Origin of the sequence: Bosea vestrisii, assembly GCF_030144325.1 — a bacterium.
GTDB classification, from domain to species: Bacteria; Pseudomonadota; Alphaproteobacteria; order Rhizobiales; family Beijerinckiaceae; genus Allobosea; species Allobosea vestrisii_A.
Genome location: NZ_CP126308.1, coordinates 57672 through 115342, shown reverse-complemented (window position 1 = coordinate 115342; position 57671 = coordinate 57672). Strand labels below are relative to the sequence as shown.

Annotated in this window: 48 protein-coding genes, 12 pseudogenes and 1 riboswitch (2 of these 61 cut by a window edge); of the genes and pseudogenes, 40 read left to right on the top strand and 20 right to left on the bottom strand. The window is 60.8% G+C overall.

Features of this window, described 5'->3' with window-relative positions:
• The 6 genes and pseudogenes from QO058_RS29715 to QO058_RS29690 all read left to right on the top strand — a co-directional run.
• Window positions 1–1046: the 3' portion of an amidohydrolase gene (locus tag QO058_RS29715; protein ID WP_284173467.1), read on the top strand. Its footprint begins 82 nt before the window's first position; only the last 1046 of its 1128 coding nucleotides appear in the window; its start codon lies beyond the left edge, outside the window; it ends in the stop codon at window positions 1044–1046.
• A 600-nt stretch (window positions 1047–1646) separates the two neighbouring features.
• The gene (locus QO058_RS29710; RefSeq protein ID WP_284173402.1) at window positions 1647–2855 is read left to right on the top strand and encodes an aminotransferase class V-fold PLP-dependent enzyme; all 1209 of its coding nucleotides are present in this window, start codon (window positions 1647–1649) and stop codon (window positions 2853–2855) included.
• A 46-nt stretch (window positions 2856–2901) separates the two neighbouring features.
• The gene (locus QO058_RS29705) at window positions 2902–4041 is read left to right on the top strand and encodes a M24 family metallopeptidase (protein WP_284173401.1); all 1140 of its coding nucleotides are present in this window, start codon (window positions 2902–2904) and stop codon (window positions 4039–4041) included.
• 171 nt (window positions 4042–4212) lie between these two features.
• Entirely contained in the window at window positions 4213–5478 is a 1266-nt protein-coding gene (locus tag QO058_RS29700; RefSeq protein ID WP_284173400.1) for a malonyl-CoA decarboxylase, read from the top strand.
• A 28-nt stretch (window positions 5479–5506) separates the two neighbouring features.
• Window positions 5507–6994 (top strand): annotated as a pseudogene (locus QO058_RS29695) (malonate--CoA ligase).
• Window positions 6985–7358: pseudogene (locus tag QO058_RS29690) on the top strand (IS66 family transposase); the annotation flags it as partial. The pseudogenes QO058_RS29695 and QO058_RS29690, both read left to right, overlap by 10 nt.
• Before the next feature lie 351 nt (window positions 7359–7709).
• Here the strand turns inward: QO058_RS29690 and QO058_RS29685 are convergent.
• The 5 genes from QO058_RS29685 to ehuB form a co-directional block, all read right to left on the bottom strand.
• Window positions 7710–8906: a M24 family metallopeptidase gene (locus QO058_RS29685; RefSeq protein WP_284173399.1), complete on the bottom strand. Its 1197-nt coding sequence runs from the start codon at window positions 8904–8906 to the stop codon at window positions 7710–7712.
• A gap of 5 nt (window positions 8907–8911) precedes the next feature.
• A complete protein-coding gene (ehuA, locus tag QO058_RS29680; protein WP_284173398.1) occupies window positions 8912–9679 on the bottom strand; it encodes an ectoine/hydroxyectoine ABC transporter ATP-binding protein EhuA in 768 nt (255 codons plus the stop codon).
• Complete coding sequence (gene ehuD, locus QO058_RS29675) at window positions 9676–10368, bottom strand: ectoine/hydroxyectoine ABC transporter permease subunit EhuD (protein ID WP_284173397.1); 693 nt, start codon at window positions 10366–10368, stop codon at window positions 9676–9678. Before ehuD ends, ehuA begins: the two co-directional genes overlap by 4 nt.
• Complete coding sequence (gene ehuC / locus QO058_RS29670) at window positions 10365–11018, bottom strand: ectoine/hydroxyectoine ABC transporter permease subunit EhuC (RefSeq protein ID WP_284173396.1); 654 nt, start codon at window positions 11016–11018, stop codon at window positions 10365–10367. Before ehuC ends, ehuD begins: the two co-directional genes overlap by 4 nt.
• A 156-nt stretch (window positions 11019–11174) precedes the next feature.
• Complete coding sequence (gene ehuB / locus QO058_RS29665) at window positions 11175–12044, bottom strand: ectoine/hydroxyectoine ABC transporter substrate-binding protein EhuB (RefSeq protein WP_284173395.1); 870 nt, start codon at window positions 12042–12044, stop codon at window positions 11175–11177.
• Window positions 12045–12227: 183 nt separating this feature from the next.
• On the opposite strand from ehuB, the gene QO058_RS29660 reads away from it, so the two are divergent.
• Window positions 12228–13121, top strand: a complete 894-nt coding sequence (locus QO058_RS29660; RefSeq protein ID WP_284173394.1) for a LysR substrate-binding domain-containing protein — start codon at window positions 12228–12230, stop codon at window positions 13119–13121.
• A gap of 22 nt (window positions 13122–13143) precedes the next feature.
• On the opposite strand, the pseudogene QO058_RS29655 reads toward QO058_RS29660, so the two are convergent.
• Window positions 13144–13360: pseudogene (locus QO058_RS29655) on the bottom strand (aldehyde dehydrogenase family protein); the annotation flags it as partial.
• A gap of 95 nt (window positions 13361–13455) precedes the next feature.
• Here QO058_RS29655 and QO058_RS29650 point away from each other — a divergent pair.
• The 6 genes from QO058_RS29650 (at window position 13456) to QO058_RS29625 (ending at window position 19864) form a co-directional block, all read left to right on the top strand.
• Window positions 13456–13731 (top strand): hypothetical protein, encoded by a 276-nt coding sequence (locus tag QO058_RS29650; RefSeq protein WP_284173393.1) that lies wholly within the window; start codon window positions 13456–13458, stop codon window positions 13729–13731.
• Window positions 13718–14617: a LysR family transcriptional regulator gene (locus tag QO058_RS29645; RefSeq protein WP_432212102.1), complete on the top strand. Its 900-nt coding sequence runs from the start codon at window positions 13718–13720 to the stop codon at window positions 14615–14617. The genes QO058_RS29650 and QO058_RS29645 overlap by 14 nt, the downstream gene beginning before the upstream one ends.
• Before the next feature lie 436 nt (window positions 14618–15053).
• On the top strand, window positions 15054–16214 hold the full coding sequence (locus tag QO058_RS29640; protein ID WP_284173391.1) for an amidohydrolase: 1161 nt from the start codon (window positions 15054–15056) through the stop codon (window positions 16212–16214).
• Between the two features lie 40 nt (window positions 16215–16254).
• Window positions 16255–17055 (top strand): aldolase, encoded by an 801-nt coding sequence (locus QO058_RS29635; RefSeq protein WP_284173390.1) that lies wholly within the window; start codon window positions 16255–16257, stop codon window positions 17053–17055.
• 531 nt (window positions 17056–17586) lie between these two features.
• Window positions 17587–18654, top strand: coding sequence for a carbon-nitrogen hydrolase family protein (locus QO058_RS29630; RefSeq protein WP_284173389.1), 1068 nt, complete (start codon window positions 17587–17589; stop codon window positions 18652–18654).
• A 199-nt stretch (window positions 18655–18853) separates the two neighbouring features.
• Window positions 18854–19864 carry a molybdopterin-dependent oxidoreductase gene (locus QO058_RS29625; protein WP_284173388.1) on the top strand — a complete coding sequence of 337 codons (1011 nt, stop codon included), beginning with the start codon at window positions 18854–18856 and terminating at the stop codon, window positions 19862–19864.
• A gap of 66 nt (window positions 19865–19930) precedes the next feature.
• On the opposite strand, the pseudogene QO058_RS29620 reads toward QO058_RS29625, so the two are convergent.
• The 3 genes and pseudogenes from QO058_RS29620 to QO058_RS29610 all read right to left on the bottom strand — a co-directional run bounded on the left by QO058_RS29620 (window position 19931) and on the right by QO058_RS29610 (window position 22927).
• A pseudogene (locus tag QO058_RS29620) lies at window positions 19931–20685 on the bottom strand (ABC transporter ATP-binding protein).
• A 36-nt stretch (window positions 20686–20721) separates the two neighbouring features.
• Window positions 20722–21549 (bottom strand): ABC transporter permease, encoded by an 828-nt coding sequence (locus tag QO058_RS29615; RefSeq protein WP_284173466.1) that lies wholly within the window; start codon window positions 21547–21549, stop codon window positions 20722–20724.
• A gap of 34 nt (window positions 21550–21583) precedes the next feature.
• Window positions 21584–22927, bottom strand: a complete 1344-nt coding sequence (locus QO058_RS29610; protein ID WP_284173387.1) for a CmpA/NrtA family ABC transporter substrate-binding protein — start codon at window positions 22925–22927, stop codon at window positions 21584–21586.
• A gap of 275 nt (window positions 22928–23202) precedes the next feature.
• Here QO058_RS29610 and QO058_RS29605 point away from each other — a divergent pair, with 275 nt between their 5' ends.
• Complete coding sequence (locus QO058_RS29605) at window positions 23203–23439, top strand: hypothetical protein (RefSeq protein ID WP_284173386.1); 237 nt, start codon at window positions 23203–23205, stop codon at window positions 23437–23439.
• 250 nt (window positions 23440–23689) lie between these two features.
• Here QO058_RS29605 and QO058_RS29600 read toward each other — a convergent pair.
• The 3 genes and pseudogenes from QO058_RS29600 to QO058_RS29590 all read right to left on the bottom strand — a co-directional run bounded on the left by QO058_RS29600 (window position 23690) and on the right by QO058_RS29590 (window position 28119).
• Window positions 23690–25220, bottom strand: a pseudogene (locus QO058_RS29600) (malonate--CoA ligase).
• Window positions 25221–25282: 62 nt separating this feature from the next.
• A complete protein-coding gene (locus QO058_RS29595; RefSeq protein WP_284173385.1) occupies window positions 25283–26677 on the bottom strand; it encodes a malonyl-CoA decarboxylase in 1395 nt (464 codons plus the stop codon).
• 35 nt (window positions 26678–26712) lie between these two features.
• Window positions 26713–28119: an SLC13 family permease gene (locus tag QO058_RS29590; protein WP_284173384.1), complete on the bottom strand. Its 1407-nt coding sequence runs from the start codon at window positions 28117–28119 to the stop codon at window positions 26713–26715.
• Between the two features lie 177 nt (window positions 28120–28296).
• On the opposite strand from QO058_RS29590, the gene QO058_RS29585 reads away from it, so the two are divergent.
• A complete protein-coding gene (locus QO058_RS29585) occupies window positions 28297–28965 on the top strand; it encodes a GntR family transcriptional regulator (protein WP_284173383.1) in 669 nt (222 codons plus the stop codon).
• A gap of 488 nt (window positions 28966–29453) precedes the next feature.
• Here the strand turns inward: QO058_RS29585 and QO058_RS29575 are convergent, their stop codons facing one another.
• Both QO058_RS29575 and QO058_RS29570 read right to left on the bottom strand, forming a co-directional pair.
• On the bottom strand, window positions 29454–30734 hold the full coding sequence (locus QO058_RS29575) for an MFS transporter (protein ID WP_284173382.1): 1281 nt from the start codon (window positions 30732–30734) through the stop codon (window positions 29454–29456).
• A gap of 290 nt (window positions 30735–31024) precedes the next feature.
• The gene (locus tag QO058_RS29570; protein ID WP_284173381.1) at window positions 31025–32272 is read right to left on the bottom strand and encodes a D-amino acid dehydrogenase; all 1248 of its coding nucleotides are present in this window, start codon (window positions 32270–32272) and stop codon (window positions 31025–31027) included.
• 139 nt (window positions 32273–32411) lie between these two features.
• A riboswitch (glycine riboswitch) is annotated at window positions 32412–32499 on the bottom strand.
• 201 nt (window positions 32500–32700) lie between these two features.
• Between QO058_RS29570 and QO058_RS29565 the strand changes: the two are divergent.
• A pseudogene (locus QO058_RS29565) lies at window positions 32701–32829 on the top strand (IS3-like element ISMxa1 family transposase); the annotation flags it as partial.
• A 104-nt stretch (window positions 32830–32933) separates the two neighbouring features.
• On the opposite strand, the pseudogene QO058_RS29560 reads toward QO058_RS29565, so the two are convergent.
• Window positions 32934–33050: pseudogene (locus QO058_RS29560) on the bottom strand (integrase core domain-containing protein); the annotation flags it as partial.
• 642 nt (window positions 33051–33692) lie between these two features.
• Between QO058_RS29560 and QO058_RS29555 the strand changes: the two are divergent.
• The 4 genes from QO058_RS29555 to QO058_RS31575 all read left to right on the top strand — a co-directional run bounded on the left by QO058_RS29555 (window position 33693) and on the right by QO058_RS31575 (window position 36186).
• Window positions 33693–34832: a GlxA family transcriptional regulator gene (locus QO058_RS29555; RefSeq protein ID WP_284173380.1), complete on the top strand. Its 1140-nt coding sequence runs from the start codon at window positions 33693–33695 to the stop codon at window positions 34830–34832.
• 159 nt (window positions 34833–34991) lie between these two features.
• On the top strand, window positions 34992–35300 hold the full coding sequence (locus QO058_RS31585) for an IS66 family transposase (protein WP_432212107.1): 309 nt from the start codon (window positions 34992–34994) through the stop codon (window positions 35298–35300).
• Window positions 35297–35869 carry an IS66 family transposase gene (locus QO058_RS31580; RefSeq protein ID WP_432212106.1) on the top strand — a complete coding sequence of 191 codons (573 nt, stop codon included), beginning with the start codon at window positions 35297–35299 and terminating at the stop codon, window positions 35867–35869. The genes QO058_RS31585 and QO058_RS31580 overlap by 4 nt, the downstream gene beginning before the upstream one ends.
• A 32-nt stretch (window positions 35870–35901) precedes the next feature.
• Window positions 35902–36186, top strand: coding sequence for an IS66 family transposase (locus tag QO058_RS31575; RefSeq protein ID WP_432212101.1), 285 nt, complete (start codon window positions 35902–35904; stop codon window positions 36184–36186).
• A gap of 164 nt (window positions 36187–36350) precedes the next feature.
• On the opposite strand, the pseudogene QO058_RS29545 reads toward QO058_RS31575, so the two are convergent.
• The 3 genes and pseudogenes from QO058_RS29545 to QO058_RS29535 form a co-directional block, all read right to left on the bottom strand.
• A pseudogene (locus QO058_RS29545) lies at window positions 36351–36491 on the bottom strand (IS3 family transposase); the annotation flags it as partial.
• Window positions 36492–36879: 388 nt separating this feature from the next.
• Complete coding sequence (locus tag QO058_RS29540; protein WP_284173379.1) at window positions 36880–37689, bottom strand: alpha/beta fold hydrolase; 810 nt, start codon at window positions 37687–37689, stop codon at window positions 36880–36882.
• Window positions 37690–37866: 177 nt separating this feature from the next.
• Entirely contained in the window at window positions 37867–38559 is a 693-nt protein-coding gene (locus QO058_RS29535; protein WP_284173378.1) for a glutathione S-transferase family protein, read from the bottom strand.
• Between the two features lie 239 nt (window positions 38560–38798).
• Between QO058_RS29535 and QO058_RS29530 the strand changes: the two genes are divergently transcribed.
• From QO058_RS29530 to QO058_RS31285, 8 genes and pseudogenes are all read left to right on the top strand, one after another.
• Complete coding sequence (locus QO058_RS29530) at window positions 38799–38975, top strand: hypothetical protein (RefSeq protein WP_284173377.1); 177 nt, start codon at window positions 38799–38801, stop codon at window positions 38973–38975.
• On the top strand, window positions 38897–39670 hold the full coding sequence (locus QO058_RS29525; RefSeq protein ID WP_347976749.1) for a branched-chain amino acid ABC transporter substrate-binding protein: 774 nt from the start codon (window positions 38897–38899) through the stop codon (window positions 39668–39670). Before QO058_RS29530 ends, QO058_RS29525 begins: the two co-directional genes overlap by 79 nt.
• 32 nt (window positions 39671–39702) lie before the next feature.
• Window positions 39703–39969: pseudogene (locus QO058_RS29520) on the top strand (branched-chain amino acid ABC transporter substrate-binding protein); the annotation flags it as partial.
• A 65-nt stretch (window positions 39970–40034) separates the two neighbouring features.
• Window positions 40035–40946 (top strand): branched-chain amino acid ABC transporter permease, encoded by a 912-nt coding sequence (locus QO058_RS29515; protein ID WP_284173374.1) that lies wholly within the window; start codon window positions 40035–40037, stop codon window positions 40944–40946.
• Between the two features lie 145 nt (window positions 40947–41091).
• A complete protein-coding gene (locus tag QO058_RS29510; protein ID WP_432212100.1) occupies window positions 41092–42108 on the top strand; it encodes a branched-chain amino acid ABC transporter permease in 1017 nt (338 codons plus the stop codon).
• On the top strand, window positions 42105–42881 hold the full coding sequence (locus QO058_RS29505; RefSeq protein WP_284173372.1) for an ABC transporter ATP-binding protein: 777 nt from the start codon (window positions 42105–42107) through the stop codon (window positions 42879–42881). Before QO058_RS29510 ends, QO058_RS29505 begins: the two co-directional genes overlap by 4 nt.
• Window positions 42878–43597: an ABC transporter ATP-binding protein gene (locus tag QO058_RS29500; protein WP_284173371.1), complete on the top strand. Its 720-nt coding sequence runs from the start codon at window positions 42878–42880 to the stop codon at window positions 43595–43597. The genes QO058_RS29505 and QO058_RS29500 overlap by 4 nt, the downstream gene beginning before the upstream one ends.
• Window positions 43598–43657: 60 nt before the next feature.
• Complete coding sequence (locus QO058_RS31285) at window positions 43658–43867, top strand: DUF2783 domain-containing protein (RefSeq protein WP_347976783.1); 210 nt, start codon at window positions 43658–43660, stop codon at window positions 43865–43867.
• 331 nt (window positions 43868–44198) lie between these two features.
• Here QO058_RS31285 and QO058_RS29490 read toward each other — a convergent pair whose 3' ends face one another.
• Window positions 44199–45113 carry a LysR family transcriptional regulator gene (locus QO058_RS29490; protein WP_284173370.1) on the bottom strand — a complete coding sequence of 305 codons (915 nt, stop codon included), beginning with the start codon at window positions 45111–45113 and terminating at the stop codon, window positions 44199–44201.
• A gap of 107 nt (window positions 45114–45220) precedes the next feature.
• On the opposite strand from QO058_RS29490, the gene QO058_RS29485 reads away from it, so the two are divergent.
• The 12 genes and pseudogenes from QO058_RS29485 (at window position 45221) to QO058_RS29430 (ending at window position 56837) form a co-directional block, all read left to right on the top strand.
• Entirely contained in the window at window positions 45221–45550 is a 330-nt protein-coding gene (locus QO058_RS29485; protein ID WP_284173369.1) for a Dabb family protein, read from the top strand.
• A 70-nt stretch (window positions 45551–45620) separates the two neighbouring features.
• On the top strand, window positions 45621–46706 hold the full coding sequence (locus QO058_RS29480) for a maleylacetate reductase (RefSeq protein WP_284173368.1): 1086 nt from the start codon (window positions 45621–45623) through the stop codon (window positions 46704–46706).
• A gap of 4 nt (window positions 46707–46710) precedes the next feature.
• The gene (locus QO058_RS29475) at window positions 46711–48072 is read left to right on the top strand and encodes an amidohydrolase family protein (RefSeq protein ID WP_284173367.1); all 1362 of its coding nucleotides are present in this window, start codon (window positions 46711–46713) and stop codon (window positions 48070–48072) included.
• A gap of 10 nt (window positions 48073–48082) precedes the next feature.
• Window positions 48083–49013: pseudogene (locus QO058_RS29470) on the top strand (NAD(P)-dependent oxidoreductase).
• A complete protein-coding gene (locus QO058_RS29465) occupies window positions 49000–49887 on the top strand; it encodes an intradiol ring-cleavage dioxygenase (RefSeq protein WP_284173366.1) in 888 nt (295 codons plus the stop codon). The pseudogene QO058_RS29470 and the gene QO058_RS29465 overlap by 14 nt, the downstream one beginning before the upstream one ends.
• Before the next feature lie 94 nt (window positions 49888–49981).
• Window positions 49982–51390: pseudogene (locus QO058_RS29460) on the top strand (FAD-linked oxidase C-terminal domain-containing protein).
• A complete protein-coding gene (locus tag QO058_RS29455) occupies window positions 51387–52931 on the top strand; it encodes a sugar ABC transporter ATP-binding protein (protein WP_284173365.1) in 1545 nt (514 codons plus the stop codon). Before QO058_RS29460 ends, QO058_RS29455 begins: the two are co-directional and overlap by 4 nt.
• Window positions 52924–53876: pseudogene (locus QO058_RS29450) on the top strand (ABC transporter permease). Before QO058_RS29455 ends, QO058_RS29450 begins: the two are co-directional and overlap by 8 nt.
• A complete protein-coding gene (locus tag QO058_RS29445; RefSeq protein WP_284173364.1) occupies window positions 53873–54847 on the top strand; it encodes an ABC transporter permease in 975 nt (324 codons plus the stop codon). The pseudogene QO058_RS29450 and the gene QO058_RS29445 overlap by 4 nt, the downstream one beginning before the upstream one ends.
• 56 nt (window positions 54848–54903) lie before the next feature.
• A complete protein-coding gene (locus QO058_RS29440; protein WP_284173363.1) occupies window positions 54904–55878 on the top strand; it encodes a sugar ABC transporter substrate-binding protein in 975 nt (324 codons plus the stop codon).
• A 61-nt stretch (window positions 55879–55939) separates the two neighbouring features.
• Window positions 55940–56227, top strand: a complete 288-nt coding sequence (locus QO058_RS29435; protein ID WP_284173362.1) for a YciI family protein — start codon at window positions 55940–55942, stop codon at window positions 56225–56227.
• A 46-nt stretch (window positions 56228–56273) separates the two neighbouring features.
• Window positions 56274–56837, top strand: coding sequence for an NADPH-dependent FMN reductase (locus QO058_RS29430; RefSeq protein ID WP_284173360.1), 564 nt, complete (start codon window positions 56274–56276; stop codon window positions 56835–56837).
• Between the two features lie 500 nt (window positions 56838–57337).
• Here the strand turns inward: QO058_RS29430 and QO058_RS29425 are convergent, their stop codons facing one another.
• Window positions 57338–57671, bottom strand: partial view of a thiamine pyrophosphate-binding protein gene (locus tag QO058_RS29425; RefSeq protein WP_284173359.1) — the final stretch only. The gene runs 1409 nt beyond the window's last position; only the last 334 of its 1743 coding nucleotides appear in the window; its start codon lies off the right edge, out of view; its stop codon occupies window positions 57338–57340.

Genomic DNA, 57671 nt, shown 5'->3' with positions numbered 1-57671 from the left:
AACTGCGCGAATTTGGTCTGGACGAGGTTGCCGAGGGCATAGGCGGCACCGGAGTCGTCGGTACCCTCAAGCGAGGCACAGGAAACCGTGCTGTAGCCCTTCGTGCGGATATGGATGCGCTTCGCATCCTCGAGGATACGAACCTTTCCTATCAGTCAAAAAAGCCGGGTCTGATGCATGCTTGCGGGCATGATGGGCATACGACAATGTTGCTCGGAGCCGCGAAATTGCTCGCGGCGGAAGGGGGTTTCGACGGGACGGTCCGGTTTGTTTTTCAGCCTGCGGAGGAATGGGGCAAGGGTGCGCTCGCAATGCTCGCCGATGGGCTGATGGAGCGCTTCCCGTTCGATGAAATCTATGGATTGCACAATGCTGCGGGGATGCCAGTGGGGCAGCTACAGGCGGGCATTGGCGCGGTCACTTCCGCAGAGGACAATTTCGAGATCACGCTGAAGGGTGTCGGCGGACATTCGTCGAGGCCTCAGTCAGGGCGCGAAGTGATGGTGGCGGTGGGGAGCCTCATCTGCAGCCTGCAGACGATCGTCTCGCGGAGGCTTCGCCCTAACGAGACGGCGGTCGTCTCGATTACCGAAGTCATAACCGATGGCACTCGGAATGTGCTGCCTGGGCAGGCGCGCATCTTGGGGGATGTTCGCAGTTTTGTGCCGGAAGTGAGCCTTGAGATTGAAAAGCACATGCTCGAGATCGCGAAGGGCACGGCTCAAACATACGGCCTGTCGGCCGAGATCTCATATTTGCGCGAGTTCGTGCCCGTCGTAAACGACGCCGCTCTCGTCGATGAAATGCTGGCAGCTGCCGGGAGCGTTCTTGGAACCGACAAAGTAAAACTCTCTACGGTGCCGGGAACGGGCTCTGAAGATTTTGCCCGTTTCCTGGAGCATGTTCCGGGAGTGTTCGCTCGCATTGGGAATGGAGACAGCGCTTCTGCGCACAATCCCAAGTTCGACTTTGACGACGGGGGCCTTCTGCACGGTGCCAATGTTCATGCTGCGATCGCTCGGAGGCGTCTGGCCGCGCAGTCATGAGTCAAGCCGGGGAAACGTGCCACGCCACGCCGGTTTCGGCATTTCGGCGGGGCCGCTGACGGGCCTCCCGGCTCACGGTGAAACATATTGGTCTGCAAGCCCGATTTCAGGCTCTTTGTGCGTTGATCGAATACTCGTGCGTCCACTGAAACAAAATTGCACGAAACCTGACTAAATTCAGCGCCAGTTTCAGCGGATTTCGATAGTTTGTTGCTGAGGGAGCTTCTGAATGAGCCATGGCACGAACTTGAGAGATGGCGTGGCTACCGACCCGAAGCAGCCGCTCGGAGCCAGCGAGGTTGCGACCTGGCGAGACCCTCTGAAGTAAACGAGGGAGGCGGGGTTCTGCTTGGGCGAAAAGGCGCTCCAGCCCGCGTCGGGCCCCCCTTTCTGACGTCTGCTCCGCGCGGGGAGGCTTTCATCACCGTAGGCTAGCCCGTGGGTATGGGAATAATGCGATCGGACAGGGCGTGACCGAGGCGAGGGCGCACCGGTGTACGCAATGATACGTGCAAAAATGCCAATTGCCTGCGTTCGGCGCCTTTGTCAGACGAAACTTCACGACCGGTGGACGCCCGCACGCGGAGATCTCGAAAAATAATGACCGACGTTGCTGAAACAGTTCTGGATATTGATGCTCTCAGGGCCGACACGCCGGGCGTAGCGCATCGAGCTCATTTCAACAACGCAGGCGCTGCGCTCATAGCAAAGCCGGTTTTGGCGGCCGTGCAGAACTATCTTGTTCGGGAGTCTGAGATCGGCGGCTATGAGGCCGCCGCCGAGCATTATGATGACCTTAACGCGGTATACGGCTCGGTCGCGCGCTTGATCGGCGCTCGTCCTGATGAGATCTCGATTGCCGAGAACGCGACCATAGCCTGGCAGCGCGCATTCTATTCGATGCAGTTTCGGGCAGGCGACCGGATTCTCACCGCCAATGCCGAATTTGCGGCCAACTTCATCGCGTTCTTGCAAGTTGCCGCGCGCACGGGGGCCTCGATCGAGGTCGTGCCAAACGATGAAGCAGGCGCGCTCGACCCGTCGGCGCTTGAAGCCATGCTCGACGAGAGGGTTCGGCTGATAGCGGTCACCTGGATTCCCACCAACGGGGGGCTGGTCAACCCCGCGGAGGAAGTCGGCAGGATTGCCCGCAAGTACGGAATTCCCTTCCTCCTCGATGCTTGCCAAGCCGTCGGGCAGATGCCGATCGACGTGGAAGCTCTCAATTGTGACATGCTCACGGCCACCGGTCGGAAATATCTCCGCGCGCCGCGGGGTACGGGATTTCTTTACATGCGCAAGGCGGTCCTCGACCGCACGGAACCGGCCATGCTCGACCTCTTCGGTGCGACGATGACCGGGCCGCGTACCTACGAGTTGAGGCCCGACGCCAGGCGTTTCGAGACGTGGGAGACAAATTATTCGACCCGCATGGGCTTAAACGCGGCCGTCAAGTACGCCCTGGCGGTCGGGTTGCAGGCAATCGAGGCGCGTTGCGCGGAGCTGACCAACACGTTGCGGAGCGAACTGGTGGAGATCAAGGGCGTTCGCTTGCACGATCTTGGTCGGCGTCGGGCCGCAATCCTGTCGCTGACAGTCGATGGAGTGGAGGCCGCGGAAGTCATGCGGCGGCTCACTGCGATGGGGATCAACGTGTCGGTGTCGCCGCCCACCAGCACACCCATCGATGCAGCCGCCCGGCAGCTGCCGCCTGTCGTTCGAGTTTCCCCGCACTATTACAACTCCGGTGAGGAGATCGAGCGCGTGGCGTCCGCCATCCGCACCGTCGCCAAGTCGCGAGCGAGCTGACTCGCCGGCGCCAACCACACCCCAATCTGAGCCGAGGACCTTTTGCATGGTACAGTTCGCATCTCCTTTTCCGCTGGAGGATTTCCATGATCGGCTTCGGCGCGTCCAGGAAGTCTTGCGGGCTCGAAACGTTGATTGGGCCATCTTGGACGAGCCCGAGACCATGGGTTGGTTGTCTGGCTACGTCACCACCGAGAATTTGTGGCGCGCCGTAATCGTGCCCGACAGCGGGCAGCCGTTTCTCTTGCTGAGAAGCCTTGATGCGGCTCCCGCGCGACATCGGACCTGGATTGATCGGATCGTGACCTTTCTCGACTGGGAGGACCCTATCGAGGTTTTGATGAAGCACTTTCCGGCGGGCGAGAACGGCAAGGTCCGTATCGGGATCGAGTTCCAGTCGAACTCGATGACACAAGCGCGTGTGCTGGCTCTCAAGCACAAGCTTTCGGATGCCGGGTTCGTGGATCTGGAGCGGTCGACGTGGGATCTGCGGAGGATCAAGTCGGCGCACGAGATTGCCCATATGCGCAGAGGCTCGCAAATTCTCGATGAGGTGGTGAGAGAGGTCGTCGCTGCAATCCGTCCTGGTATCAAGCAAAGAGAGATCGCCGCGATCGCGGCGGCGGCCTATTATCGGCTCGGCTTCGACGACGGTTTCATCGGGCACATCACCGCGAGCACCGGTTGGGATTCACTGCACGGGTTCATGACCGATGAGCCACTTGGAGACGGTCAGGTCGTACACATCGAGCTCCTGCCACGGTTCAAAAACTACACCGTGCGAATTATGCGATCCGTGGTCGTCGGTGCGGCCACCGACGAACAAAAGGGCATTTTTGCCCAACTGTGCGAGCTTCAGGACCAGCAGCTGGCGGCAATGAAGCCCGGAGCCCTTGCAAGCGATGTCGATGCCATCATGCGCGTCGGGGCACTGCAAAAAAACTTGCGGCCTAGCTACGACAACATCACGGGCTATACGTTGGGATACAACTCCTCCGCGTCACAGCGCCTGAGCGATTTGCATCGAAATTTCTCGCCGAAAGCCTCGTGGCCCATCGAGAGGGACATGGTGTTCCACATGTACGCCTCGGCGGGCGGGCTGGCTGTGAGTGAAACGGTGCTCGTCACCGACGGTGGTGGCGAGCGGCTCACGCAAACCCCGCGGGTGATCTTCGAGGCCAAATAGCACGGACTGGAGCGGCGCCTTCGATAGGCCACGTCGCTCGAACGTCTGATCCCAGGGACCTCGCGAGCTCGCATGGACATCTCGTTTCTCAGCGAACTTCTGACAAGCGTCACCGATCGAGGGCGCGCCCTAATTGGTTTCGAACGGGATGTTGGTCAACGCAGTCGTCCCATGGATCGACTATGCGAGGATCTGCTCTCCGGCCGGGGCGAGGCCTCCGGCATGGCCCTGGCGCAGGCGGTGCTCAATCTCTGGGAGCGGCTCGACAAGCCCGGCCGGCTCGCCTTCTTCAATCTTCTCCAGGAGCGCTTTGGCCCGGACCATGTGCTTCTGGACAACGCGATCGAGACCTATCGCACGAAACCCCATGCTGCCGCCATCTCGGCGCTGCACCATGCCGCCGAGCCACGCCGACAGGAGCTGCTGCGTCGCCTCAACCTTGCGCCCGATGGCACGCCCGTGCTGGTGCGGATGCGCCAGGCGTTGTTCGAGGCGATCGAGACTCAAAGCGATCTCAAAGCGATCGACGACGATTTCCGCCATCTCTTCGGATCCTGGTTCAATCGCGGCTTCCTCGTGCTCCGTCGCATCGACTGGCGCTCGCCGGCGAATGTGCTGGAGAAGATCATCCGCTACGAGGCGGTCCACGAGATCCAGGGCTGGGACGATCTCCGGCGGCGCCTGGAGCCGGTGGATCGGCGCTGCTTCGCATTTTTCCATCCCCAGCTCGTCGACGACCCCCTGATCTTCGTCGAGGTCGCGTTGACCAGCGACATCCCGCGCAGCATTGGCGAGGTCCTGAGCTCCGAGCGCAAGGTGCTGCCGGCGCAGGAGGCGACGACGGCGGTGTTCTATTCGATCTCGAACTGCCAGGAGGGGTTGCGCGGCATCTCCTTCGGCAATTTCCTGATCAAGCAGGTGGCCGAGGACCTGAAGCGCGAATTGCCGGGGCTCGACACCTTCGTCACGCTCTCGCCGGTGCCGGGTTTCGCGCGGTGGCTTGCCAGCACCGCGGCCGAACCCGGCGATCTCGCGCTGACAGCCGGGGAACGCGCCGAGCTCGCCCGCCCGGCCGGCGAGACGATCTCGCTCGACGATGCCACTAAGGCCCGCCGCGACAAGCTCCTCGACCAGATGACGGCCGAATACATGCTCCGGGCGCGCACGGCTTCCGGCCGTGTCATCGATCCGGTCGCGCGCTTCCACCTTGGCAATGGCGCGCGGCTGGAGCGAATCAATGTCGGCGGCAACCTCTCGGCGCGGGGGCTGCGCGAGTCCCATGGGGTGATGGTCAACTACCGCTACGACCTCGACGATATCGAGGCCAACCACGAGGCCTTCGCCACTCGCAACACGGTAGTGGCCTCGTCCGGCGTGCGCAAGCTCCTCCGGACGTCGGGCAACGCCAGCGGTCAAAAGGATCGAGACCATGGGTAATCACTTCTTCGATCTTGTCCGCTCGCGCATGCCTGGCATGGAGGCGCCATTCGCGCTGCTCGGCGACGGCTCGCGTTGGACCTACGGTGATGTCTTGGACGAGTCGGGCCGCTTTGCGAGCGCGCTGGTCGGGTTGGGGGTGAAGCCGGGCGACCGCGTCGCCGTCCAGGTCGAGAAGAGCTTCGACGCGCTGATGCTCTATCTAGGCACGGTGCGGGCCGGCGGCGTCTTCCTGCCGCTCAACACCGCCTATACCCCCGCCGAGATCGAATACTTCCTCGGGGATGCCGAGCCGGCCGTCTTCGTCTGCGATCCCGCGCGTGCCGTGGCATTGCTTCCCTACGCCGAGAAGGCGAGCGCCAAGCTGGAGACCCTGGATTCCGACCGGGGGGTAGCCTGGTCTACAAAGCGGATGCCGCCACCGCGAGCTTCGCGGATGTACCGCGGGGGCCCGACGATCTCGCCGCGATCCTCTACACTTCCGGCACGACCGGCCGCTCGAAGGGGGCGATGCTGAGCCATGACAACCTCGCCTCCAATGCGCTGGCGCTCGTCGATTGCTGGCGCTTCAGCAAGGACGATGTCCTCCTGCACGCACTGCCGATTTTCCACACGCACGGCCTCTTCGTCGCGACGAACGTCATACTCTTCGCCGGTGCGGCGATGATCCTGCTGCCGAAGTTCGACCCCGGCATGGTCTTCAAATACCTGCCGGAGGCGACTTGCATGATGGGTGTGCCGACCTTCTATGTCCGGCTCCTGCAAGATGCCCGTCTGAGCAGGGAGACGACCGCGCATATGCGTCTCTTCGTGTCTGGGTCGGCGCCGCTCTTGGCCGAGACGCATCGCGAATGGCGAGAGCGCACCGACCACGCCATTCTGGAACGCTATGGCATGACAGAGACCAATATGAACACCTCGAACCCGTTCGAAGGGGGAGCGCGTCGCCGGCACGGTCGGCCTCCCCCTGCCGGGGGTGATGGTCCGCGTGGTCGAGCCCGAGACGGACAAGGCGGTCGCAGCCGAGGAGATCGGCATGATCGAGGTGAAGGGCCCAAACGTCTTCAAGGGCTATTGGCGCAATCCCGAGAAGACCAAGGCCGAATTCCGCGAAGACGGCTTCTTCATCACCGGCGACCTCGGCAAGATCGATGCCAATGGCTACGTCCACATCGTCGGACGCGGCAAAGACCTCATCATCACGGGCGGCTACAACGTCTATCCCAAGGAGGTCGAGGCCGAGATCGACGAGATGCCAGGCGTGGTCGAGAGTGCCGTGATCGGCTGCCCGCACCCCGATTTCGGCGAAGGCGTTACCGCGTTGGTCGTTGCCAAACCGGGCGCCGACATCACCGCGAAAGCCATTGCCGCGGCGTTGGAGCAGCGGCTCGCCAAGTTCAAGCAGCCCAAGCAGGTGTTCGTCGTGGCCGACCTGCCGCGCAACACCATGGGCAAGGTTCAGAAGAACCTGCTGCGCGAGCAGTACAAGGACATCTATGCGAAGCAGCGCAAATAGGCGGCTTCAAGGGCATCCTTCAGGTTGACGGCTATAGTGGCTACAAGGTGCTGGCCGAGCGCGGCGACGTTCACCCGGCCCAGTGTTGGTCCCATGTGCGGCGACTACTACGAACTCGCCCAGGCCGGCCCCGCGCCGATCGCCAGCGAGGCCTTGCAGCGTATCGCGGAACTCTATCGCATCGAAGCCGCGATTCGTGGCCACGGTGCTGATGAGCGCCACACAATCCGCCAGGACAAGAGTCAGCCGTCCTTGAGGCGATGGAAACCTGGCTGCGGGAGAAGCGGAGAAGCTCGCCCTGATCAGCCAGAAGACGAAACTCGCAGAGGCGATCCGCTACGCGCTCTCATGCCGGGGTGGGCTGTGTCCGCTAAAAATCAGCATAGTTTAGACGGATAGCCCGGCTGCGGCACGATGGAGCGTGTCCACCCCTACGGCATCGGAGAGGGGCCCGTCCCGATTTTTTGTTTCAGAAGCGACCGCAGGCGTCAGCGGAACGTGGACGCAGGCGGCCCGCAACCGTTCGATTCATGAAAAGTAGTTCGTGATATTGCGGCATCGGGTAAATTTGGCGATCAAGTTATTCGCGATCTCAGGGCAGTAGAGCCACTCCCCTCACTTCCCTGCCGTTCCCCACACTATTGGCTGGCGGCCTACGGTGTAACTTGGGCCGCGTCACACTGACGGCGGCCCTTTTTTGTTCGTTCCACTTCGATCAAGCGATGACGACGATTTCGCGATCCGCCCGCGGCGTCAGCAAATCCGCGGCGTCTTCCGTTATGACAAGATCTTCCTCGTGAGCCATGATGCGGCCGTCCCCGAACATGGCGGAAGGCTCGATCGTCAGAACCATTCCCGGTTTCAGAATGGTCTTGTCCGACGGCGCATTCGACGGGGGCTCCGTCAGCACCTTGCCGAGCCCATGCCCAAAGCGCCCGACGTTTCCGACATCGAAGCCATATCGGCTCAAGACGGTCGCTTGCGCCGTAAACACGTCGGCTGCAGTTCGTCCGGGCCGAGCTGCCTGGATGCCTGCTTCAGTGGCGAGCCACAACGCCTCATTGACCCGTAGGACCTCGTCCGTCGGCCTACCGAACGAGAAGTTGCGGTCGAAATCGCAGAAGTAGCCGCCGTACCTCGCTCCGGTATCGAGCATCAGGACATCGCCCACCGCCACCCTTCGGTCGGTTGGACCCATGATAATGCTATTATACCCGCCCTGGCCGGAACCAATGGAGGTGTAGGGCGCCTTGTCTGCACCCTTGAGCAGCAGGTCCGCCGCGAAGTTTCGGCAGATCTCCCGCTCGCTGTCGCCAACGTTCACGAAAGACGGCAGATCGCCGAAGGTCTGGCCGGCGATCTGGCAGATGTGGCGGATGCGCGAAATTTCAGCTGCCGACTTGAGCACGCGCAGCTCGGCCATTAGCAACGTGCAATCGACCATCTCGCCACCGATGGCGGCTTGCAGCCTGAAAACATCGCTAACCGGCATGCCGATCCGCGACTCGGGGCCGATCTCAAAGCCAATTCGTCCATAAGACCGACCGACCTGACCCAGATGCTGCGTCAGGATGCTGATACCTTCGTCATGCGGCCGGGGCGACGGCCAGGTTACGATGTTTTGACACCAGGAGGTGAGCAGCCAATTTGTTTCGCCAATCTCGGGGATGATGGCGATGGGCGACACCGCGCGAGGCACCACGAAGTACCAGGGGCGTGAGGGCGTGTTCCAAGCGAACTGCGTCTCGAATCCAGCCAGATATTCGATGTTGGCTTCCGAGGTCAGCACGATCGCGTCGAGCCTATAACGGGTCATCGCCGACCGCGCGTCCTCGATGCGCTTTTCGAACTCGGCACGGGCGAAGAGAGCGATTTCGCCGATGCTGCGGGCACGTAGGGGGGAGCTAGCCAAGATGGTCATCCGTTTAACACCGACGACAGGAAGCGTTTGGTGCGATCCTGCTCGGGCGCGTTGAAAATCTGATCGGGCTTTCCCTGCTCCACGATGCGTCCGCCCTCGAAAAAGCAGACCCGGTCGGAGATTTCACGGGCGAACCGCATTTCGTGAGTGACCATGAGCATGGTCAGATCATGCTCGTGAGCCAGGGAGCGAATGACGCTCAACACTTCGCCCACGAGTTCCGGATCGAGCGCCGAGGTGGGTTCGTCGAACAGAAGCACCTGCGGGCGCATCGCCAAAGCCCGGGCAATGGCCACACGCTGCTGCTGGCCGCCCGACAGTTGCCCCGGATAGGCCTTGGCCTTGTCGGAAAGGCCGACCATGCGGAGCAGTTCGACGGCCCGTCCTTCAGCTTCGTCCCGGCTCAAACCCAGGACTGCCGTCGGCGCCTCCACCAAGTTCCGCAGAACCGTCATGTGCGGGAACAAGTTAAAACTTTGAAACACCATGCCGACCTTGGCCCGCACCTTGTGAAGATGCACGTCAGTCGCAAAGAATGGCGGCTTTCCTTGAGGCTGATGATAGCTCATGCCATCGAGCGTCAGGCGCCCCTCTTGAAACGGCTCGAGCGTCATCAAAATCCGCAGCACAGTGGATTTGCCAGACCCGCTTGGCCCGATGAGCGTCACTTTCTCTCCAGCCTGAACCTTGAGATCGAAATCGCGAAGGACGGGATGGGCACCATACCGCTTGTGGACCTGGTTGAATTCAATGGAGGCGCTCATCGCAGCGCAATTCCCTTCTGCGGAACGAAGCGTTCCAAGCCGCGCAACAGCGCCGAACAAACGCAGGTGAGGACGAAAAAGATGGCGCCAACCATGGAAAGCGGGACGAGATACTCGAAAGTCCGATCCCCAATGCGGTTGGCCAGGTTCAACATCTCAACGACGGTGATGGTCGAAAGCACCGGCGTGTCCTTCATCATCGAGATCAGATAGTTGCCGAGCGCCGGCAGGACCCGCGGGATCATCTGCGGAAGAACGACGGTTCGATATGTCCGCGTTTTCGAGAGATTGAGCGCCGTCGCTGCTTCCCATTGACCTTTGGGAAGCGCATCGAGACCGGCGCGGTAAACTTCGCTCACATAGGCTGCGTACTGCAGTCCCAGCACCGTAGTGCCGGTCCAGAATGCGGGCAGGGTTACACCGAACTCCGGAAGCACGAAATACAGAAAGAACAGCTGCATTAACAACGGCGTGTTGCGCAGGAATTCGACGGCGAAACCGACCGGCCAAGTCACGATCTTCCGCCGTGAACGGCGCAACAACGCGAATATCATCCCGACGACGACCGCGATGACGAAGCCCGCGAACATGGCGAGCAAAGTCATTCGAAGGCCAATCAGGAGGATCGGCAAGATCGACCACGCGAAAGCGGCCGACGAGGACAGATCGAGCTCGTGGCCGAGGATCATGAGAGCCTCCCGGTGGAGCGCGCGACGCGAGTCTCGAGAATGCGCATCAGTGCGACGATCAACATCGCCATGGCGAAATAGATCAGCAGCGCGGTGCCGTAGACGGCCACCGTATCCTGCGTCAGATTCCGGATCTCCTGGGCCTTGAACGTCAAATCGGCGATCGTGATCATGGATAGCAACGACGTATCCTTGAAGTTTTGGACGGCTAGGCTGGAGAACGATGGCAGCATTTCGACGACTGACTGCGGCAGGACGATCCGCCAAAGCGTTTGGCTGCGCGTGAAGTTGAGTGCTCTGGCGGCTTCGTGCTGCTGCTGACTTACCGATCGGAGAGCCCCGCGTACGACCTCGGCGCCATACGCGCCGGTGTTGAGGCCCAGTGCCAGAACACCCGTCAGGAAAGGCGGCAGCGAAATGCCGAGCAGCGGCAAGGCGAAGTAGAGCCAGAAGAGTTGGACCAGAAGGGATGTGCCGCGGAAGATTTCGACATACGCGAATGCTGTCGCTCTTAGCCAAGCTGGTCCGGCAAAAAGTGCGACCCCTGCGCCGAATGACAAACTGGCCGCCATCAGCAATGACAGGGAGCAGATCAGCAAGCTGGTCGCCGCGGCCCCTAGCAGGTTGGGTAGGTGAACTGACAAATCCATGATGGTTGCCCACAATCGGGACGGTGAGCGTGCACTACACGCGCCCTTTAATTTTTGTGCGATGCCACGGGGAAGCGATCTCCTGAGTGGCACCGACGCGTTGTGAATGGCTCGATGGGCTGCGATGTCCCGTTGGTCGGGGACGGGCGCGCTAAGTCACTTTCCGGCGCAGAGGTCAGCTGTCGACTTGGCCAGCGAAGCCGCGATGCTGCCTTCGGTGACGCCGTGGTTCGCGAGGATCTTCTTATAGTCGTCGGTCTTCTTGAACTCGCCCAAGACCTTGTTGAAGGCCGCCACGAGCTCTTCCGATCCTTGCGAGAATGCAAAGCCGCCAAAGCTGCGCGTCGCCTTGCCTTTGATGACCGGATCGGAGAAGGGCTGGGCGATGTCCAAGCGCTGATTGGCCTTGGCAAGGCTGCCGACGGTCGCCTCGACGGCGGCATATGCGTCGGCCCGGCCACTTGTGACGGCGGCCGGCGCATCGGCATTGTTTGCGATGATGACCAGGCGGCTTTCCGGCACGCCAACGGCTTCGGCAAATGCAAGATGGCTCGTGCCGTTGACGACCGCCAGCTTGAGGTTCGGGCTTTTGGCGACGTCCTCGTATGAGTGGATCATCTTCGGATTGCCCTTGGGAACGAGCAAGGCGTCGCCGTAGCTGGAGTTTGGCTCGGAGAACAGGACCTGCTGGCACCGAGTGGGCAAAATATCCTGTTCGGCCGCCACGATGTCGAAACGGTTGGCCTTGAGGCCGGGGATCAAGGAGCCAAAAGGCGTCACGACCCATTGCACCTCGGGAATACCCATCGATTTGAGGACGGCTTGGGCCACCTCGGGAGCGATGCCCTTCGCCTTTCCTTCGGCGTCCATGAAACCGTAGGGAACCTCGTTCGCGGTCGCTGCGCGGATAAACCCTTGCGATTTGATTTGATCGAGGCTGGCCGCCTGCGCGTTGGCGAGGACGACGGGGAGGGCCAAAACCGCGAGGGCGGTCCGGAACGAGCGGAGTTGCAGATTGGAAGCCATTCTTTTCCCCTATGAGAACCGCGACCCACCCTGTCATGCCGCAGGATTATGGCCGGTGCCGAAAAGAAGTTGCGCAAGCACCTCTCCTTGGTGCCAAAGTCAAACCTAGGCTCCCGCTTTCCGGCCGTATACTTCCATTTTTTATCATGGCTGATACAACTCTTAGTTATGACAAGAGGCCCGTTGCTTCCCGTCCAACTGAACGCGCTGGCGTGCTTCGAAGCGGCCGGCAGGCATGCCAATTTCACCCATGCGGCGCGCGAACTCGGGATCACGCAGGCTGCCGTCAGCAAGCAAATCAAGGCTCTGGAAAGCCGATTGAATGCACGGCTGTTCGACAGGGGAAACCGCGCGGTTACCCTCACCGAAGCCGGCAAGAAATTATACGACGGTGTTTCCGCCGGCATGCGGACGATCGGCGAGACGCTGGAAGCTATTTCCAGCATCCGCCATCCGCCGGAACTCGTCGTCACGACAACGGTGGCGATGGCCTCGCTTTGGCTGATGCCGCGGATCGCGAGCTTTCGAGCCCAGCATCCCAGCATCGCATTCCGACTGATTGCTACGGACACCCTGCTCGATTTTGTAGAGGATCGCGTCGATGTCGGCATCCGGTATGGGAATGGCGACTGGCCCCACCTTAATTCCAAGTTTTTGCTGGGCGTTCGCTTTTTTCCTTGTTGCAGTCCTGATTACCTTGCGAGGCATCCGATGCGGACTGCGGAGGATCTCCGTCACGCTCGCCTGCTGAACCTCGAAGGGCCGGCCGCCCGCTATTCTGAATGGGAATGGTGGTTCGCTTCGAATGGCATCGCGGTCTCGAAGCTCGATCCAGAACTCAGCTTCAACAATTATCCGCTGCTCGTTCAGGCCGCCCTGTCCGGCCAGGGAGTTCTCCTCGCCTGGGGAAACGTAATCGACAACCTGATCGATGACGGGGCCCTCGTGCGCATCATCGACGGGGAAACGCCCGCCAACCAGTCCTATTATGTCGTGACCACCCAACGCAGAACCGTGCGAGAAGAAGCCCGTACGTTCTGCGAGTGGCTGCTGGCCGATACCCGGCAGTTGCGCTGAGCACGCTCTCATCGGTTGAAGCAAGCACCTTTGTTTGCATCATTTCCTCGATCGCGAACCGTACACCTTCCCGAACCAGACTTCCGGCCTTGACCGCGGAAGGGCATGGCATTCAGCCGATAATCGGTCGAATCGTTGATCATGACGACGGCAGCCTCGAGCTCGTCCGCAGCGGACAGTGCGGCCTGCAGATTTGAGGTGAAGATGACAGAGTGAATGCCGTAGTCGGTTTCGTTCGCGCGGATGATCCTGCAGACCCGTACCAGCGCATGCTTGGCGCCTCGAAACGCCAGGGGATATCCTTCATTAGCCCCGGCAGGAGCTTCGACATGTCATGGAAGAAGATGAAACGGCCCTCGGCCTCGTACCGAGCCTGCTGCACGGCCAGCAGATGGTTCCAAAACAAGCGGAGGCCCCGACGTGCCGGGCAATGCAATCCGCTGATCCTTCGTTTGATACAGCTTCAGTCGATAGGCCCGCAGATCGTCGTCAAACAGATGTTCTCATTTTGTTCCAAGCAGACCATTGCCCAGTCAGTTCAATTCAGTCAATCCTTGAGCAACCTTGTATGAAACAGATCCGAAACCCCAAGGCCGATGAGCGCAATTGACAACTTGGACTGGGATGATTTGCGTGTCTTTCTAGACGTTGCGAGGACAGGGAGCTTGGCGCAAAGCGCGAAGCGTCTGCGCATCGACCATTCCACGGTCAGCCGACGTATCGCGCACTTGGAGAGCACTCTTGGATTGAGCGTCTTCGAGCGCACCAGGACCGGCTTTCGACTCACCGATAGCGGCGAAAGAGTCCTTCGCCATGCCGAAACCATCGAAAGCGCCGTAATCGGCATAAGGGCCGACGTCGCTCCGGAGGTCACGTCGGGAGTGGTCCGTCTGGCCACCATGGAAGGTATCGCGTCCCTCTATCTGGCACCGCGATTGCTGGCTTTGGATGCCGAGGCTCGCGACCTTCGGCTGGAGCTGGTCACGTCGCCTCAAGTTATACACGTGAACCGCCGAGAAGCGGACCTGTTTCTGAGTTTCTTCAAGCCTCCAGGCCAAGGTCTCGTCTCGGAAAAATTGGGATCGTTTGCCATTCACGCGTATGGCTCCGATGTTTATTTCGAGCGCTTCGGTCGGCCGCAGGCGGAATCTGATTTAGCCAATCATAATTTCGTCGGATATATTGACGATTTAATTGTGGTCGATGCCGTTCGGTGGCATCGCGACCTGATTGGTCTGTCAAATTATTCGTTTTCGTCAAATAGCATGATTGCGCAAATGCATGCGGCTTCCGCGGGCTTGGGACTCGTCGTATTGCCCAGGTTTGCGGCGCTGACAGCGCCGAATTTGCACCCTCTGTTCCAGGAGAGTCTCCGGGCTGAGCGCGAGATCTGGTTGAATGTTCACCAGGACCTGCAGTACTCGGGAAGGATCAAGACCGTGGTTCGGTTCTTGAAGCAGCAAATCTCATTGGACATGTCGACCGGGGTGCTGTGACGAGCGCCTGAGGGTCGCCTGTCGCCGTCTCCCTGCCTCGGCTGTGTTGTCGGCCTACAGAACGGCAAGGATCGCCCGATCGAAGAATCTAACGAAAGCCGTCGGTGAAGCCAAGCGCGCACCTCGATACAAACTTGCAAAACGGCCTGGCAAATGGAGTGCGTTTCTCACCTCAGTCCCAATATTCTCTCGGCGTTGCATTCCAAACGGCCTCGTATGCTCGACCTCGATTTGCTCGCCGCGTGTTGGCGGCCGCTTTATCCGGCCCATCTGGAGACGCGGACGCCGTTCGCCAGTTCGGTCAGCTGGCTCGAATCCAGTGGTATGCCGGCTATCCCCGGCGGGCGCCGCGGCTCGCCGACTGGCATGACGCGTTCTGCCGGCGTCCCTCGCGAGCCACAGCCTATGACGTTGGAACGCAGGATGGAGATCCGCCATGACTACGCTGGACCATGACGCGCTGGTGGCGGAGATAACCGCTTGGCGGCGCGATCTTCACGCCCATCCCGAGTTCGGCTTCGAGGAGACGCGCACCAGCGCCTTCGTCGCGGCCAAGCTGCGCGAGTTTGGCCTCGACGAGGTGGTAGAAGGTGTCGGCGGCACCGGCATCGTGGGCACGCTGAAACGCGGCAACGGCAATCGTGCGATCGCGCTCCGGGCCGACATGGATGCACTGCGTATCCCGGAACAAGGCGAGGCATCCTATCGATCCCGGAATCCCGGCGTGATGCACGCCTGCGGCCATGACGGCCATACGGCCATGCTACTCGGGGCGGCGAAACTGCTGGCCGCGGATGCCGGCTTCGACGGCACGGTACGCTTCATCTTCCAGCCCGCGGAGGAATGGGGGCGTGGCGCGCTCGCCATGCTCGACGACGGCTTGATGGAGCGGTTTCCGTTCGAGGAGATCTACGGGCTGCACAACGCGCCGGGGCTCGCCATCGGCCGTTTCCAGACCAGGCCCGGGGCAATCATGTCGGCGGAAGACAATTTTGAGATCGTGTTGACGGGCATCGGGGGACACGCCGCCCGCCCGCATTCGGGCAACGAAACCCTCGTCGCCGCCTGTGCGCTGGTCACGAGCCTGCAGACCATCGTCTCTAGGCGCCTAAGCCCGTCCGACATTGCGGTCGTCTCGGTGACGGAACTGATCACCGACGGCACGCGCAACGCTTTGCCCGGCCAGGCCAGGATCCTTGGAGACGCCCGCAGCTTCGCGCCCGAGGTCAGCGCCGAGATTGAGCGACAGATGCGGACCATCGCCGAGGGGATCGCCCGCGCCTATAATTTGCAGCATGCCGTCACTTATACGCGCGAATTCGTGCCGCTCGTGAACGACGCGGCGCTGACCGACGAGGCCTTGGCCGTCGCGCGTGAGACGCTCGGGCCGGATAAGGTCTCCGTCGTCTCGGCCCCCTTCACCGGGTCGGAGGACTTCGCCCGTTTTCTCGACCACGTGCCCGGCTGCTTCGCTTTCCTCGGCAATGGCGACAGCGCGCCGCTGCACAACCCGCGCTATGACTTCGACGATGCCGGCCTAATTCCCGGCATGCACTTCCATGCAGGGATCGTTCGTCGGCGCTTGCCAACGGCCTGAGGCTTGCTTCACTGCGTTCACGCTTCGGATGGAGATTGCGATGGCCCACTCCATAAAGGCAGTTGCTGGAAATCCGGCCCATGTCCCCGGTCCGAACCAGCCGAACCTCAATGCAGGCATCGTCTGGGAAGCCCGCCGCGACCTTGCCGCAACTTTCCGCATGGCGGCGCGCTACGGCTTCGAGGAGGGCATCTGCAACCACTTTTCGGCGCTGGTCCCAGGCTATGACGATCTCTTTATCGTCAACCCCTACGGCTGGGCATTCCGCGAGCTGACGGCGTCGAGCCTGTTGATCTGCGACTTCCACGGCAATGTCGTCTCCGGCAAGGGCCAGCCCGAGGCGACTGCCTTCTACATCCACGCCCGCGTCCACAAGAACCTGCCGCGCGCCAAGGTCGCATTCCACACCCACATGCCCTATGCGACGGCGCTCTCGATGACCGAGGGCGAGCCCCTGATCTTCGCCGGGCAGACGGCGCTGAAGTTCTACGGCCGCACGGCATTCGACCGCGACTATAACGGCCTTGCTCTCGACGAAAGCGAGGGCGATCGCATCGCCGCGGCGATCGGCGATGCCGACATCGTCTTCATGAAGAGCCACGGCGTCATGGTGCTGGCGCCGAACGTCGCAGAGGCCTGGGACGACCTCTATTATCTCGAGCGCGCCTGCCAGGTGCAGGCAATCGCGCTCGCGACCGGACGCACGGTGCTGCCGGTGAAGCGAGAGATCGCTGAGGCCGCAGCCCGCCAGATGCGCGAGGGTGATCCGGAGTCTGCGCGGCTTCATCTCGCCTCGATCCGCCGCCAGCTCGATGTCGAGGAGCCGGCCTATCGCGATTGATCCGACGAGTATCTAGCGGGGGACCTCGTCGCTCAGACGGTCGAACCACTTCGCCGGGGCCCAGCGACAGGTCGGCGATGTAGTGGCGGCGGAGACGTCGAGACGCGCGATCGAATAACCGCCGATCCGCTCCTCGAACCTCGATCGCGTTCTTGACCAGCCTGACCCTCAGCCTCATCTGGAATTCGGGCTAGGTTGATTTTGCGACGCTTGAACGAAGCGCGGCCGACCGGGTGCTGCCGAGAAGCCACCCCCCGCAGGCGAGCGCGACGAGCAAATCGGCATCGCGGCGTGCCCGGCAGACGCCGAGAGCTGCGGGCGAGCGCTCATGTGGGCCGCCTGCGCGGTTGCAACGGAGCTTGCAACGATAGGCGCTCAACGCCCACCGTCCTCGATGATATTCGCAGTCATCGAGCGTGGGTGAGCGATCGACCGGACGGCGAATTGCGAAGGCACCGCTGCCGCTCCACGCTTCCCGCGAAGCCACGGCGACCGTCGGTCGTTGGACCGCAACATGACAGCGAGTGCATCATGGGACAGCTCCCACGCTTCAAGGCTGCGGCAATCCACGCTGCACCCGTCTTCCTCGACAAGGCTGCGACGACCCGCAAGGCGATAGCGCTCATCCAGGAGGCATCGCGGGCAGGGGCGGAGTTCATAGCCTTTCCGGAAACCTATATTCCGGCATTCCCGGTCTGGTCGGCGATCTGGGCCCCGATCGAGAACCATGATTTTTTTATCCGGATGTCGCAGGAGTCGGTTCTGATCGACGGGCCGGAGGTCTCCGAGATACGACGCGAGGCGCGACGACTGGGCGTCTTCGTCTCGATCGGCATAAGCGAGCGCTCGCCCGCCAGCGTCGGCTGCATGTGGAACTCCAATCTGATCATCGGCGACGATGGCGCGGTCCTGGTCCACCATCGAAAGCTCGTTCCGACCTTCTATGAAAAGCTGGTCTGGGCCGCCGGCGATGGTGACGGGCTGCGCGTTGCCGATACGCGCATCGGTCGACTGGGCGGGCTTATCTGTGGCGAGAACACAAATCCGCTGGCCCGGTACACCCTCATGGCGCAGGGCGAGCAGGTTCACGTGTCGAGCTGGCCGCCGATCTGGCCCACAAGGCCGCCGGCGAACGGCGGTAATTTCAACAATGTCGCGGCCAACCGCATCCGCGCCAGCGCCCATTCGTTCGAGGCCAAAGCCTTCGGCATCGCCACTGCTGGTTTCATGGACAAATCGATGCGCGACCAACTCGTCGATAGAGATCCGAAGACCGCGGAAGTGCTCGACGCCACGCCTCGCGGTGCGTCGTTCATCATCGATCCTACCGGCGAGCTGATTAGCGACACCCTGCAGGACGAGGAGGGTATCGCTTACGCGGAAATCGACATCGGCCGGTGCATCGAGCCCAAGCAGTTTCACGACGTGGTGGGATACTACAACCGCTTCGATGTGTTCGAGCTCACCGTGCGACGGACCCGGCAGCGACCCGTGCGCTTTGTCAATGACGAGACGGCCTGCAGCGCCGCGCCTGCGCGGCAGCCTGATCAGAACGATCTAGACTTCAGGAAGATCGCCTTTCAAGAGGAAGGCGCCTGAACACAAAAGGGTGAGCGCCGACACCGGAGCCACGCGCGTTGGAGAACTTCCGCACCTTGCACCGAGGTGCTGGTCGGGATGAGGACGCCGCCCTTGGCGAGGAGGTCGGCGGACATATCGGCTTGCACGAACACCGTGGGCCCGTTTCGGCCGGCACGGTCCATCAAACCGGGCACTCGATCGCTCAAGGGACACGCGCATGAGCACGCCGATCGCACCTCACAATCCTCGGCCCAAAATGGGCCCGAGCGGGATCTATCGCCGTCTTCCCTTGGAACCTCATCAGATGGATGAGCGCCTCACCGCGACCAGCGACCTCTTTGTCCTGATCCACATGGGAACACCCGCTGTCGAAGTGTCGACGTGGTCGCTGGGCATCGGAGGAATGGTTTCGCGCCCACTCTCGATCCCGCTGACCGAACTTCGAAGCTTGCCGCGCGTGGCGGTCCAGACCGTCCATCAGTGCGCCGGAAATCCGCTCCAGCCGACCGTTCCCACGCGTCGGGTGGCTTGTGTGGAATGGGCCGGAGTCGCTCTCAAATCCCTGATCGACCTGACGGAACTGGATCCCAGGGCGACCCATATGTGGTCGTTCGGTATGGATCACGGGGAATTCGAAGGGACCCCGTGCGATGGATACGGCAAGGACCTCACAATCGATCGGCTTCTGGAGTCCGGCGCCTTGATTGCGTACGAGCTGAACGGTAGCCCCTTGCCCATGGAGCACGGCTTTCCTGCACGCCTCGTCGTTCCCGGCTACTACGGTACCAACACGGTGAAGTGGCTTGACAGGATCGAGTTTCGGGACAAGCCGCTCGATGCGCTTTTCACGACCACCTATTACAATGATGCGAAGTCCCCCGCCGAGGCGCGGAAGCCAGTATGGGAGATCCCCGTCGGCTCGCTCTTCACCTCACCGGCCCCGGGATCGTCCCATCATCGCGACGATGGTCTCGACGTTGCCGGGTGGGCGTGGGCGAAGTCGGGCGTGTCTCGCGTCGAGGTCAGCGTCGATGGCGGTGCCAACTGGCGTCCCGCCAAACTTGAACCGGATCGGGGCGCCGCCTGGCGACGTTTCGAGGAGACGCTCGTTGTGGCGGAGCCAGGACCTCTCGGACTGGTCGTACGAGCTACGGCGAACGACGGCCGCAGCCAGCCCCCCGATGGGGTACGATATGCTGCCCACTCCGTCACCATCAACGTAATATAAGTATCGGCGTCGGTCGGATCGATGCCTTCGGTTTGGCAATTCGCGGAGATCTGTGAGGTCGGGGCATCAATGCCGGACGACCGCCTGCTTGAGATATAGAAACTCCAGCAGCCGTCGGCGGCATTCGGCATAGGCCGGCGTCGTGGTCATCTCCAGGCGATCACGGGGCCGCGGAATATCGACATGGAGCACCTCGCCGATCTTCGCTGCGGGGCCGTTCGTCATCATGACCACTCGGTCGCTAAGGAAGATTGCCTCATCGACGTCGTGAGTGACCATGACCACCGTGGATTGCGTCTGCTCCACGATCTTTATGAGTTCGTCTTGTAGACTTGCCCGCGTAAGCGCATCCAGCGCTCCGAAGGGCTCATCCAGTAGCAGCACGCGGGGTTCGATCGCGAGGGCCCGAGCGATGCCGACACGCTGCTTCATACCCCCGAAATTTCGTGCGGGTATTTGTTTGCCGCGTGACCGAGATGGACGAGATCCAGCGCCTGGTCGACCTTCCGCCGCATTGCACTCTTGTCCAGTCGGGCGGCGAAGACCTGCGTCACTCCCAAGAGGATGTTGTCGTGACAGGTCATCCATGGAAGCAGGGAATGGTTCTGGAACACGACGCCACGATCGGGGCCTGGGCCGAGTATTTGCTGTCCTTCGCAGCTGATCAAACCGGCCGAAGGCCGATAGAGGCCGGCGATCAGGTTGAGCAATGTACTCTTCCCGCAGCCGGAATGCCCAATCAGGCTGACGAACTCGCCACGCTCCACTGATAACGAGATGGCGTCCAGCGCATGGAATTTCGTGCGCTCGCCGAAAGTCATCGACACCTTGTTCAGCGACAGGAACGTCTCCACCGGTCACTCCTTGAAACTGAGTTTTTGACCGACCCACGCGAGGGCCTGATCGAGAACGAAGCCGATGATGCCGATGAGCCCAATGGCGACGATCATGCTGGAGAGCTGGAGGTTGTTCCACTCGTTCCAAATGAAGTACCCGATGCCGTTCTGACCCACGACCATCTCGGCCGCCACGATGACGAACCATGCGATGCCGATTGAAATGCGCATCCCGGTTAGGATCATCGGAACCGCGGCTGGAAAGACGATCCTCAACACTTTGGTCGAGGTCTTGAGGCCGAGTACTTTCGCCACGTTCAGCCAATCCTGCCGCACGCCGGCGGCCCCGGCGGCCGTGTTGATCAAAAGCGGCCAGAGGGAGCAAATGAAAATGATGAAGATGGCCGCCGTCGCGCTGTCCTTGAGTGCGTAAAGCGCCAACGGCATCCAAGCCAAAGGCGAGATTGGCTTGAGCACCTGAATGAACGGGTTCAAAGCCTGGTAGAGCCATGGCATCAGGCCAATGCTGAAACCCAGGGGCACGGCCACCACCACCGCCAGCGCGTACCCCAAAAAGACCCGGCCAAGCGAGTAGTAGAGATGCCAGAAGATGCCGAGGTTGTTGGGATTGGAGCTGTCGAAGGCGCGACTTCCCAATTCCATGGCCCGTCGAGCCACTTCCATCGGGCCAGGAATTGAGGAGCCGGTCGTGGTGCCAACGGTCTGGCCCATCAGCTTGGCATATTCGGGATCGACAACAATTTCGCCGCCGCCGATTGAGGTGAGGGCATGCCAAATGAATACGAAGGCGACGAAAATCGCCAACGACGCGACCCATGGCCGGTTCATGACGCTGTGCAAGGCGGACAACGACAAATTGCCGTCAGTTCGCGCGGCGGACGGAGCGTAGATATTGGTCTGGCTCATTGGAATCGAACTCCTTTCCCAATATCCGTTCGGTTCCAAACTTCAGTTCCGGAACATCGACGCCTTGTTGCGCGAGTATCTTCTTCGCATCGACGGCAAGCATGACCGTCTGTGCCAGTCGCTTATGGTCGATATCGGCTGGGAGCATGTTCCAGCGGCTCATTTGCACGGACAGCCAGACGGCCATCGAGTATTGCGGGAACGGGTCGAACTTGATCCGGTCGGGCACGTTTCGCACGGCGCCCAAGCCATCTGCGAAGCGTCCCCCGATGACTTGCTGGATGACGTTCGCGGGGGCGTTGATGTATTCCGGTCGGGCGAGGATCTCCGCCATGCCAGCGCGATTTTCGGGAGCTGAGGAATACAACCCGGCTTCCACCAGCGCGCGAAACACCGCAAGAAACGTGTTGGGATGCTGCCTTATCCAAGCATCGGTCGCGGTGACCGAGCAGCATGGATGGTTTTCCCAGATGTCGCGGGACAGCAAGTGAATGAAGCCGACGCCCTCGACGACCGCGCGCTGCCCACCGGGTTCGCCTCCTAAAAATCCGTCAATGTTGCCGACGCGAAGGTTTGACACGTATTCGGACGGAGGCACGACGCGGTAGACGACGTCCTTGTCCGGGTCCAGGCCGGCTTCCGCCAGATAATGACGCAGTTGCAGAGCCTGATGGGATTGGTCGAAGGGAACCGCGAAACGGAAGCCTTTCCAGTTTCGCGGGTCCCGATTGTCCTTGTGCTTCAGAGCCAGTACCAGCGAATTCCCATTTTGATTCAGGATCGTAAGCACCTTGGCCGGGACCACGTTGCCACCGGCCCCGGCGGAAGTCGCAATCGCCACGGGCATGACCTGTTGGGAGACATCGAGCTCCCCATTGATCATCTTGTCCCGGATGAGACCAATGCCGGGGATCTTTTGAAGAGCGACGTTGAGTCCGTGCTTCTCGAAGATGCCCTTCTCCTTGGCCATCACCAACGGGGTGGCACAGGTGATGGCGAGGAAGCCGACGTTGATGTCTTTCTTCTCAAGAGGGGCTCGCTCCTGGGCGAGCGCCCTCAAGGTACCCAACGGGAGGATGTCTCCCAAGGCTGCGAGTAACGTGGCGGCCCCCACGCTGCGCAGCAGCTGGCGACGCGTTCGCAAATCAGGGAACACGGACGCGATAAGGATTTCGTCAGTCGCTGACGCGACGCTTTCTTCGACCGATCTCTTACAATCTTCCGCCGCAAAGGTGCCGTGATGCGGTTGACCGCACGCGCACACGGCATAGCGATAACGGTTGAATTCTCCCGGCTCCATATCCGCGCTCCCATTCTTTTTCATTCTCCCACCGGCAGTATGAGGGTCGACAAAGCTCTGGGCATTAGGGTTTCTCGCAACGCACTCTGCAAAAAGGTCCTGTGGTCGCCTACGAAGGCTGCAGGCTGAGCCGGGGTCAGCCGCCGTCTTGAGCCATTTGGTGGCTGCCCCGAAGACGGGGATCGGAGGCGAAGATGCTGAGAGCCAGCCATGGTTGTATCGAGCTTGCAAGGGAGATATCGCTGTCGATCTCAGGTTGTCCGCTCTAGTCGTGCATGGACGAGATTGAGAGCAACCTGAACGCATTGCCGCGCCTGACGGATTTGCGTGTCTCCGTCGGCGCGTCGCGCCCTTGGCTGGCCTTCCCGACGCACCGCGCGGCCGGGGCCAGGAACTGCCGCAGTTGCAGAACGACGAGATCGGGCTCGGCGTTCGTGCGCAAGGGCCTCACGCAAGAGATCGTGAAACTATCGGGGCAACTCGACGCGATCGTGGTGATGAGACGGGACTAAGGCTGCCACCAAGTCGACCGGCTTGCGATGACATCATAGAGACTTTTGATGATTATCAGGCTGAGGAGGCGATCAGGCTCTTCTGCGAGATGGCGAAGGTCGGCAAGGGGGCCACCTTACCCATCATCCGCGCCTCTGCGAAATTGCCCAGCGAGTTTGGCCGGATGCTAGTGTCCACGAACTCCGTGTTCGGCCGTTGGAGACAACCCAGGAAATGAGCGCCTATCGCCAAATCTGGACAAGTCGAAACTCACTGGGCCTTGGCCGATGCCGCGTGGAGTCCGCTGAACATCTCACGCAGGACGTTCTTCTGCACCTTGCCCATGGTGTTGCGCGGCAGCTCATCGACGAAGACGATGCGCTTGGGCAGCTTGAATTTCGCGAGCCGCCCGTCCAGCGCGGCCAGGATCGCGCGCTCATCCACTGGTGCTTCCTTGGATCGGACGATGATCGCCGTGACGCCCTCCCCGAAGTCCGCGTGTGGAATGCCGATCACGGCCGATTCGAACACCCCCCGGAATGGCGTCGATCTCGTCTTCGATCTCCTTTGGATAGACGTTGAAGCCCCCTGTGATCACGAGATCCTTGCCGCGGCCGACAATGTGGACATAGCCGCGCTCGTCGATCTTGCCGAGGTCGCCGGTGATGAAGAATCCGTCCGGGCGGAACTCGGCCGCCGTCTTTTCGGGCATGCGCCAATAGCCCTTGAAGACATTCGGCCCCTTGACCTCGATCATGCCGATCTCGCCGGGGGCGAGTTCCTTGCCGGTGTCCGGATCGCTTACCCGGACGGCGACGCCCGGCAACGGTAGCCCGACGGCACCCGGCACCCGGTCCCCGTCATAGGGGTTCGAGGTGTTCATGTTGGTCTCGGTCATGCCGTAGCGCTCGAGAATGGCGTGGTCGGTGCGCGCACTCCACTCGCGATGGGTCTCGGCCAACAGCGGTGCCGAACCCGACACAAACAGGCGCATGCCGGCGGTCGCCTCCGGCGTCAAGCCGGGATGCTGCAACAGGCGCACATAGAAGGTCGGCACGCCCATCAGGGCCGTCGCACGAGGCATCAGCACCAGGATCTCGTCGGCGTCGAACTTCGACAGGAAGATCATCGACGCGCCGGAGAAGAGGGTCAGGTTGCAGGCCACGAAAAGGCCATGGGTATGGTAGATCGGCAGGGCGTGGATGAGCGTGTCATCCCGGGTGAAACGCCAGACCTGCTTCAGGGTCAGCGTATTCGAGACGAGGTTGTCGTGAGTGAGCATGGCGCCCTTGGAGCGGCCGGTAGTTCCCGAGGTGTAGAGGATCGCCGCCAGGTCATCGCCAGCCCTTTGCGCCGTCGCGAAGGCTTCCGAGGCCTGATCGGCAGCTTCGGTCAACGAGCCCTGCCCGCTTGCGTCCAGCGTCTCGACGCGGCCGCCGACCTTCGCGGCGATGGCGGCGATGCCCTCGCGCCTGCCGGGATCGCAGACGACCAGCGCGGGCTCGGCGTCGCCGATGAAGTATTCCAGCTCGGCGAGGGTATAGGCCGTGTTGAGCGGCAGGTAGACGGCGCCCGCCCGCACCGTCGCGAGATAGAGCACCATGGCCGGAACCGACTTCTCGACCTGGACGGCGACGCGATCGCCCGGCTTGACCCCGCCGGCGACCAGCACATTCGCAAGACGGCCGGCCAGCGCGACGAGCTCGGCATAGCTGACGGTCTCGCCGGCAGGGGTCGTGATCGCTGTGCTGGCCGGGTCGGTGACCTCGCGCTCCAGCCGGTCAAACAGGTTCGCGTTCATGGCAAGGGCTCCAAAACGGGGATCGATGACGGATCGCATCAGGGTCTCGAGCGAGGTGGCGGTCATGGCGACGGCACCAGGTCACGGGAGGGCAGATCGGCGCGCAGGGTTTTGCGGACGGGAGCGGAGGCGGCCACTTTGCCGTTCTCGGCGAACGCTTCGTGATTCGCCTCGATCTCGTCGAGCGCATAGAGATAGTTCACCATCAGACCATGCGACTGCTTCAGGCCTTTGGGTGAGAGATCGCCGAAGGCGTTTAGCCGCTCGAGGCGGGCGCCGTTCCCGAGATGGAAGCGCGCCACGGGATCGATCGGCCGGCCCTTCGAATCCTTCGCCTTCAGGAAGTAATAGGCGGCTGCCTGCAGCAGGGGCTCCTTGAGCTTCTCGAGCTTGGCCGGGTCCTCGTGCCAGCCCGGCTCGTCGAGCGTCGCGAAGACCTCCTGTGCCGCCGAGTCGAGACAGGCCGGCGCCTCCGCTTTGCGTTCGCGCGCAAGCCAGGCTGCGAAGCCGGGGACCGGCGATAATGTGACGAAGATCTTGAGGTTCGGCAGCTCGCGCTTGAGGTCCTCCACGACCTGCTTGATCAGGAAGTTGCCGAAGGATACACCTCCCAGCCCTTTCTGGGTGTTCGAGATCGAGTAGAATACCGCGGTTGTGGTCTCGGATGCCGGCGTCGGGCTGCGGGCGATGTCGAGAAGCGGGCCGATCGCCCCCGGGATCGTCCGCGTCAGCGCCACTTCCACGAAGATGAGCGGCTCGTCGACGAGCTGCGGATGGAAGAATCCGTAACAACGGCGATCCTCCGGTTCGAGCCGGTTGCGCAGATCGTCCCAGTTATGGATCGCGTGCACGGCCTCGTAGCGGATGATCTTTTCAAGGATGTTGGCTGACGTGGTCCAGCCGATCCGACGAAGCACCAGGAACCCCCTGTTGAACCAAGACGAGAACAGATGGCCGAAGTCGGCATCGACCCGCCTCAGTCCTGGATGATCGCTCAGGTGCCCGAGCAGCTCTTCGCGCATCCGCACGAGGGCGGAGGTCCCGCCAGGGGCGAGGTTGAGGCGCCGGATCAGTTCCTGCCGCCGAGGCTCTGCGGCGGCGTGGAGATCCTCGAAGGCATCCGGTGCCTCGTCCTTGCGGGCCGCATCGATTGCAAGCTCGATGCGGCGCCGGTCTGGCCCGAAACGGTCGGCCAGTGCGGTCAGGAACTCCAGGCGCTTGCCGGGATCGGCGGCGGCATAGCCGGTGACCAGGGCTTGCGCCAGCGCCACGCCCGAAGCCTCGCCGCGCCGCGACAGCAGCAGCTCGCCGAGGTCCGCCAGCGTCCCGGTGGAGGGGAGAGCAGGGCCCACCTTCTGCCGGAGCAGGGACCGTCCCCGCTCCGTCAGTGTGTCGATGAGATCGCCGAGGAAGGCCGGCGCGGATTCGAGTCTGGATACGGATCGAGAGAGCTTCACGGTCATCTCCTTTGCTTGCGGCAAACGGGCAGGCGTCACAGAACGACGAACAGGAACCAGACCACGATCGGCGCGATCAGCGTGACGGCCGCGCCATAGGCCATGAGCTTCTGGAAGAAGGCCTGACGGTCGACGCCTTGGGCATTGGCGAGGACGAGAGCGCCGTTCGTGGAGAAGGGGCTGACATCGACGATGGTGGAGGCGACGGCCATCGCGGCGACGAAGCCGACCGCGCTGACGCCCGTGCCCGATTGCAGGAACGGAACGGCGAGCGGGATCAGCGAACCGAGCACTGCGGTCGACGAGGCGAAGGCCGAGACGACCGCGCCGATGAAGCAGAGCAGCAGGGCGGCGAGCATCGGGGAGGCGAGCGTCGCGACGCTGTCGCCGACGAAGGAGATGGTCCCCATCTTCTCGAGCACGACCACATAGGTGCTCACGCCCGTGATCAGCATGATCTCCGGCCATGAGACCTGCCCCATCGCGCGCTTCTGCAGGTCCGGCGCGATCAGGGAGAGCGCCAGGCCGATGGTGATCGCCACGAAGCCGATATCGAGGTTGTAGGCCAGGGTCAGGACGGCGAGCAGGATGATCCCGGCGAGCGTCAGGACGCGGTACCAATGCGGCCCCTGCGCAGTCCTGTCGTCGAGCCCGGCATCGGCCGCGGGATCGGTCTTTTGCCTGGCGATGAGCCGTTCCTCGCTGGCCGCCTCGAACTCGGCATCGCCATAGGCCTGGGCGTCGGCCGGCCGAGCGCTCGTGACGGAACCCGGCACCGCGAGCGCGAGCGTCCCGGCGGTGCGCGGCGCCATCTGGTGCGAACCGTCGACTCTCGCCGACAGGAGCTTGCGCCCGCCGAGGGCGAAGAAGAGCAGCAACGCGACGGCGAAGTTGACGCCGAAGCTGGCCAGGAAGGTCGCGATCTCGTTGAGGGGCAGGCCCGCCTTGGCGACGATCCGGTTGGTGATGCCGCCATAGATACTGATCGGCGAGAAGCCGCCGGCCTGGGCTCCGTGGATCACCATCAGGCCCATCAGCAGCGGATTGATCTTGTATTTCAGCGCAAAGCCAAGCGCGATCGGCGCGACGATCGCGACCGCACCCGGGCTGACAGCGCCGACGGAGGTGAGCAGGGCCGAAACCCCGAACATGATCCACGGGATGGCGGCGATCCGGCCCCGCACCGCCCGCATGGCCAGGCGGACGAGCCAGTCGATGGTTCCGTTGTTCTGCGCGATGGCGAACAGAAAGGTGATCCCGACCAGCGTCAGGAACAGCCCGCCGGGAAAACCGGCAATGATCTGGTTCGCCGTCATTCCGGCCGCGAGCGTGCCGACCAGGAAGGCGCCGACGAAGGCCAGGACCCCCATGTTGATCGGCAAGATCGTGGCAATCACGAACATGACTGCAAGCGCGTAGATCGAAAGCATCTGCGACGACATGGCGACCCCGTTGATTTCGTTTCCTCCCGCGCCGTTGGCTGGCGGCCTTCGCCGTCGGCGGCGGTTACGCAGGATGCCCCTCGTCTGATTTGCATCATGAACGGCATTGTATGGATGCAAAGTCAATATTATTGTATACGAGAATTCCCCTGTCGGATTGCGGACGGGCGCGCTACCATGCGCTGGGCAGGAAACGACATGAGACGCGCGCATAGCCTCAGGGACGTCCTCGAGGACGAAATCGTGACGGGCAGGCTCCGCCCGGGAGAGCGGCTCGACGAGCAGAGCCTCGCCGCCCGCTTCGAGGTTTCGCGTACCCCGATCCGCGAGGCCTTCATGCAGCTGGCCTCCACGGGATTGGTGGTCTTGCAGCCTCGCCGTGGCGCCTTCGTCGCCTCGCTGAGCTTCAAGGACGTGATCGAGCGGTTCGAGGTGATGGCTGGCCTGGAGGGCATGTGCGGAGCGCTGGCCGCCCGCCGCATCACCGACGCCCAGCAGCAAGAGCTCGAGGCGGCGCATGAGGAGTGCGTGCAGTACGCCGCCGAGGGGACCCCCGACGCCTACTATTACGCCAACGAACGCTTCCACCTTGCGATCTACGACGCCTGCCAGAACGCGTTTCTCGCCGAGCAGGCGCGCCAGTTGCACACCCGCCTCAAGCCGTATCGCCGTCTCCAGCTTCGAGCCCGGAGCCGAGTTGCCACCTCGCTCTCAGAACATCAGGCGATCGTTGATGCGATCCGCGCCGGTGACGGCGAAGCTGCGGAACGGGCGCTCCGTGACCATGTGGTGATCCAGGGCGAGCGTCTCGCCGATTTCATCGCTTCCTTCGAACGTGCAGCGTAGCCTGAACGGCGAACGATCGATCAGCCTTATCGAGATGGATGCCAAGGACGCTGCGACATTCGTTCGCGCTGCGCGCTGATTCCCTCGAATGCTTGGAGCCTGCTCAAGGCACGGCGCCGACACTCCGATGCCGATCCTGGCGAAGGGCAGTCTAAGAACGGCCGTGCCTGTGCGCGACTGACCGGACCCGTCGGCGGATCCCATCCGCCGGCGGTGCTGTTCCGGGCCTTGAGAGACGGTTCGGGTGATCATCCTGAGCAGCATCTGGCGAGCTTCGCCGGCATCCTGCAACCGATCCCTGTGCCGCCTGAGCGCACCGAACCGAGACCCTCAAAGCGAGCTGACTGCGACCCTCAGCGGAGGACTACCTCATATTCGCAAGTTGTTTAGGCCAAATTTGGCGTAATGCGGCGGTGCCTGCCTCAAAGTGAAGCGGCTCGATGTCTAGTTAGACGTGCCGATATCTTCTGTATCGATTCAACCAATTCTCAACCTTGGTTCCGTGGGCGTTTCGTTAGAAGAGCAAAAATGATTGCGGCGACAACGAGGACCGCAGCCAAAAATAGCATGATTGCAGCCAGCCCTAAACTGGCCGAGATCGGGCCCGTGCAGAATTGCAGAACGGCCGCTCCGGCAAAGAACGACAGATTGACCGCCGCAAGCGCCTTTCCGGCATTTTGTGGTGGGACTGCACCTCGCGCCATAGCGAAAAGGAGCGGCTGCGACGCCAAGGCGGCTCCGAGAAGGAGGAAGGCGAAGACGTCGAAAGACGGCGAAAGCATCGGCAAACCGGTGGCTCTCGCAAGAAGTCCGCCGGGACTGCCGGCAGCAACTAAGAGCAGGGCTATGGCGGCAATCGCGTGTGTCGTCGTCAGAACGGAACGGCGGTGGCCGAAGCGCCGGTCGGCAATGCCGTACAAAATTGGGCCTGCCACGAGTGCGAGTGTCATAGGAAGAAGCGCATTCCCAACCTCCAGGCGGGACAGATGCCTGATCTCCATCAGCCAGACGCCGCCCCAGAGTCCTCTCACCGCGATACCAGCGGCAAAGGACGCGAATGCCAGGACGATGACTCCGCGCAATGGCGGCGAGGCACCGATCCTGATCACCTGCTTGGCTTCCGAACACAGAGTAGCGTCACCTCCGCTTTCCGTGTGGACAGCTTTAGGCACCGTTAGCATCACCAATATGGCGATGATTGCAGCGATACATGCAGCCAGCCCGAAACCCGTGCGCCAACTATGATGTTCGACCAGCCAGGCCATCGGACTAGCAGAAAGCAGCATTCCCGAGTTGCCTACGCCCTGGATCAACCCTGACCATAGGCCGAATTTTTCCGCGCTAAGCGTCTTTGCTGCCAACGTCATCGGACAAAGCAGCATGCCGCAGCAGCCGATGCCGAGGATGATCTGAGCGATGAGGAATCCGCTGGGGCCTCGAGCGGTCATGGCCAGGACTGCGCCCACGGCTATAATCGCGAAAAGCGTTAGCGACACCGCGCGTACGCCGAAGCGATCGAGCGCGACGCCGACGGGTATCTGGCCCGCGGCGAAGGCGAAATGGTAGGCCCCAATCAAGCTGGCCAGGGCGTCGGGCGACACTGTGAGATCGGCCGTGATCACATCGGCCGCAACGCCGGGCAAGGTCCGCAGCAAATTGGACAGCATATGGCCCAAAGCGAGCACCAGCAGCGGCGCGCCGAACAGGAGGGTGTTTCGTACGATGCCACACTTCGCAGCTTGGCCACGGGGAGCTGCAATGGAAGTCATGGCATGAGGGTCGTTATTTCGACTCGTGACAAGCTCATTTGGTCCTCTGCTGTAAGTGCAAAGATCGTAAGGATTGCCCTGTTCCTGCGCGAAGTGCTTCGCAGCGGTTGGATTGTAGGGCCGGCGACGTCAGAGGAAATAGAATCGGCTTGGCTCCGCACCTGCAGTCGAACGCGAGCGCTGAAGCCATGCAGTCAAGATCGTGAAGCACGATGGCGGCACTAGGAAATTAGACCGCGACGAAGGCTGCCAACCATTTGGTAGGATAAGGAAGTAAGCCTACCACCCGTCTATGCTGACAAACGTGTCTCGAGCGGGATCTCTTGTGCCAAGATGTCTACGAGCATTGCGGCTGTCGCAGCCGATAGTGTCCACCCCAGATGTCCGTGCCCGGTGTTGTAGAATACACCAGGCAAGCGTCCTTTTCCGACCTTAGGCAACATATTCGGCATCATTGGCCGCAGACCCGCCCACGGCACTACCCGTTTCGTACCAACTCCCGGGAACAGCATGCGCGTCCAATCGACGAGGGGCTTAACTCGATCATCACGGATGTCCCAGTTCAGACCGTTAATTTCGGCCGTACCAGCAACTCGGAACCGCCCCGATCCTAGCCGACTTGTGACGATTTTGGCTCGGTCATCAAGTAGGCTGACCCAAGGCGCCGCCTGTTGAGAAACCTCGTCGTCCAAATGGACTGTGATCGAGTAGCCTTTAACGGGATAGATGTTAACTCGGTCACCTAGCATCGTTGCCAAATCGCGACTGCCCGAGGCCGCACAAACGACGATTGCGTCAGCTTCGATCACCTGAGGCTCGCGTCCGGCCTCCGTGGTCGTGTAGACTAGCTGGAAGCCGCCGCGCCGCTCGATGCGATTCACCGTGGCATCGTACAAGAATCTTGCGCCGAGGTTCTCGCACGCCTTCGCAAGTCCGGTCGTGTACTTGTGAATATCTCCGGTAGAATCGGATGGCGTATAGAATCCGCCATAAAAATTTCCATGCAGGGTTGGCTCGATCGTCTTCATTTCCTTCACGGTCACTGGCCGTCGATCCAACCCTCCCTCAACAAGTAGGTGGTTTACCGCGGTCGCGTGTTCAAATCCATTTTTATCCCAGTAAACGTGCAGAATTCCGCGGCGGACGTGGTCAAAGTCGATCTTTTCCTGGTCTGCAATTTCGAACATGAACTTCCGCGCAGCTATTGCCAACTTAGTTGTCGCGACGGTGTTCTCACGGTAATTGGTAATGTTGGAAATAAATTCTGCTAGCCAGCTGTATTTATGCCAAGTTGGCTTCGGATTCATCAAAAAGGGAGCGTCCCGTTTGACCATCCATTTGATTCCCTTCAGGAGGGTCGACCAGTGATTCCACACTTCTGCGTTGCTGGCCGAAAGTTGTCCGCCGTTTGCAAATGACGTTTCCATCGCTGCATAACGCTGACGTTCGACGACGGTGACGCTGTAGCCAGCGCGTAAAAGTGCGTAAGCCGTCGACACGCCAGCCACGCCGGCGCCAATAACAACAATCTTTGGCATATTTGCTCTCCAGACAGATCAAAGGGTGCAGATCAAGAAATCTGCGGCTATCCCCAAATCTGTCCGTTTACCTGAGAGCTTAGCCGACGACCTCGGCGTTCCCCTTCGGTGGACGCCCTAAGCGTCTCTCTCCAGAGTGTTCGAAAATACGGTCATTTTGCCTGAGAGTTTCCTTGGGGGTTGCTCCGTCGGCGCCGGCGTATGCCGATCTCTCCCGTATCATCTTTGAACAATATTTCTTTACTCCTGGCTGCTTGCTCAAGTCAACCTACCGCAATGGCGTGCGACCACGCTCGTCGATTCCGACACGCAGGCAACCGCCTCCATCAGGTCACGTGGCGAACTACGCGGCCTCGAAGCTCCTCCACCGTCCGCGCAGAATGGTAAGCTCGATTCTGTAGAGTTCGATGGTTCCGACAAAGGACTAATACGCCTCGGTGACCTTCGGCAAGTGCTGCAAGGAAGTCGGCGTCACACCGCCGCTCTTTGCGACCTTGGAATGCGAGTTGCTGGATAGACGCCGATTCCGATCTCACAGCGAAGCCCGGATGGCCGTCGACGTCGCCCCCCCAATTTGTCCTTGGTTATAATTTGGCTCGGTACTCGTTTTGATCCGAGACCATTTCCTGGATCGCCGGCGGGTTGCGTTTCTGGTCTTTTTTCACGGCGGTGAGCTGGGAGTTTGCAGCAGGATCGGTGGCTGGTTGCCAATGGCCCCGTGCGGCCGATCCTCGTTGTCGCATCTGAGCTAAGCCTCCATCTTTTCGGCCGCATCCGATCGCTCCGTGCAATAAAGCTGCCGCGATCGACGGAAGTGCCGCTAGCGTGACACAACCTCGTCGACCATCGACAAACTGGGCAAGCTCGCCGAATGCCGTGTCGAACTCTGCCACTATACGCTCGGCAATCGGGCGTAATTCCCGTCAATATCCGTGAGCTTCACGCTCCGTGTCGAAAGGCTGGAGCGCGACCTGACCCAACCCGCCCGAGCTGGGTACAGCACACGAAAGTGGGTCAACTCCAACCAGGTTGCAGACCATGACGGCGTGGTGTAGCGTCGTTGACAAACTGAGAGACGAATGTTAAAGAGAATTAGCGATACTTTGGTTTTGCGGTTGCTTGAGCAATTCTCCGCCCTTAGCTGCCGGCGATCGCGGGACTGGCCTGTTAAGGCCCAATTCCAGCGGCGATCTTACGGATCTGATTTCAGGCGCAGCTTGATTTGCGCTCTCAGCGTAGCTCGCCGATCTCCGCTAGGACCGCCTCAGGCGGTTGGCAGATCGGCCTGACGCCTACGTCGAAATCGTCGCATTTTTGCCCTTGTGAATCTTCTATGCGACAAAGCGGCGTGAGCATCCGGGATTGTACGCGGACATTCTGTAATTTCTACATTGATGTCCTTATGGCAGGAGATTCCACGATGATGCCTGTTTTTGGTGCGAAGGCCGAAACCGCCAAACTGGCGCGGCGGCGAGTGAAGGTTGGCTTCATCCTCCTTCCAGGCTTCACGATGTTTTCGTACTCTGCCCTCGTTTATATTTTGAAGCATTGCACCGACCCAGTAGCTGCGGTTGGAGTCGATTTTGAGTATATAGTTTTAGGACAGAAGCCGGCCCAAACGACCTGCGGTGTCCAAGTACCTTCGACAGCGCCTCTACACGCTGCTCGCACGTGCAACTACGTTTTTGTGATAGGTGGGAGGACCGCGGTTCCTATTGAGGACCGTAGATCGATTCTAGAAGCGCTGACAAGTGCCGATATGAATAATGCAACTCTTGTTGGAACAGGTTCGGGACTATTTGTCCTAATCGAAGCTGGATTTTTCGATAAGTTACCTTGCGCAACAGATTGGTACCGGGGCGCCGACCGAGATACTCGTTTTGCCGAGGTGCAGCAAATCTCCGGCATGAACCTGGTGGTGAGCGGTAGGCGGGTTAGCTGTGCGGGCGGGCTAGCGGCGCTGGAACTCGGATCATGGCTATTAGAACGTCATTATTCCGCTCTCGGCGCCGAGATTCCTGCGCCACAAGAGCTTTCGGCTTGCGCCTCCGAAGGTGATGAGAATTTTGGAACAAGAGAAAATGCGCTCGACTCGAGAGTAATTCGAGCGCTAAAGATAATTGAAAGAAATCCAGGGCAGCCATTGAAGATTAAATCTCTTGCGTCATCGTTGGGGATTTCGAAACGGCAGATAGAACGTCTTTTTCAACAGGAAATGAAGCAGCCGGTTCAGAAGTATTGCCGTCAACTGCGACTCACTTATGGATATTGGCTTCTTTTAAATAGCTCTAAGTCGATTACGGAAATCGCGACAATCACTGGTTTCGCCGACAGCTCCCACTTCAATCGATGTTTCCGAACTCAATTCGAAACGACCCCGTCACAAGCGCGGCAATCAAAGGGAAGCGCTGACGACATCATATCACCGCAATGGGCTTCTCTCTACGAAAGAATTGTAGAGAGCGACCAAGATTTAGACCTAACGCGATCGAGAAAGTCAGTTTACACGAACTTGGCTCACTCGGTAGTTGGGTCTTCAAACAGGACCCGCCCGGCGTAAGCCGCCTTGCTGAAGCGTATTTTCACATGCAGCTTTGTGCTTTTCTGACCGGAAGCGGTGCGGGAAAGGTCCGTCATGCGCGGTCAGACTTAGTTCCAAATAACCGCGCGGCTTGAGGTCGAGGCTGTCGCGGTCCAAGCTTAGGGGAGGAACTCCAGCATCGAGGCGCTGATCGTCAGGCTGCGGCTGGATATCGAGTACCTACGGCGTGAGCCGTTCGGGAGCCGGTCAGAGCGCAAGGCGCGGCTGCTCGATCAGTTGGAGATGCGGCTGAGGATCTCGAAGCCAACGCCACAGAAGACGAGCTTGCGGCCGAAGACGAGGCGTTCGCGCGCAAGCGGCCGTCGAGCAAGCCGCTCCATCTACCGCGAGCGCGTCTCGTCATCGCGGCGCCCGCGAGTTGTTCGCGCAGCGGCTCACGGACGCTCGTCAAGCTCGGTTTGGACATCACCGAGACGCTGGCGGTGATCCTGCACCAAAGGGAGGCCATCCAGACGGATCGCGGGCGGTTCTCATGTTGGGAATGCGAGAAAATCCCGCAGCCGCCGGGCACCGCCCCACGTCATCTCCCGCGGTTTCGCCGGGCTGAACTGCTGACGGTAATCTTGTTTAAAAGTTTCGGGCAGCACCAGCCGTTGAATCGACAGTGCGACCGTTTCGCACGCGAGGGCGTCGATCTCAGTCTGTCGACGCCGGCCGATCTTGTCGGCGCCCACGCGACGGTACTGCGCCCGCTCCATGCGATTAATCGCGGCACGTGCCCTGGCCGCCGAGCGCTGGCCTGGCGACGACACGACAGTGCCGATCCTGGCGAAGGCAAAACAGATACCGGCTGCGCCTGGCTTTATGTTCGCGACGATCGTCACTTCATCGGAGTTGACGCACCGGCCGCCCTGTTCCTCGCCTGGCGCAATCGCTCCGGCGATCATCCCGATTGGCTTCTGAAGCGCCTTGACCGGCATCCTACAGCATCGCCTTCGAGGCGGTCCGCCGCATTGATGTGCTGTTCGACAGCGAACGCGAGATCAACGATATGACCGCGACGTAGCGACGGAACATCCGCGGAACGATGAGTGCGCCGCTGGTCGCGGAGCTGGAACAATGGATGCGGGCGGAGCAGCCCAAGCTCGCCCGGCAAGTCCAAACGGCGCAGGCCATCGACTACATGCTCAAGCGATGGGAAGGCTTTGCTCGCTTCCTCGAAGACAGCCGGATCTGCCGGACCAACGACGCGGCCGAGCGGGCGCTGAGGGGGCTCGGCGCTCGGCCGAAAGGCCTGGCGCTTCGTCGGAGCGGACCGCGCGGTCATGTACACCCTGATCTGCACCTCAAAGTTCAACGATGTGGATACTGAAGCCAGCCCGCAAATGTGTTCGCCAGGATTGCCGACACGCCGCCAAGTCGCCTTGGCGAGCTGCTCCTGTGGAACTAGAAGAAAACCATCGCCGGGCTCAAAATACCGCGATCGTGGCCATCACCGAAGGGGTAGCGATAATCTGAGCCTTGCATTCTGTTCACAAGCTGCTTCAGCCGTCGCATCTCCGGTGGTGGTAGCCCATCATGCTTGTTCTTCCGCTTGAAGCGGGCAGCCTGGCCGAGGCCGGCCCAGCGGCAGATCCCCGCGACCAGCATAGCCTCGTTGAGCTGCTTGATGATCAACGCCTAGCGCGCGTCTGAAAACTTCGATGCCTTCATCGTCTGCCTCCCCTGCCAACCGAGGAACTCTGACGCGCAAAAATCTCAACTTCAAACGGCCCTGTTTGCGGCGATCAGATCAATCAGAAGGCTGGACGCTAAATCCCCTGCGGAGGAAAACTCCGTAAATAGGGCAGGGGATCCGCTAGGCTTTGTCCTCGAGCGAAGGACCACAAAGGGCCATCCGCATTGGAAACATAGGAAGGATTTGCGAGAGCGGTCCATCTCGCAAATCTCAGAGATTAGATTCAATCCGCCACCAGCAGCCTCAAGAAATTTATCGGCCGTGGCGACGTGCGTCGCGGGTGTGATACGAAACGCAGCTGTGCGCGATCAATGTAGATCCAGGAAATCAACTCTTGCCACGCAAAATAGAATCTGCAAAGGCTATGAGCACAGAAGCAGCATCCTCTACTTTTTCCGGAAGAAGTGCGTGGCCGGACCCATAAATAATTTCCATCGTCGTTAGATGACCTACTCGATCGAGCAAGTATTCATGCTCGGGTACAGGTGCTATCTTGTCAAATTCAGGTGCAACATAAAGCACCGGCAGATTTTTCCCTACTTCGGTCCAACTACTGTCGGCCGTTGCGTTTGTCGCTGCGAGTTGAAATTGGGAAACCTCTGTATGCCACCCGCTCAACCAAACGGAAGCATCGTGCCCCGGGGCGAAGAAGTCGCGCTGCAAATAAAACAGGCGGTCTGCATCGGGTTTGGCATTGTCTGACACGACATTCACGGAAATCAACAGCTCAGGCGATATTGTGCTGCCAATAATCGCTGCGAGAAGTGCGACCGATTTTGTCATCGAAGGCCAATGATGGGCGAGAACCCGCGCGACCCAGTTGCCAAACGCGTGACCGACCACACACAATGCTTCGGGTTTCTCCGGCGCACAATCAGCTTCGATCGCAGCAACAACATCAGCGGCAAGATCGATCAATGTGATCCCTTCGGTCGGTCCCGAACTTGCACCTATTCCCCGCGGCTGAGGTCGCAAAACGCGGAAGCCCGCCGCAGCAATCACCGGTGCAATTTCATCGAAATCAGTAGCGCCTCTCGCCAGCGAGGGGAGCAGAACAATACGTGGGCCCTTACCTTCGACCAAGAGTTCGACCTGACCTTCATGCGTCGGGATCAGTTTGCGCTCAAGTTTCGACATTGTGTATCCTAAGATTGTGGAAGCGGTGGCATTCCATTACGATCGAAAGCTGCAGTCTTTGTAGGAAGCATCAATACGGACTGTTGCAATTATGGCTCAGCAAAACGCTCGCATAAAATAGATACAGATCTATCATATTGCGGGCCGTCAAAGTGGCAACAGGCCATCCGCCTTTTCTTACAGAGGCTTCGAGCTATCGAAAAACTTGGTAGAGGCCAAAGATGGACGCGATTGGATAGACAGATGCCAGTTGGAAAGCGACGGATATTTTTCTCGCCAGCCGAGCCTCGGGAACCTAAAGTCCGCGTATTCAGCAACAATAGCTAGCGTAATTGATGCTAAACCGAAAGGTCTATGCATTACCAGTTTGGCTATATCGTCGAGGTTTGTCAAAATCATACCGGACTTCAAATTGAATGCGTTTATTAGCGCAATCTGTTTTGCATCTTTCATCGTCTCGATGCGCCATTGTACCAATAGATCGAGGAATCCATCGCACAAGGCATGCAGTCTGAGTTCTTCAATTCGTTCTGCTGGCGAGTTCGGAATAAGCTTAGAGCCGCCTGATAGGTGATCAAGATACTCGATAATCACAAGGCTATCGTAGAGCGCCGTCCCATCATCGCAGACAAGTGTTGGAAGTTGTCCAAGTGGGTTATAGGGCAATAACGCTAAGTCAGGTTTACTTGGTGCGACGCGAGTTGGGATCGTTTCCAATCTGCTAAATAGCCCCAGTTCGTGGGCACTAACGGTAACTTTTCTTACGAACGGAGATGTCGAAGACCAATATAGTTTCATTAGACGAATTCCTTCGGTTATTACCCGGAACAGCGAAATCGATGCTCGCCTGTGACCAACGTAGTTCGCCATAGCGACAGCCCACGCTATCAATCCAAAAGCGTTGGCAATCGGGGTCGACCATCAGCAACACTTTCCGCTGGAGTGCGATGGAGCCGATAGAATTTCGAAGCCTTGAAAGTATGAAAGCTCCGCCGCCGTATCCGACGACGTCGCAATAATCCAAATCCAGATGCGCATTCGTCCTATCGCGCCGGTTCAGGAGCGCGATATGGTTCCAAATAATCAAATTAAATAAGAGGAGGACCCGCATGCGTTTCCTAGCAAAGTGTATCGTCTCCACGATCATGGGCGCATCATTTGTGATGGTCGGTAATGGAGCGGAAGCTAAGCAAAAGATTAAGATCGCATGGGTCGGCCCATTGACCGGCGCCCTGTCGGCCTATGGCTTGGGGGGCGAAATTCCGCAGAATTGGCAGTTCGTGTAATGAATGCGGATCCAGGAGCAAAATACGAGTACGATCTCTTGGCGCTCGATGATGAGTGTAAACCTAACGTTGGCGTACAAGTTGTGACTAAGGCTGCGGTTGATCGCTCGATTGTGGCGGCAATACCATTTTACTGCTCTTCAACTGCGATGGCCGCGATTGATATTTTTAACCGCTACAAACTGCCGATGGTAGTATGGGCTGCCGTGCTTCCGGAAATTACATATGGTAATACCTACCCAGAGATCCACCGCGTAACTGGAGCGCTGATCGGTCAGAACAAGGTCGGTGCAAAATTCATGAAGGATGCGGGTTATAAGACCTTCGTGTCTTTCGCGGACTCTACCGACTTTGGAAAATCTACTACGAAGTATTTTACCCTTTATACTCTAGAAGAGGGCGGTAAAATCTTTGCGAATTTCAGCGTTCCGCCGGACCAGCAAGATTTGTCAGCTGAACTTACCAAAATAAAAGAGCTTAATCCAGAAGTGGTATACTTCGGGGGACTGGTCCCACTCGGTGCCAGGCTAAGAACGCAAATGGAGAAGCTGGGCATTAGGGCTCAATTCGAAGGCAATTCCGCGATCATGGGAGATGCCTATATCAAAGCGGTGGGGCCAGAATTGGCAGAAGGTACCATTGCATTCTATGACAGCCCCCCACTCGAGCAAACCGCCGGAGGCAAGTATTTTTAGAGAAATACCAAGCCACTGGCTTTAAGGAGGCTCCTGAGGCGTACGGCCATTTCTCCTACGCTGCGACGATGCTTGTTCTGGAAGCGATCGAGAAGGTTGGGCCGACAAGAGCTGCCGTGACCGCGGAACTCCGCAAGACGAAAGACCGCGCGTCCATCGTGGGCCCGATAACCTTTGACGATCACGGGCAGAACGTAACGCTTCAAACCACCAAATACATAGTTCAGGATGGAAAGTGGATCGTCTGGGAAGACAGCGAATACGCGAGCGGAAAGCGTAAACTGAAAAAGCCAAACTAATATCTATGCTCACACTACGCACCCCTCGTTAGTTTTTCATTGTGTCAACTTGGCGGTAGGACGGTATGGCCACTTGGATCCAACACATAGTAAACGGCCTTATGCAAGGCACCGTCTACGGGCTCGTGGCGATGGGGTTCACGATCTTTTTCGGCGTGATGAACGTGATCAAATTCTCGCATGGAGATGTCTTCACGTTTGGCGCGTTCGGTGGTCTCGTAGCAGTATGGCTCGCTGACGCAGTTGGGTTGCCGATTTGGAGCCAGCTCCTGTTCGGGTTCGCAATTGCAATCTTAGTAGCCAGTGCATTGGGTGCGTGTATTTCTAGAGTTCTGATACTACCGCTGCGTCATGCGCCGGCTGTCAACATGCTTCTGATGACAATGATGGTAGGCACAGCGATACGAGAAATTATTCGACTGTTCTTCCCAAATGGATCCAATCCACAACGCTTCCCATCGTTGTTGCCAGAAGGAGGGCTTGAATTTCTCGGGGCCTATGTGAGGCTGGATGGGATGCTCCTGATACTCGGAGGTGTAGGGTCAATCGCGCTCGTCCATCTGATTATCAATAGGACGCGGTTCGGGTTGGCGATGCGCGCTGTAGCCGAAGACACAGAAACGGCCAGCATGATGGGCATAAATTTTGAACGTATTGCACCACTCACCTTTGCGCTCGGATCCATGACTGCGGGATTCGCAGGCGTCATGTACGGAGTTTACTACAGCGAAGTAAGCTACAATATGGGTTTGTTGCTATCAGTAATAGGTTTTTCAGCGGCAATTGTCGGAGGTTTAGGAAACATCTGGGGCGCCATACTCGGCGGGTATCTTTTTGCTGCTTTGCAGACCTTAGTTGTCGCCGCGACACCGGCTTTGAGCGAATATAAAAATGTAATAGGATTCGCTATAATGGTCATCATAATTACGTGGCGTCCCACCGGGTTGTTGGCCGAACGCACCAGTGAGCGGGTATAGCTATGAAGATATTTGACACTGCTCCGAGACGAGTTGCAGCCCTCCTAGCTTCACTAATTGCAGCGACGGGCACTTTGTCGGCAGTCATTGAGATACACGATGAAGCGTTATTCGTCGTTGTGCTGCTCGCGGCTATCGCCGGCACATGGATTGCGCATCGCGTAGGGCTACTTCTCGCCGCCGAAACTGCGGCGAAAGAACAGCCGAATTTGCTTCGCGCGGGTCTCATTGCGTCTGCGATAGTTTTGATAATTGCCCTGCGAGAAGATACGTTCGGATTGCTGATGTTCGCAACCGTACTAATCTATGTTCTTGCTTGCTTTGGCCTTACAATTCAGATGGGGTTCGCTGGATTGACGAATTTCGGAGCCGCTGCATTTATGGGTGCTGGGGGTACACGGTAGCAGTGCTCGGTCGCCATGGCGATGTACCCGGCTTGTTATCCGTCATCGCTGCAGGCGCGGTTTCCGTCGCGATTGGATTTATTCTGTTGGCTCCGGTCCTTCGAACCCGAGGGCACTATGCCGCACTTACCACGCTAGCGTTCAGCGTTATGTTCACAGTTTATGTAGATGCCAGTGATATTCTGGGAGGCCCGCAAGGCATCAAGGTGCCCGGACTGATACTATTCGGCTGGGATTTCAGTAAAGATTTCGTCTTGGGCGATTATACCTTCAGCTCGTACGCAAACTATGTGATCTTGACAGGAAGCCTAGTCGGCCTTTCGGGGCTGCTCCTCGGTCTGATGAACCGTTCGTGGATCGGCGTGTGGCTGGACGTTGTTCGGCTGGATGAAACAACCGCTTCGATCTTTGGCTTACGTGTGTGGTATTGGAAATTGCTGGCTTTCACCCTAGGTAATTTTCTGCTCGGGCTTGCAGGTGCAATCTATGCGCAGATGACGGCCTTTATCGCGCCAGCAAATTTTCAGCTAAGCGATAGTCTAGCAATTGTGTCGATCCTCATTTTAGGCGGAGTTGGAAATATATGGGGCATCCTTCCTGCCACGCTTTTGGTCATACTCTTACCTGAGAAGCTTCAAATTGTTCAGGAATATCGCTTCCTCATATTCGCGATGGTCGTAGTATTCGTTCTCATTGTTCGCCCCTCTGGGCTATTGCCTCGGAAACTGCGACGCCTGCGGGAAGGTGCGACAGCATGAACGATACCATCCTAGCGACAAGTGGTTTGACCGTTCGTTTTGGAGGCTTGGTAGCGCTGAGCGAACTCAATGTCTCCATTTCAAAGGGGGATGTGATTGGTCTTATCGGCCCTAATGGATCGGGCAAAACTACATTTTTTAACACAATCAGCGGCTTGGTTCGGTCAAGTTCAGGCTCTATTATCTTTGACGGTTCTGATACCACGAAAATGAAGGTTGATCAGCTCGCGTCGCGAGGCCTGGCTCGGACATTTCAGCGTTCGAGGCTTTGCCTCCCGCTCTCGGTCTTCGACAATATCGCCCTTGGAGCTCAGGGACGCCTCAGTAGTACGTTGTGGGGCAACATTGTTCGAAGATCGGCTTTTCACGCTGAACTTCGACAGCTGGTGGAGCAAATTGAGGATTTGCTTTCCAATTTCGATGATAACCTGGCGAGGAAGATTTTTGATAGCACTGAAACATTAGGGATGATCGATCGCAGGCGGGTTGAGATTTGTCGAGCTCTTCTTGGGAAGCCGTCTCTGCTTCTTTTAGATGAACCATCTGCTGGGATGACGCACGACGAAACCAACCAGCTTATGGATGAAATCTTGGCGATAAGGCCAAAATTTGGAGACCCTACGATCGTGATTGTTGAACATGAAATGGGTCTCATTGAGCGGATAACCGATCATTGCATTGTCTTGAACTACGGGCAGAAAATTTGCGAAGGGACGTTTCGCGAAGTATCGGCCGATTCGGCAGTTAGACGCGCATATTTGGGGCAGTCATGAACCCGATTCTTACCGCACGTGGTGTTTATACCACCTATGACAGCGTCGATGTTCTAACGGGAGTTGATATCGATGTTCTTCCAGGGAAGATAACTTGCATCCTCGGCGTAAATGGGGCGGGCAAATCGACTTTGATCAGATCCATTCTGAGACTTACACCGCCACGAGTCGGTGCAATCACCTTCAACGGAATTAATCTTGACAGATTGAAAACGCACGAGATTGTTCGTCTTGGTATTGGGTGTATACCCGAAGGTCGTCGTATCTTTGGTCGTATGACCGTTGTAGAAAATCTACACGTTGGCGCTTACGCAGAGCGATCCAGTGCCAAGATTCGTGCGCGGTTGGAGCGGGTGTTTCAAATTTTTCCGCGGCTGAAAGAACGTGAAAAGCAGATTGCGGGAACACTTTCAGGCGGTGAGCAAGCAATGGTATCGATCGGACGCGGATTAATGACGGACCCTCAAATGCTCATCATCGACGAACCGTCGCTGGGTCTCTCGCCCCTGTTTGTCCAAGAAAATTTTAATGTCATTCGCGATATCGCAAAAACGGGAGTCACGGTGCTCTTGGTCGAGCAAAACGTCAATCAAACCCTCGCCATCGCTGATTATGGATATGTCTTACTTCAAGGACATGTTATCGTAGAAGGATCAGCAGACGAACTGGGATCAAATCCTGATGTTCAGCGCGCATATTTTGGAGGTGTAAAGTAGAGCGGTTATGACGTTCAGCGGAGACGCTCGAGGGTTTCTTGCAACGCACTCTGCAAAAACATTCTGAGCACCAAGCACTCTGTCTCGGTTCAGAATTCGGAGCGGATCGAGCACTACTTCTACGAGGCCTTCTGCCAGGAGCACGAGGCGCTGACGCGTGAGGAAAGCGCCGCGTTCAATATCCGTCTGATCTTTCTGTTAGCCAACCAGGTTGCAGACCAGAACGTATTGCACGCCTGTCTTGACGCCGCCGGTGCGCCTGGTGCCTGAGGATCGAAGCCGACGGTGACGGTTCGATGGGCCGTCCCCAGGCGATCGACCGCAAGACATTCTCCCGTCACGCTTGCAACAGGCTCCTCCAGAATGGCGGTGTCGATCCGATTGCGGCGGACAAGCGGTTCGGCGTTCATCGGCCCCGGCGCAAATCTCCTGTCAGGCCGGCGGAACCTACGAGGCGCGGTGTTCGATCCATCAGCTTTTATCGCAGCGATTGGTCTGATTGATGTACAGGTGATCCTTATACGTCGCGCCGAGGCCTCCCCGCGGGCGTGCCTCTCAAAAAGGAAGCCTCGTAGTTCTCAGGGAGAGCCGCTGGGTTTATTTAATCCATCCAGATACCGAGATCCGATTTCTGGCGGATATGCTCGACCAGAAAATCGGAGAAGGCACGGATCTTGGCCGGCAGCCTGAGGCGGTTCTGATAGGCGATGTTCATCGTCAGCCTCGGCAGCTCCCAATCCATCAGGATCGGGACTAGGCGGCCCGCCACGATGTCCGGCTGCACAATGTAGAGCGGCTGGATCAGGATACCGAGCCCCGCCAGCGCCGCCTGCCGCACGACCTGGCCATCATTGCTGTCGAGCGCGGCGGAGATGCGGATCGTCTGGGCGGCGGCGCCGCGCCGCAATCGGAGCGAATAGGGATCATTGGCGAGATTGTAGACAAGCATGTCATGGTGCGCGAGGTCGGCGGGGCTTTCCGGCACGCCATGCGCTGCGAAATAGCCCGGCGACGCCGCGAGGACCCGTCGCATTTGACCGAGCCGGCGCACGATGATGTTGGAATCCGGCTCCTGCTCGCGCGTGCGGATCGCGACATCGATGCCCGCCTCGATGAAGTCGGAATAGCGGTTGGCCGCGGTGATCTGGACGTTGAGTTTCGGATAGAGCGCCCGGAACGCTGGCAGCATCGGGGCGAGGTAGATCGTCGCGAAGGACAATGAGCTCGTCACCCGCAGCAGGCCCTTCGGCGACAGGGTGCGCTCGCTGACCGCGTCCTCCGCCTCGGCCAGTTCGTTGAGCAAAGCGCCGCAGCGCTGCAGGAATTCCTGGCCGGCTTCCGTGAGCCAGAGCCGGCGCGTATTGCGCTCGATCAGCCGGGCCGCCAGCCGCTCCTCCAGGGCGGCAAGATGCCGGCTCGCCGCCGCGTTCGACATGGCCAATGTTTCCGCGGCCTTGGACAGGCTGTTCAGCTCCGCCGTTTTCACGAACACCTCGAGCTGGGTCAGTCGATCCATATTTCCATCCGTAGGAAAAGAGAGTTCCGAATTCAGATATTTATTTCCATTTTTCGCAAGTCAAAACTAGCTCGCAATGAGACAAGAAAAGCAGGCGAGGGAACATCATGTCGGGACCCGTCAAGCACATCGTGATGTGGCGGCTGCGCGGCGACACGCCCGAAGAGCGGGCGGCGGCGCGGCTCAAGGTCAAGACCGCATTCGAGGGTCTCAAAGGACTCATCGACGGCCTGAATCATATCGAGGTCGGCGTCGACGTCAGCAATGTCGACTATGCCTGCGACGTGGTGCTGGTGACCGAATTCGCCAACATGTCGGATCTGACGTCCTACGCGACGCATCCCGAGCATCTGCGCGTGCGCCAGGAACTCGGCGATCTCAGGATCGCCCGTCATCAGGTCGACTATCCGATCGACGCTGCCGAGCATCGCGAATAGCGCGCGAGACCCCTCGAGACACAGTGTATCGTCGCCGCGACAAGATGCGCGAAAATCAGGGAACCTCCAGATGATCGGCTCCTTCGTTTATGACGCCCTGCCGGTCCGGGTCGTGTTCGGACGCGGGACGCTGTCCGCTGCTGCCGCGGAGGTGGAGCGGCTCGGTGCAAAGCGTGCGCTGGTGCTGACCACGGCGCAGCAGGAGGCCGAGGGCCGGCGGCTCGGGGCGTCGCTTGGAGGGCTGTTCAGCGGGATTTATCCAGGCGCGACGATGCACACGCCGGCGGATGTGACCGAGGCGGCGCTGAGCGTGATGACGGAGAGCGGAGCGGACTGCGTGGTCTCGCTGGGCGGCGGCTCCACGACGGGGCTCGGCAAGGCGCTGGCGCTGCGCACCGGCGTCAAGCAGCTCTGCATCCCCACAACCTATGCCGGTTCCGAGATGACCCCCATCCTCGGAGAGACCAAGGACGGCCTCAAGACGACCGTCCGCACGTTCGATGTGTTGCCGGAGACGGTGATCTACGACGTCGATCTCACCTTGACCTTGCCCGCGGCGCTTTCGGCGACCTCCGGCATCAATGCGGTCGCCCACGCCGTCGAGGCGCTCTATGCGCAGGATCGCAATCCGATCGTGTCGCTGATGGCCGAGGAGGGGATTCGCACATTGGCAGTGGCGCTGCCCGCGATCATCCGCGATCCGCAGGATGCGGAAGCCCGGACACGGGCGCTCTACGGAGCCTGGCTCTGCGGCTATTGCCTCGGCTCCGTCGGCATGGCTCTGCACCACAAGCTCTGCCATGTGCTCGGCGGTTCGTTCAATCTGCCGCATGCCGAGACGCACACGATCGTGCTGCCGCATGCGGTTGCCTATAACGCCGCGGCCACGCCCGAGGCGATGGGCGCGATCCGCAGGGCCCTGGACGTTCCGGATGCGGCGAACGGCCTGTTCGATCTCATCTGCCGCCTTGGCGTGCCGCAAGCACTGGCGGATATCGGCATGCCGCAGGAGGGCATCGGCCACGCTGCCGACATCGCCGTCGAGAAGCCCTACTGGAATCCGCGCCCGATCGAACGTGACGCGATCCACGCTCTGCTCGCACGTGCTTACGCCGGCGAGCCGCCGCTATCCGAGACCGTGTCGAAGGCGGCCTGAAGCGATGACGCGGCAAACCCTCATCGCAGGCGCGACGATCGTCACAATGGATGCCGCCGGCGACCTGCTTTCGGGCGACATCCTGATCGAGGGCGAGCGGATCGCGGCCATCGCCCCGCGCATCGACGCGCCGGACGCCGAACATGTCGATGCACGGGGCCGCATCGCGATCCCGGGTCTCGTCAACGCCCATATGCACACCTGGCAGACGGGCCTGCGCGGCCTCGCCGCCGACTGGACGCTGCTTGAATATTTCCGCTGGGTCCATGCCGGTCTGGCGACACGCTTCCGGCCCGACGATATCCGGATCGCCACACTTGTTGGTGCGCTCGGGCAGATCGATGCCGGCACGACAACGCTGGTCGACTGGTGTCACAACAATCCGACGCCCGACCATACCGACGCCGCCGTCGAGGCGCTCGCCGAGAGCGGCATCCGGGCGGCGTTCTTTCACGGCTCGCCGAAGCCGGATCCGCAACCCGGCGAGCCGCATTTCTCCGAGGTCCCGCATCCCCGCTCCGAGGTCGAGCGGTTGCGCCGCGGACGGTTCGCGTCCGACGAAGGCCTCCTTACCCTCGGCCTCGCCATCCTCGGCCCGCACTATGCGACGCTGCCCGTCTCGCTCGCCGATTTCCGGTTGGCGCGAGAATTCGGGCTCGTCGCTTCGATGCATCAGGGCGGCGGGCCGGCCCGGACGCCCGGCGGTTGGGAGGCTCTGATCGAGGCCGGCCTCGTCGGCCCCGGCGTCAACATCGTCCATGGCAACGACCTGCCGGACGCATTGTTTGAACGGCTCGTGGGACTCGGCGTCTCGTTTTCGGCCGCGCCGGAGAACGAGATGAGCCAGGGCCATGGTTTTCCGGTTACCGGCCGGCTGCGGGCGCTCGGCGCCGCGCCGTCGCTGGGCGTCGATCTCGAATCCGTCATCGCCGGCGACATGCTGACGGTCGGGCGGGTCGCACTTGGGGCGCAGCGGGCGCTCGACAACGCACGGAGCCGGCAGGAGACGGGCGCGATTCCGTCGACGTCGTCGATCCCGGTGCGCGAGGCGCTGTCATGGATCACGATCGAGGGCGCGCGGATGCTGGGGCTGGAGCATCGTATTGGCTCGCTCGCGCCCGGAAAGCAGGCGGACATCGTGCTGATCGATGCGCGGGCGCTGCATCTGCAGCCCGTCCACGATCCCGTCGCCACGGTCGTCATGCAGGCCGGCCGGGGCGATATCGAGGCTGTGATGATCGCAGGCCGGTTCCGCAAGCACGCTGGGCGTCTCGACGCAACCGGTCTCGACACGAAGCTCGCAGAACTCGCCGCCTCGGGGAGCCGAATCGTCCGCGATCTCGGACTCCGGCAGAATGCCGCTTGAGGAGAATGGCATGGCACCGGCACTGACAATCGGCTGGATCGGCCTCGGCAAGATGGGGCTGCCGATCGCGATCCGTATCGCCGAGGCGGGCCACGACGTCACCGGCCATGACCGCGATGTCGGCCGGATGGACGCTGCCGCCGCGCACGGCGTGAGGACGGTGCTGGAGATGGCGGCTGCCGCGTCCCGCGACATCGTCTTCACCTCCCTGCCGGACGACCGCGCCCTGCAGTCCGTCGCGCTGGGCGCCGGGGGTCTGCTCGCGGCGATGCCACAAGGCGCGATCCTGGTGGAGACGAGCACCGTCAGTCCCGGCATTTCGGCTGAGGTGGCGCGCGCTGCCGAGGCGCGTGGCGTCGCCTATCTCCGGCTGCCTGTCTCGGGCAATGCCTCGATCGCTCATACCGGTAACCTGACCTGCTTCGTTTCGGGGCCAGCCGCCGCGTTCGAGGCTGTGCGCCCCGTTGCAGCCGCTTTCACACGCGCGCAGAAATACCTCGGAGAGGCCGAGGAGGCGCGCTACGCCAAGCTCGCGGTCAACCTGATGATCGCGGTGTCCGCGGCGATGATGGGCGAGAGCATCGTTCTCGCCCGCAAGGGCAGGATCGGCTGGCAGGACATCCTCGATGTGCTGACGGAGAGCGCCGTCGCCTCGCCGATGGTCAAGTACAAGGCCGTGCATCTCGCCGAGCGGGATTTCAGCCCGACCTTCTCCTGCCGGCAGATGGCCAAGGATCTCGACCTCATCATCGACGCCGGGCATGCGAGCGCGGTTGCGATGCCGCTCGCGGCCCTGACGCGAGAGACCTATGGCGCGCTCATCGGCAGGGGGGTGCGGCGAGGATGATTTCATCTCCACCGTGCGGCTCAGCGAATGGCTCGCCGGTCTGGGCGAGCCCGATAGGGAAGACAAGCCAGGAGGACGCGATGCGGAACTTTGACGAGTTCACCATTACAGATGCCGTGCTGGATCGCGTCGGCAACGCGACGGACCCGCGCATCCGCGAGATCAGCGAGGCGCTCGTCCGCCACCTCCACGCCTTCGTCCGCGAGATCCAGCCGACGCAGGAGGAGTGGCAGAAGGGCATCGAGTTCCTGACCCGGACGGGGCATATCTGCGACGACAAGCGCCAGGAATTCATCCTGCTCTCCGACACGCTCGGCGTCTCGATGCTCGTCGACGCGATCAATCATCGGCTGCCCGAAGGCGCGACGGAGACGACGGTCCTGGGGCCGTTCTACGTCCAGGAGCCGCCGGAGCGTGCGCTCGGAGCCGATATTTCCGAGGGGATGAAGGGCGAGCCTCTCTTCGTCTCAGGCTCGGTCAGCGGGTCCGACGGCAAGCCGCTGGTCAATGCGGCGGTCGATGTCTGGCATTCCGACGATGACGGCTACTACGACGTGCAGCAGCTCGACGCGCTCGGCGGCCTCGCCATGCGGGCAAGGTTCCGCACCGACGCGCAGGGCAGGTTCCATTTCTGGACGATCAAGCCCGCCGCCTACCCGATCCCCCATGACGGCCCGGTCGGGCAGATGCTCGCGGCGCAAGGGCGCCATCCCTGGCGGCCGGCGCATGTGCATTTCATGATCGATGCGCCCGGCCACGAATGCCTCGTGACGCATGTCTTCGTGGCGGGTGACCAGTACCTCGATTCCGATGTCGTCTTCGGGGTGAAGGATTCGCTGATCCGCGAATTTGTCGAACACCCGGCGGGACAGGCCCCTGACGGCCGTTCGCTCGATCGGCCCTATGCCCGGCTCCATTATGATTTCGGCCTGAAGCCGAAGACGGGAAAGGCGTCGCGCGCGGCCTGACAGCAAGCAACGCGGCCATAAGGCCCAAAAAGACGAACCAGCCGAGGCCGGATCAACCGGTCCGCCAAGAAACGAACCAGGGGAGGAACGGACGATGACCGCGCATGCGAGCGTCGACGGAATCATGGCGCGGCTCACCGGCATGGTGGGAGAGCGCGCCACGCGGGCGCCGGGTGTCCTCGACGGACACGGGCGCAGCGAGGCCTATCATGCGCCGCGTCCCCCGATGTCGTCGTTTTTCCCGACGATGCGGACGAGGTCCGGCGCATCGTCCGGCTTTGCGCCGAGACCGGCATGCCGATCGTCCCGTTCGGAGCGGGAACCTCGCTCGAAGGCAATGCGGCCGCGCTCGACGGCGGCCTGTGCCTCGACATGACGCGGATGAACCGCGTGCTGGCCGTGAATGCCGAGGACATGGATATCCGGGTCCAGCCGGGCATCACTCGCAAGCAGCTCAACGCGCAGCTGCGCGACACCGGGCTCTTCTTTCCGATCGATCCTGGCGCCGACGCCTCGATCGGCGGCATGGCGTCGACGCGGGCATCGGGGACGATGGCAGTCCGCTACGGCACAATGAAGGACAATGTGCTGGCGCTCGAGGTCGTGCTCGCCGATGGCCGGATTATCCGCACGGCGCGCCGGGCGCGGAAATCATCCGCCGGCTACGATCTCACGCGGCTCTTCGTCGGCGCGGAAGGAACGCTCGGCGTGATCACGGAGGTCACGCTGAAGCTGCATCCGCAGCCCGAAGCGATCTCCTCGGCGGTTTGCGCCTTTCCCGATCTGAAGGCGGCAGTCGACACGGCGATCGCGGTGATCCAGTCGGGCATTCCGGTGGCGCGCATCGAACTGCTCGACGCGGTGATGATGCGGGGCGTCAACGCCTATGCGAAGCTTGATCACCGCGAGGCCCCGACCCTTTTCTTCGAGTTCCACGGCAGCCCGGCGGGCGTCGCCGAGCAGGCCGAGCTTGCGCAGGCGATCGCGGCGGATCAGAGCGGCCTCGGCTTCGCATGGACGACCACGCCCGAGGAGCGCAGCAGGCTCTGGCAGGCGCGCGACAACACGCTCTATGCCGGCCTCGGCCTTCGTCCAGGCGCCCGCGCGATGGTCACGGACGTCTGCGTGCCGATCTCGCGTCTCACCGAATGCCTGAGCCTGACGGCGCGGGATATCGAGGAGAGCCGCCTGATCGCGCCGGTGGTGGGCCATGTCGGCGACGGCAACTTTCATCTGCTCATCCTGATCGACCCCGCCGACGCCGAGGAAATCGCGCGGGCCAAGGCGTTCCACGGAAGGCTCGTCGAACGGGCGCTCGCGCTCGAAGGCACATGCACGGGCGAACACGGCATCGGCGCCGGGAAGATCGATTTCCTCGAACAGGAGCTGGGCGAGGCGGTCGACGCGATGCGCGCGATCAAGCAGGCGCTCGATCCGCACAACATCATGAACCCGGGCAAGATCTTCCGGCAGCATGCCGGAGACGGGGAGAGCCGCCGATGAACGCCGCCATCGAGCCCAGAATTCGGCCCGTTCCGTCGGCTCCCGTCGAAGCCGCGCCGCTGCTCGAACTTCGGGGGATTTCAAAGCAATTTCCCGGCGTGAAGGCGCTCGACGACGTCTCCTTCGCGGTGCGGCCGGGCGAGGTCCATATGCTGCTGGGCGAGAACGGCGCCGGCAAATCCTCGCTGATGAAGGTTCTGTGCGGCGCCTACAGGGCCGATGCGGGCGAATATTTCCACAAGGGCGAGAAGGTCGAGATCACCTCGCCGGCCGATGCGCGCAAGCTCGGCATCGCCGTCATCTTCCAGGAATTCTCGCTCGTCCCCTATCTCGACATCGCCCAGAACATCTTCCTGGGGCGCGAGTTCAAGGCGCGGGTGCCGGGCTTCATCGACCGCGAGCGCACCTATCGCGAGGCTCGGCGCGTTCTTGACTGGATCGGCTTCGACATCGATCCGAGGACACCCGTCCACAGCCTCGGAGTCGCCCAGCAGCAGATGGTCGAGATCGCCAAGGCCCTGTCGCAGGAGGCAAGCATCCTGGTGATGGACGAGCCGACGGCCGCGCTGTCGGACCGGGAGACCGAGCGGCTCTTTGCCATGATGCGCCAGCTCCAGGCGCAGGGCGTGGCGATCGTCTACATCTCGCATCGCATGGCCGAGGTCTTCGCTCTGGGCGACCGCATCACCGTGCTGCGCGACGGGCGCAATGCCGGCCAGGCCCTGCCGGGCGAGACCACGCCGGACGAACTCGTGCGCATGATGGTCGGCCGCAGCGTCGACATGAGCTATCCTCGCCATTTCGCCGAGACGCCGGGCGAGATCGCGCTCGAAGTGATCGGCTTGTCGGCCGCCAACGGGATCAGGGATATCGATCTGGTCGTCCGAGCCGGCGAGATCGTGGGCCTGTGCGGATTGGTCGGTTCGGGCCGCACGGAAGTCGCCCGCGCGATCTTCGGGGCCGATCCGGTCACGGCGGGCGAGATCCGCGTCTTCGGCCAGCTCAGGACCGGCGGTCCCGATATGGCTGCGGCGCAGGGCATCGCGCTGATCCCCGAAAGCCGCAAGAGCGAGGGCCTCGCGCTGATCCGCAGCGTCAGCGACAATCTGGCCATCGCCGGCCTCGACAAGCTCTTTCCGAACGGGCTGTTCAAGCCGGGCCGCGCGAAGCGCTCCGCCGAGGAACTGATCGCCCGCCTGCGCATCGCGACGCCCTCGCCGAACCAGACCGTCGGGCTGCTCTCGGGCGGCAACCAGCAGAAGGTCGTGATCGGGAAATGGCTGGCGGCCGAGGCCCGGCTCTTCATCTTCGACGAGCCGACGCGCGGCATCGATGTCGGCGCCAAATCCGAGATCTTCGCGCTGATCGACCAACTCGTCGCGCAGGGCGCCGCCGTTCTGATGATCTCCTCCGAACAGGCCGAGATCGTCCATGTCTGCGACCGGGCCTACGTCATGCGCGAGGGCCGCATCGTCGGCGAACTCGCGCGCCAGCAACTCTCCGAAGAAAACATCGTGAAGATGGGGATGCATCATGGCTGAGCTGGTCCTTGCCCCGGGCCGCACGCAATTCGCGCGCATTCCGGGCGTCGCCATCGTTCTCGTCGTGCTGCTGGTGGCCTTCTCCGTCGCGAGCCCGCGCTTCGCCAGCACGGCCAACCTCTCCAACGTGCTCGTGCAGTCGACGATCCTGCTGCTGCTGGCGCTGCCGATGACGCTGATCATCATGACCGAGGGCATCGACCTCTCGATGGGCGCCGTGCTGACGGTCGCCTCGATCGTCTTCGCGCTGGTCGTGGTGGCGAGCCAGTCGCTGCTGCTAGGCCTCGTCGCCGCCATGATGGTCGGGGGCGCGTTCGGCGTGCTGAACGGCTGGCTGGTCGCGCTCCTGCGCATTCCGCCCTTCGTCGCGACGCTTGGCACGCTCGGCGTCGCCCAGGGGCTGGCGCTGATCGTCAGCGACGGCCAGAGCGTGGTCGGCATTCCCCGCCATGTCCGCGCGGTCTACTCGGGAGAGGCGTTCGGGCTGCCGCTGCCGATCCTCATTGGCGCGGCGACCTACCTCGCCTTCCACGGCCTGCTCTATCACACGCGCTTCGGCGTCTATGTCTTCGCGCTCGGCGGCAACAGGGACGCGCTGACGCTCGCCGGCATTCGCTGGCCGCGCATGCTCATCGCGGTCTATGCGCTGGGCGGAGCCATGGCGGGTTTTGCGGCGATGCTGATGACGGCGCGCATGAATGCGGGCCACCCGACGGCGGCGATCGGCATGGAGTTCGACGCTATCGCGGCGGTGGCGCTGGGGGCACCTCCTTCGAGCGTGGCAATGGCTGGATCTTTGGCACGCTGCTGGGCGTCGTCACTGTCGGCGTGATGCGCAACGGCCTCAATCTGCTGGCGGTGCCGTCCTCAGTGCAGGTCGCCTGCATCGGCGTCCTCGTCATCTTCGCCCTCTTCATCGATGGCCTGCGGAGCCAGAAATCATGAGCACGAGCGACAACATCCTGGCGCCTGCGAGCCGCATCCATCTCTCGCAGGATGTCGTGCAGGTGCTCTACCGGTTGCTTGCGGCAGGCCTGCTCTGCGTCGCGCTGGCCCTGCTGACCGAATCCTTCCTGAACATGAACAACCTGCTCAACGTGCTGCGGCAGGCGAGCCTCCTGTTCTTCCTGGCCTCGGGGCTGACCCTGGTGATCCTGACCGGCGGCCTCGACCTGTCGGTCGGTGCCAATATCGGCATTTCGGCCTGCCTTGCCGCGACCGCGATCAAGGCGACGGGCTCGCCGGCGCTCGGCGTGCTCGTCGGCCTCGGCGTCGGCAGCCTTGTCGGCTTCTTCAACGGGCTGATGGTGACGAAGCTCAGGATCCCGTCTTTCATCGCCACTTACGGCATGCTCTGGGTGCTGCACGGCGTCACCTACTACTACATGGCCGGCGAGACGATCCACGGCTTCCCACCGGGGTTCCGGCAGATCGGCAGCGGCTATTTCCTGGGCGTTCCGATCCCGGTCTACCTGATGGTGACCTTCCTCGCGGTGGGCATGTTCTTCGCGCAGCGCACCAACTGGGGCCAACAGATCTATGCCATCGGCGCGAACCCGGTCGCGGCGCGGCTCTCTGGAATTCCGGTCAATTCGCGCCTGATCCTCGTCTACACCGTCTCCGGCGCCATGGCCGGCATCGCCTCTATCGTTTTCCTGGCCCGGCTCAATTCGGCCGAGGGCGACATCGGCGAGGCCATGACCCTGCCGGCGATCGCCGCCGTGCTGATCGGTGGAACCTCGCTTTTCGGCGGCGTCGGCACCGTCTTCGGCACCTTCGTTGGTGCCCTGATCCTGACGCTCGTGCTCAACGGCATGAACCTGCTCGCGGTGAACGCGAACTGGCAGCCGCTGGTCACCGGCGTGATCGTCGTTCTCGCGGTCTGGCTCGACATGTATGGCCGCCGCCGAACCTGACCGGGCATTCAAACCAAGAAAACCCAGCCAAACCAAGAAAACCAAGGAGGAACATCATGACCTATCTGAAAACACTCGCGCTTTCGCTTCCCGCCGCCATGCTGGCGACGGCGGCGCTCGCTGACGGCGAGACGATCGCCGTCTTCACCAAGAACCACACCAACCCCTTTTTCCAGACGGTCCGTGTCGGCGCCGACGCTGCGGCCAAGGCGCTGAATGCCAAGACCATCCACTACATCCCGACCAAGCCGGATTCGATCCCCGAGCAACTCAGCCAGATCGAAGACGTCGCGGTGAAAAAGCCCAACGCGATCGTGTTCGTGCCGGTCGACTACAAGGCGATGGTGCCCGGTGTCGAGAAAATCAACGACGCCAATATCCCGGTCGTCAACGTCACCGACCGCAGCGCAGGCGGCAAATTCCTCGCCTTCATCGGCGCCGACGACTACAGCCTCGGCCTGGAGACGGCGCGCTACATGCTGAAGGCGATGGGCGGCAAGGGCAATGTCGTCATCATCGAGGGCGTGAAGGGTTCGCTCACCAATGTCGACCGGGTGAGGGGCTTCAACGAGGCGATCAAAGAGTTCAAGGAGGTCAAGCTGCTGGCGAGCCAGCCGGCGAACTACCAGCGACTCCAGGCGCTGCAGGTCATGGAGAACCTGATGCAGTCGCACCAGAAGATCGACGGCGTGCTGGCGGCGAACGATGCGATGGCGATCGGCGCGATCGAGGCGCTGGACGGGGCGAACCGCAAGGCGCAGATCGTCGGCATCAACGGCACCACGGAGGCGATCGACGCCATCAAGGCCGGCAAGCTGCTGGCTTCCGGCGACTATAACGGTTTCCTGCAGGGCTGCATCGGCACGATGGTCGCCATCCGGGCGCTGCGCAAGGAGGCCATCGTCACGGAGGTCGTGCTGAAGCCGACCGTTATCGACAAGGCAAATTACCAGCCCTATGACACGCCGCTCGAGGGGCGCGCCTGTCCGAAATGGGATGAGGCTGCGGCCATGGCGACGAAGACGAACTGAGCCGGCGACCAGCGGCATGGTCGGGCTCTCCGAGCCCGTCGGCCGTCGCGAGGAGACATCCATGCTGTTTGCGATACATGCCGTTGACCAGCCGGGTGCGTTGGGCCGCAGGCTCGATCACTATCAGGCTCACAAGGCCTTTCTTGCCGATACGGCGGGGTTCGGCGTGACGATCGTCATGTCGGGCCCGCTCGTCGCCGACGATGGCGAGACAATGATCGGCAGCCTCTTCTTGGTCGAGGCGCCCGACCGCGCCTCGGTCGAGCGCTTCCACCGGGCCGATCCCTTCCATGCCGCCGACATCTGGCTCCCGGCCACAATCACCGGCTTCATCCGCCGCCAGGGCTGAGACCCGCCGGCATCGACTGACTTTCATGACAACCGAGGGAATGAAGATGGACAACAACAGCCGCCGGGTGCGGATTATCGGCATTTCGGGCAGCCTGCGCGCGGGTTCGTTCAATACAGCTGCGCTGCGCGCCGCGATCGAGCTCGCGCCCGAAGGCGTCACCATCGAGACCGCGGAGATCGGCGACCTGCCGCTCTACAACGACGATGTCCGCCTGGCCGGTTTTCCGCCGCCGGTGCAGCGTCTGCGGGAACAGCTTGCGGCGGCCGACGCGATCCTGTTCGTGACGCCCGAATACAATTATTCGATCCCGGGCGTGCTGAAGAACGCCATCGACTGGGCCTCGCGCCCGCCGAGCCAGCCCTTCGACGGCAAGCCCGTCGGCATCATGGGCGCGAGCGGCGGTATCCTCGGCACAGCCCGCGCCCAGTATCATTTGCGGCAGATGCTGATCTTCCTCAACGCCTTCCCGATCAACAAACCGGAGGTCATGATCGGTCAGGCCCCGACCAAATTCGACGAGGATGGACGCCTGACCGACGGGCCAACGCGCGACTTCATCCGGCAATTGCTGGAAGCGCTTGCGGCGTGGACCAACCGACTGCGTTGAACCCGCGTCTGCGGCTAGATGCTCTGTTCGAGCATCCCAAGAGCTGGCTTGGCTTCCTTGGACAGTTCGAGGCCGTCGCTTAGATGATTTCGACCCTGATAACGCCGCAACAGGGATTTGCTACTGCGTTTTGACGTCAGCCTGATCGCCCACCGACACATCTCTACGCGCATTACAAACCGATGCGACGGGGAAGAAGGCGCGTGTCCTCCCACCACGCGGGTCCGATCGGACCTTCTTCGTTTAGAGGCTTTCTAGCATATCGCCCCTTCTGCGGTAAGGAGACGGAACGGCGTGGTGCTCGGTACGCCCTTCCGCGAAGATCTTGGCAGCCGTTCGCCTCATGCGTCTTGGAGTAGTCGAGTGGAGTCAACGCCCCGAGCCGATTTGCCGGCTGAGTACTTGCGAGAAGGGTCAGCCTTAAATTCCCAATGGGGTCAAACGGCGCGCCGCCGCGCATTCATGACTGACATTGATGCGACTTCGAAGCGTCGGTAGCGTCAAGGCGCATGCTTCTGGCTTAGAAGTTCCGAAAACCAGTCCGCCGTCAGGTCCGGATTGATGCGTGCGTCTACTAGGTAAACGCCATTGCAGCCTTGTTCGACCCATTGGCGAAGGTCTGCAAGATCGGCCTTCATGCACACAATCGTGCCGGCTGCACCTGTCCCGCGGGCAATGGCCGCGAAATCGGTGACCGGAAACGTGGCAATGGAGGTTTGATAGCCCAGCGGACCGAACTCATGGACCTCGGCAGCGTAGGAGGCGTCGTTGAAGATAACGATGCACATGCGCAACTTGAGGTTCACCGCGGTCTGGAGGTCGGAAAGCGACATC

Coding starts and splice junctions, on each gene's coding strand:
- QO058_RS29710 (WP_284173402.1), top strand. CDS start 1,647: ATGACCGACGTTGCTGAAACAGTTCTGGATATTGATGCTCTCAGGGCC.
- QO058_RS29705 (WP_284173401.1), top strand. CDS start 2,902: ATGGTACAGTTCGCATCTCCTTTTCCGCTGGAGGATTTCCATGATCGG.
- QO058_RS29700 (WP_284173400.1), top strand. CDS start 4,213: ATGGATCGACTATGCGAGGATCTGCTCTCCGGCCGGGGCGAGGCCTCC.
- ehuA (WP_284173398.1), bottom strand. CDS start 9,679: ATGAGCGCCTCCATTGAATTCAACCAGGTCCACAAGCGGTATGGTGCC.
- ehuD (WP_284173397.1), bottom strand. CDS start 10,368: ATGATCCTCGGCCACGAGCTCGATCTGTCCTCGTCGGCCGCTTTCGCG.
- ehuC (WP_284173396.1), bottom strand. CDS start 11,018: ATGGATTTGTCAGTTCACCTACCCAACCTGCTAGGGGCCGCGGCGACC.
- ehuB (WP_284173395.1), bottom strand. CDS start 12,044: ATGGCTTCCAATCTGCAACTCCGCTCGTTCCGGACCGCCCTCGCGGTT.
- QO058_RS29650 (WP_284173393.1), top strand. CDS start 13,456: ATGGAAGAAGATGAAACGGCCCTCGGCCTCGTACCGAGCCTGCTGCAC.
- QO058_RS29645 (WP_432212102.1), top strand. CDS start 13,718: ATGAGCGCAATTGACAACTTGGACTGGGATGATTTGCGTGTCTTTCTA.
- QO058_RS29640 (WP_284173391.1), top strand. CDS start 15,054: ATGACTACGCTGGACCATGACGCGCTGGTGGCGGAGATAACCGCTTGG.
- QO058_RS29635 (WP_284173390.1), top strand. CDS start 16,255: ATGGCCCACTCCATAAAGGCAGTTGCTGGAAATCCGGCCCATGTCCCC.
- QO058_RS29630 (WP_284173389.1), top strand. CDS start 17,587: ATGGGACAGCTCCCACGCTTCAAGGCTGCGGCAATCCACGCTGCACCC.
- QO058_RS29625 (WP_284173388.1), top strand. CDS start 18,854: ATGAGCACGCCGATCGCACCTCACAATCCTCGGCCCAAAATGGGCCCG.
- QO058_RS29615 (WP_284173466.1), bottom strand. CDS start 21,549: ATGAACCGGCCATGGGTCGCGTCGTTGGCGATTTTCGTCGCCTTCGTA.
- QO058_RS29610 (WP_284173387.1), bottom strand. CDS start 22,927: ATGGAGCCGGGAGAATTCAACCGTTATCGCTATGCCGTGTGCGCGTGC.
- QO058_RS29605 (WP_284173386.1), top strand. CDS start 23,203: ATGGACGAGATTGAGAGCAACCTGAACGCATTGCCGCGCCTGACGGAT.
- QO058_RS29590 (WP_284173384.1), bottom strand. CDS start 28,119: ATGTCGTCGCAGATGCTTTCGATCTACGCGCTTGCAGTCATGTTCGTG.
- QO058_RS29585 (WP_284173383.1), top strand. CDS start 28,297: ATGCGCTGGGCAGGAAACGACATGAGACGCGCGCATAGCCTCAGGGAC.
- QO058_RS29575 (WP_284173382.1), bottom strand. CDS start 30,734: ATGACTTCCATTGCAGCTCCCCGTGGCCAAGCTGCGAAGTGTGGCATC.
- QO058_RS29570 (WP_284173381.1), bottom strand. CDS start 32,272: ATGCCAAAGATTGTTGTTATTGGCGCCGGCGTGGCTGGCGTGTCGACG.
- QO058_RS29555 (WP_284173380.1), top strand. CDS start 33,693: ATGATGCCTGTTTTTGGTGCGAAGGCCGAAACCGCCAAACTGGCGCGG.
- QO058_RS31575 (WP_432212101.1), top strand. CDS start 35,902: ATGAGTGCGCCGCTGGTCGCGGAGCTGGAACAATGGATGCGGGCGGAG.
- QO058_RS29540 (WP_284173379.1), bottom strand. CDS start 37,689: ATGTCGAAACTTGAGCGCAAACTGATCCCGACGCATGAAGGTCAGGTC.
- QO058_RS29535 (WP_284173378.1), bottom strand. CDS start 38,559: ATGGCGAACTACGTTGGTCACAGGCGAGCATCGATTTCGCTGTTCCGG.
- QO058_RS29530 (WP_284173377.1), top strand. CDS start 38,799: ATGCGTTTCCTAGCAAAGTGTATCGTCTCCACGATCATGGGCGCATCA.
- QO058_RS29525 (WP_347976749.1), top strand. CDS start 38,897: ATGGGTCGGCCCATTGACCGGCGCCCTGTCGGCCTATGGCTTGGGGGG.
- QO058_RS29515 (WP_284173374.1), top strand. CDS start 40,035: ATGGCCACTTGGATCCAACACATAGTAAACGGCCTTATGCAAGGCACC.
- QO058_RS29510 (WP_432212100.1), top strand. CDS start 41,092: ATGGATTGCGCATCGCGTAGGGCTACTTCTCGCCGCCGAAACTGCGGC.
- QO058_RS29505 (WP_284173372.1), top strand. CDS start 42,105: ATGAACGATACCATCCTAGCGACAAGTGGTTTGACCGTTCGTTTTGGA.
- QO058_RS29500 (WP_284173371.1), top strand. CDS start 42,878: ATGAACCCGATTCTTACCGCACGTGGTGTTTATACCACCTATGACAGC.
- QO058_RS29490 (WP_284173370.1), bottom strand. CDS start 45,113: ATGGATCGACTGACCCAGCTCGAGGTGTTCGTGAAAACGGCGGAGCTG.
- QO058_RS29485 (WP_284173369.1), top strand. CDS start 45,221: ATGTCGGGACCCGTCAAGCACATCGTGATGTGGCGGCTGCGCGGCGAC.
- QO058_RS29480 (WP_284173368.1), top strand. CDS start 45,621: ATGATCGGCTCCTTCGTTTATGACGCCCTGCCGGTCCGGGTCGTGTTC.
- QO058_RS29475 (WP_284173367.1), top strand. CDS start 46,711: ATGACGCGGCAAACCCTCATCGCAGGCGCGACGATCGTCACAATGGAT.
- QO058_RS29465 (WP_284173366.1), top strand. CDS start 49,000: ATGCGGAACTTTGACGAGTTCACCATTACAGATGCCGTGCTGGATCGC.
- QO058_RS29455 (WP_284173365.1), top strand. CDS start 51,387: ATGAACGCCGCCATCGAGCCCAGAATTCGGCCCGTTCCGTCGGCTCCC.
- QO058_RS29445 (WP_284173364.1), top strand. CDS start 53,873: ATGAGCACGAGCGACAACATCCTGGCGCCTGCGAGCCGCATCCATCTC.
- QO058_RS29440 (WP_284173363.1), top strand. CDS start 54,904: ATGACCTATCTGAAAACACTCGCGCTTTCGCTTCCCGCCGCCATGCTG.
- QO058_RS29435 (WP_284173362.1), top strand. CDS start 55,940: ATGCTGTTTGCGATACATGCCGTTGACCAGCCGGGTGCGTTGGGCCGC.
- QO058_RS29430 (WP_284173360.1), top strand. CDS start 56,274: ATGGACAACAACAGCCGCCGGGTGCGGATTATCGGCATTTCGGGCAGC.